Genomic DNA, 57,671 nt, shown 5'->3' with positions numbered 1-57,671 from the left:
GCGACGACCTCCTCGGTGTCTTCGGAGACCCTTCCGTCACCGGCAAGCCAGCAGGCGACGACCTGCGCGAAGGCAAGCGCACCGTCTTGTTCGCCGAAGCCCTCAAGGCTGCTGATGCCACCGACCCTGCTCAGGCTGCCGCCTTGCGCGCCGGAATCGGTGCCACCGCGGATCCGAAGGAGCTCGCGGAACTAGCAGGCATTATTCGCGAGTTGGGGGCGGAAGATGTCGTCGAAAAGCGCATTGCAGAGCTCACTACCTCCGGGCTCGCGCACTTGGACGCGGCCGACATGCCGGACAAGCTGCGTACCTCGCTCCATGAGCTAGCTATTCGGGCAACGAAGCGCGCGGTCTAAGGTGACCTCCCTTTCTCGCCTCCGCTGGTTGGGCGTTGGTTTCTCGCTGTGCATCGCGCTTGCATCGTTTGGCGCAGGTGCCGTCCGCAACCGCGGCGGCGTTCTGGAGGAGCTGGGCTTATCCTTCTTTTCTTATGGCCATGGCGCCGGAATCTGCAACGCCCTGTTGTGGCTGGGTATGTTCGGCTTCATCGGCACTTGGGCCCTGTTGGGGCGCGCGCTCCGCACCACGCCGCTGGAGATGCGGGAGCTGCATGTGCTGATGATGTGGTGGCTCGCGCCGTTGCTGATTGCCGCCCCGATTCTGTCTCGCGACGTCTACTCCTACCTCATGCAGGGCGCGATGCTTCGCGACGGCTTCGACCCCTATACCCAAGGCGCCGCCGTCAACCCCGGCCCGATGCTGCTCGAAGTCAGCCATGACTGGCGCAACACAACTACGCCCTACGGCCCACTCCACTTATGGATTGGCGAGATCATCACAGGTCTGGTCGGCGACAATGTGACGCTAGGAGTGCTGCTCTACAAGCTGGTGTCCATCTGTGGCTTTGTATTGATCGCATGGTCGGTGCCACAGATTGCTCGTGAGCTCGGTGGCAGTGATCGCTGGGCATATTGGCTGGGTGTGATGAACCCGGTGATGGTATTCCACCTGATTGGTGGCATGCATAACGAATCTCTCATGGTCGGGCTGGTGGGCATCGGTGTTCTCGCGGCGCTGCGAGGACGCTTCATCACCGCAGTCGTGTGCATCGCGGTCTCCGTCTCCCTCAAAGCCACCGCAGTCATTGCGCTGCCCTTCGTGGTGTGGATGGCCATGCGTGCGCTAGCCGAACGTTGGGGGGCCACGACCTGGCCGAAGAAGTTCGGGGCGTTTGTTGCCTCTGGTGCGTGGATGACCGTCTTGACGGTAGCCGTGGTCGGCGCTGTCACCTGGGTCTCCGGGGCGTCGTGGGGCTGGATTTCCCAGATTTCCGGCAATTCGAAAGTGATCAACCCGCTGGCGCTGCCATCACTCATTGCCAGCTTGCTCACCCCAGTGGGTGAAGTCATTAACGAGGACCTGAAGTACAACACGATCCTCGCGGTAACCCGTCCACTTTCCCAAGTTTTGATGCTGCTCGGATTAGTTGCGGCATGGTGGTTGTTTCGGCAGGATCGGACGCGCGCGGTCATGGGAATCGTCGCAGCGTACGCCGTCGCAGTAGTTTTTAACGCAGTCACCCTGCCGTGGTACTACACCAGTTTGCTCAATCTGGTGGGCACCTTCCCTGCCAAGGAAAAGCTGCACCGCGTGGTCACCATGCTGTCTATTGTGATTGCCGCGTCTTTTTCCGGCAGCGGCAATCACATGTTGTACAACTTAGGCTGGATGACGATCGTGCTTGTCTTCGCCTGGGTGCTCACCGGCTGGGTCTTCCGCGCGGACGATGCCAAAGCGAAAAACTAGAAGCCCATGGACTGCGCGCGTCGCATGACCTCGCGCGCAAGATGGCCGTGGAGTGCGTCTACCGGACGCCCAGGCAAGGAGTCATCTTCTGTGAAGAGATACTCCATGATCTCTTCGTCGGTGTAGCCACCATCTGCAAGTAGTGCGATGACACCGGGAACAAACTTCACCAGCGTCCCGTCTTTTGCCAGGAACTGCTCGGGCACGTACTTCACACCATCGCGAGTGACTGCGATGATCTGGTGGTCGCGCAGCAGGTGCATGACCTTGGTGACTACGACCCCCATGCGTTCAGCGAAATCTGGGATCGTCAGGAGTGGTTCGTCTGCGGAAAGTACGTCTTGGGCGGAAGGAATAGAGCTCACAGAAAGGCAGTTTACCCGGGTCGCTATGCAAACTCAGGTTTTGGTGCGCCATACTGGTCTGCATGAGCTCTGTACAGGTAGGCGACATCGTTGACGATCGCTATCGCTTGGACGCGCAGATCGCCAAGGGAGGCATGTCCACGGTTTTCCGTGGCGAAGACCTTCGGCTGGGGCGCGCCGTTGCGGTAAAAGTCATGGACGACCGCTACCTTGACGACGCCATCTTCCGCAGCCGCTTCGTCCGCGAAGCCAAGTCCATGGCGCTGCTCAGCCATCCCAACATCGTGGACGTGTACGACTTCAACTCCACTGGTGCCCATGTTTACCTGGTGATGGAACTTATTTCTGGTGGTACCCTCCGCGAACTTCTCGCCGAGCGAGGCCCGATGCCACCCCACGCAGCGACCCAGGTCATGCGAGGCCTGCTCACTGGACTATCGGTGGCTCATCAGCAAGGTCTCGTCCACCGCGATATCAAGCCGGATAACGTCCTGATCAGCCAAGATCACCGCGTGAAGCTCACTGACTTTGGGCTAGTGCGCGCTGTCGCGCAGTCTGATCGCACCTCAGATCAGATCGTCGGCACCGTCTCCTACCTCTCTCCAGAACAGGTCGGCGGTGAGACCATCGGCCCCGAGTCTGACGTGTACTCGGCCGGTATCCTCCTTTTCGAGCTCCTCACCGGCACCACCCCTTTCACCGGCGACACTCAACTCGCCCATGCCATGCAGCGACTCACCAACGATGTTCCGGCCCCCAGCTCCCGCATCGAGGGCGTGCCAGCGCTTTTCGACGAGCTGGTTGCCGCTGCCACTCATCGCGACCCAGACGAACGCTTTCCTACGGCAGCGCAGTTCCTTGCTGCCCTTGAGGACGTCGCCACCGAATTGGCACTGCCATCCTTCAAAGTCCCGGTACCTCGCAATACCGCGGTCGCTCGTGCCACTGAGGTGGTTACTCCGCGTCCGGCACCGGCAGTGCCACAATCGACCAGTATCCTGCCTCCCTATGAGCCTCCTGCGCCACCGGTGGCATCAGCTCCGGAAACGGCAGCATTCCCGGTGCTCCCACCCACGCCCGAGGCACCTGCGGCACCAATCGTCCCTCGGACGGAGCAGTACCTTCCCGAGGTTAGGCCACCGCAAGAGGTGGAGGTTGCCTTCGAAGAACCAAAACCGGTGAGCAATCGCTCACCGATCAAGCTGTTGGCGTGGCTGATGGTCGTCGTCATGCTCATCGCTGCAGTCGCCGTGGGCGGTTGGTGGTTCGGATCCGGACGCTATGGTGAAATCCCACAGATTCTGGGCCTGGATAAGGACACCGCGGTAGCCAAAGTTGTTGAAGCTGGGTTCGCGCCCGTGGTGAGTGAAATCTATTCGGACGATGTGCCGGTGGGACAGGCGGTGGGTACTGAACCCCCTTTTGGTCAACGAGTACCGCGCTCTGACGAAGTCGCGGTACTCGTCTCCAAGGGCCAGCCGACTGTTCCTGCGGTTCCCCTGAACGGTGATATTGCCGCGTTTCGGCACTCGCTAGAAGAGCGAACCCTCAGCCTTGCTTTCGGAGAAGATGCCTATTCTGACACCATTCCCGTCGGCGGCATCGCTGCGGTGTCACCGGCTGCTGGAGTGACGGTTCATACGGGGTCCACGGTAACGGCGCAGATCAGCAAGGGCCCGGCCCCGGTCGAGGTCCCGGACGTCACTGGCAAAGATCAGGCAACCGCAACTTCGCTCCTTAGCGCAGCAGGCCTGAGCGTTCGCTCGGTCACCGAAGCTTTTTCTTCCCAGCATCCCAAGGGTGCTGTCATCTCCACCACACCAGGAGCAGGCTCCAAGCTGTCCCGTGGCTCCGAAGTAGAGCTAAAGGTATCCAATGCCTTGGAAGTGCCCGACGTGGAGGGACTGAGCCTGGAGGAAGCCACTACGGAGCTGACAGGACTGGGATTCGTCGTGGTGACCGAAGAAACTAACGACGCCCGCGAAGTGCCGCACGAGGTTGTTGGTATGAGTAAGAAAGAGGGCGACTTGGTTAACCCCGAAGCAGCACAAATAACACTTAAGATAGCGGGTCGGGTTAAGGTAACTTCCGTGACAGGACTGAGTGTTGAAGAGGCGACGCAGAAACTGCAAGATCAAGGCCTCAATGTAGCGGTGCGCCGAGCTGGCGACCATGTACTTATTCAATCCCCGCGGGCCGGAGCAAAAGTGGCCCCAGGCGACACGATCGAGCTGACGGCGATCTAGTGAAAAACATTCCACGCAGATTCGACGCCCCTTGGCCCGTACCGCTTGCGGTGCTCGGTCTCCTCGCAGTATTCGTCAGCCTCGCGATCACCAGATTCCGCGGCTACCCCATCGATTACAAAACCCCCATCGATTTAGAGGTTTATGTCCAGGGCGGTCTGCTCGCCCTCCACGGCACCGACCTGTATGCCAACGGCGTTCCGGCCGGTGGCATCACCCTCCCCTTCACCTACCCACCGTTCGCGGCTTTGGTGTTCGCCACCTTCTCGTGGCTGCCCTTCCCGCTCATCGTTATCGGCTATTACCTCGCTGGTATCGGCTGCGCCGTGTTGATCGCGCGCTGGTTGAAGGTGAACCCCCTGCTGATGCTTGTCCTCCTGATGTGCACCCAGCCAGGATTCGCCTCGTTCAGCTTTGGACAGGTCAATCTGTTTCTGATGACGTTGATCCTGGCCGATGCCGTCGATAAGCGGCCGTCTTGGCTCCCACGCGGTGCGTTGATCGGCATCGCCGCCGCGATCAAGGTGACCCCGGCGATCTTCCTCCTGTGGTTCCTAGTGCGTCGCGACACCCGAGGTTTCTTGGGAGTCCTCGGCGGCGGCGCAGCTGTAACGCTGCTCGCTGCTGCCATCAAGCCCCACGACACCTGGACCTACTTCACTTCCGCCCTACTCGATTCCAGCCGAGTGGGTGGCATCGATTACATCCACAACGCTTCCCTGACCGGTGTGCTCGCACGCCTGGGAATGGAATCAATGGCCAAGCCCGCTATCGTCTTGGCGCTGCTCTTCGGCGCATGGGTGGCTTACCGAGTAGCTAAGCAAGGCGACGACCTCCTGGCGCTGTGCGTTGTCGCTGCGATCGGCCTGCTGGTCAGCCCGATCAGCTGGACGCACCACTTCACCTGGCTACCGGTTCTGCTGATCGTTGGCATTCGCGCCGGCATGCCACGCGCTTTTGGGTGGTGGATCGTCTTGGCCACCACCCTGGGGCTCCTGGTCACGAGCGCGGGATCGTGGATCGCAGCGGTAGGTGTTGCCCAGTACTCGCTCGTCTTGCTGGCAGTGTTCATCTATTTCGCTCGCGCTGAGAGCACAGCGAAGGAGACCACGCCTGCCTCGGCATGAGTGTGACGCGACTCTAACGAACTGACAATGCCCGGCACCTTAACTGGTGCCGGGCATTGTCGTGGTTCGTGCTAGCTGCGCTGGTTTCGCAGCATCTCAGCCACGAGGAAGGACAGTTCCAACGACTGCTGCGTGTTCAGACGTGGGTCGCAGGCCGATTCGTAGCGACCTGGCAGGTCCACGTCGGTGATGTCCTCGGCGCCGCCGAGACATTCAGTGACATTTTCGCCAGTGAGCTCGATGTGGATACCGCCCGGGTGGGTACCCAGCGCGCGGTGAACCTCGAAGAAGCCCTGAACTTCATCAATCACCTTGTCAAAGTGACGGGTCTTGTAGCCGTTGGACGACGTGTAAGTGTTGCCGTGCATCGGATCCGACTGCCAGATGACCTTGTGGCCGGTTTCCTCGACAGCCTGGATGATCCCTGGAAGCACGGTGCGGACCTTGTCATGTCCCATGCGCGCCACCATCGTCACGCGCCCCGGCTCGTTGTTCGGATCCAGCTTTTCCACGTAAGCAACGGCTTCTTCTGGAGTAATCGTTGGACCGATCTTGATGCCCACTGGATTAGCGATCATCGCAGCAAAATTCACGTGGAAGTCTTCGATGCCGCGGGTGCGCTCACCGATCCAGAGCTGGTGCGCCGACACATCCCAGATCTCCTCCTGGCTCTCGTCCAGTCGAAGCATGGCCCGCTCGTAGTCCACCAACAGCGCCTCGTGGGAGGCGAAAATATCAGCGGCACGCAGGCCTGGATCGTCAACGCCACAAGCGTCCATGAAGCGCAGTCCAGCTTCGATTTCGCGTGCGAGTGCTTCGTAGCGAGCACCGGCTGGCGAGTTCTGCACGAATTCGCGGTTCCACTCATGCAGACTGCGCAGGTCAGCGGTGCCGGAGCTAGTCAGGGCTCGAACGAGGTTCATCGCTGCCGAGGCGTTCGCGTAGGCGCGAATCATGCGGGCTGGGTCATGCCGACGCGCCTCCGGCGTGGCCTCGACACCGTTGACGATGTCGCCACGGTAGTTCGGCAAGCCGTTGGCATCAAGGTCGGACGAACGTGGCTTGGCGTACTGACCGGCGATACGAGCCATCTTCACCACCGGTGTGGACGCACCATAGGTGAGGACCACAGCCATCTGCAGCAGCGTCTTGATATTCGCTTTGATGTGCTGCTCTGTGTTGCTCTCGAAGGTCTCGGCGCAGTCGCCGCCTTGCAGCAGGAACGCCTTGCCGAGCGCCACGTCCGCCAGCTGCTGCTTGAGCACGCGAATTTCTTGCGGGACCACGATCGGTGGCACCGTCTCCAAAATGCGACGCACGGCAGCGGAGTGCTTTTCGTCCCAGGTTGGCTGCTGCTTGGCATCCCGGGAAATTACGTCACGCCAGCGCTCCTCCAGTCCTGGTGGCAGCGGAGGCAGGCTTGGCAATTCATGTACGGGAATATCAACTGTCCAACTCACACCACAAAAACTACCCTATTGTGCAGCGTTGTTGGCAGTCAGGGGTAAAGCAGCCATGCAGGCAGCGAACTTGGCTGCGTTGTGCCGGGCGTCGACAAGCGCGTCATGATTCCCAGACGGTGTCGGTGGCAACTTCGGTTTGCCCGCCAGCTCCCAATATTGCTTCATCTCGTGGGTGAAGCGTGGCAGCTCCTTAGGAAGCCCCGTCATGTTGCCCCACATTTGGGCGAGCACGACGTGGTCATAGGCGCCCACCCATGCCCACAGTTGCGGCGCAGTGCTTGCCGACGTCAAGAACTGATATACCTCACGCCGGATGGTGTCCAGGGACTTCCACACTGGGTCACTCGGGTTCGGCAGCTGCGACAGGACGTTGGCTCGCACCCAGGAATTGGCCCGGCTGGCATCGAATTGAGAGGACACCGCGTAGTACTCGCGGCCATCCTCGGCGACGATTCCGATGGAAACTAGCTCGATGGTTTTTCCGTCTTCGATGAATTCTGTGTCATAGAAGTAGCGCACGGGCCGACTTTCTTATTTGCTGGTGGGATACTTCAACAGTAGTCGGGTGTGGCCGTCGCGAAGCAGTTGCCCCGATCCCGGGAAAAGGCGGTGGTAGACCGCGGGCGGTTTCACGCTCCAGCCCACCACCGGAATGCGCGAAATGCCGTGGAACACCATGCCGCCGAGCAGGCTGAACGCCACGCACGCCCACACCCACACGGTGGCGTTGTGCAGTGGGTTAGCCGCCCCAATTTCGAAGGTCAGGCCACTGAAGAGGACCTGGTAGTTGAACAGCAAGGTCAGGCCAAAGCCGTGTCCGATGTAGAGCACGAGGGTGTTGCGGCCGAAGAAGCGGAGCATCGGGAAGACCAACGGGACTTTCGTCAGCGCTACAGCCAAGGTCAGTGCTGCCGGCAAGGTGAGGATGCGCACGACCACCCGGACGAGAAGTTCGGTGTCATCAAAGCCCAGTGTGGCAAGGCCTGCGATACCGATACCTTGGAAATCGACACCCCAACTGGTCTGCCAGGCGTGATTAATAGTCTGCTGCACCCAGTAAGCCACCGCGGTGATGGCAAGTCCGAGCGGGTGCAGTGCATGCTGCGCAAACCATGCGATGAGGTCTTTCAACCTGACGCCAATCATGAAGATGGGCAGGTACAACATGACGTGGCCGATGATCACCGGCCGCTCAGGATAGAGCAGGAAGACGAGCGGCGCGAAGCTCGCTGCGAGCGCCAGCGGGGTACTCAGTGCCCGCGTTGCCCAGGCAAAAGCGGTCACTGCCACGAGACAATAGAGGAACCACAGTAGCGAGGCGCCCTCCTTGGTTGCGGTAAACACCATGTCCCAGGTGGGCGCTTGATCGCCGAGGAAAGTGTGCCACTCAACATACTTGAGCCACAGCTCGATAGGTGCCCACACCAGATAAGGCACGGCGATGAACCACAGTCGTTTCCAGACAACTTCACCCATCGAAAAATGCAGCACTTTAGCTGCAAGGAATCCGCTCACGACGAAGAACAGCGGCATTCGCATCGGATCGAGAAATGCATTGATTTTGGCGGGAACGCTGAACTCGCCATTGGGGACTGCAAGAGTGGCGTGCAAGAACAGGACACCAAGTATCGATAGTCCCCGGGCTGCATCAGGCCACTCGAGGTACTGCTTCGTTCTCGTTTGGGTCTGTTGCACGGCCAATAGTCTCCTTAAATGCTGCAGCCGCCCGAAGTTCTGCACGAATCGGGCGACATCAGCATTCAGACTATCGAATCAATATTGATTTATTCAAACTAAAAACTTTAAGGACGTGCCCCCGGTGGGTAGCCATGGCCTGCTTCCAGGGATGCCTTTACGTCCTTGCCATACATGTCGACATACGGCTGACCAGTCATTTCAGACAGTAGAGCCATGATGTGATCGGTGAAGGCACGCTGTGTGACGTATTCATGCGGATCCATACTGCGCTCGCGAGCAAACTCGAGTGGATCGATAGGCTCGCCGATCTTGATCCGCACCTTTACCGGGCGAGGAATCCACGAGCCGATCGGGTTCGCCTCACGGGTGCCGATCATTGCCACAGGGATGACCGTGGTGCCGGTTGCCATGGCAATGCGAGCCATGCCGGTTTTTCCGCGGTAAATACGTCCATCTGGCGAGCGCGTGCCCTCTGGGTAAAAGCCGAGGACGTTTCCCTTTTCCACCACTGCCCGACCAGCGTTTAGCGCCGACTGCGCGGCATCGCCAGAACTGCGATCGATGGGAATCTGCCCGGCGCTGGTGAAGAACCACTTCTGGAACTTTCCTACCACGCCTTCACCAGTGAAGTACTCCTGTTTCGCAGGAAACTGGATCTGACGCGGGCACAACAGTGGCAAATAGAACGAGTCCATTACTGCCTGGTGATTAGAGGCGAGAATGACCGGACCTTCTGCCGGAATACGCTCGAGACCTTCAATTGTCGGCCGGTTGTATACGCGTATCAGGGGGCCAATGAAGACATTCTTCAACGCCCAGTACCACTTGTTTTGCATCGTCATCCCGCCTCGTTGTTTGCCATGCGAACTCGTCTAACTTTACCTTGTGCCCGTGGCCCGGGCGGGCAATCACTGCTGTGTCTCGCGCAATTGCCGCCACGCAACCTCGGCTGCACCGATCATGCCAGCATCCGCACCCAGCTGCGCGGGAAGCACCGTGGGGAATGGCCGATGCCCGGCCCCCACGACCAAGGAGCGCGCCTTATCGACGCCATCGACCAAGAAAAGGTCATGATTTTTAGCCACTCCTCCCCCGATCACCACTAGCTCGGGGTCAAACATATCCACTACCATGGACAGCCCCACGGCAAACCACTCGGCAAACTCAGCAATCGCCCGCTCGCCGATACAATTGCCGGCCCGTGCTGCCTCAATGACGCTTTCGCCGGTCCACAGTTGCTCGGGCGCCCCCTCGGCCACAGCGATCTCTTGAGCGGTCGCCGCCAGTGCCGTCCCGGAGCAGTAGCGCTCGAGGCAGCCTCTCTTGCCGCACGGGCATGGGCGACCGCCCGGAACGACAGGAAGGTGGCCGAGCTCCGGCGCAGTACCGAATGCACCGCGGTAGATCTCCCCTTCGTGCATGAGCGCTGCCCCAATTCCAGTGCCGATGGACATCAGCACCCAGGTGCGCTTCTCACGCCCCGCTCCGAAGGCGGCCTCACCGATGGCCGCCGAGTTTGCGTCGTGCTCCAGGGACACCGGTATTGGCAATCGCGCGGCCAGTCGGCTGCGCAGTGGTGCGTCACGCCACGGCAGGTGGGGCGCGAAGCGCACTTTTTCCCGGTGTTCATCGAGAAACCCGGCGACGGCAATTCCCATGCCGCGCACGTCATGCTGCTCCATGAGCTGATCGGTCATCGACACCACAGCATCTTCCATGCTGTCAGCTGTTCCCTGCGATTGCACCTGCAAGCGACCGACGATCTGTCCCGACTCCGTTACCGCCGCGGCCCGAAGATTGGTACCGCCGATATCAAAACCAATTGTCACAGGGGCGGTGGTTTCCGACATCAGCGCTTCGCTTTCTAGAACATGGGACAGGAATCAAGCTGGGGAAAGTATATCCCTACCAGCCTAACCAAAAAGCACCCGCCGAAATTCCGCGCCGAGTTGCTCCCATGTCCATTCGCTCACGACATGGCGCTTTCCAGCCTCCCCCATTGCCGCCCGCAACTCTGGGTCTGCCAACAGCTTGAGCAAGGCCGCGATTAATGCATCATCATTGTGGCCGTCGACGACAACACCAGTCTCCGCCGTGACCGTTTCCGGAGCCCCACCCGAATCGCCCGCAATCACCGGCACGCCTGCGGCTTGAGCCTCCAGGAATACGATCCCCAGCCCTTCCACGTCCAACCCGCCACCGCGGGTACGCACCGGCATAGCAAAGACATCGCTGGTCTCGAGCAACGCTTGACGATCCTCATCCGACACCCGCCCAGTGAACACCACACCAGGAACGCCCTCCGCGCTCCTACGCAGTGTTTTTCCGTATGAACCTTCCCCCACGATCACCAGCCGCGCATCCGGGTACTTCTGCGCCACCGACGGCCACACCCGGATCAACGTGTCCTGTCCCTTGCGTGGCACCAGTCGAGACACACACGTCACGATTAAGCCCGGTCCCAGGTCGAAGTGTGCGCGGGTGCGGGCGAGGTCGGCGGGCTGGGGGCGTCGATAAGCGCGGGCATCCACGCCGGAGGGCAGCCGAGCCCACGTGGTGTCGGCACCAAAGGGCTTGCGGAGGCGGCTGAGGGTGTAGTTCGAGATGTAGGTGACAACATCGCAGTGCGAGCCGATGCGACGCAGCGCTATGCGGCCTCCCGGGATCATTGACCAACCGACCTCATGACCATGGGTGGAGGCCACAACTCGACGCGCACCCGCAGCACGGGCCTGCGGTGCTAACAGTGCGAGCGGCGCGGCCGCACCAAACCACACGGTGTGAATATCATGCTCGGCGATCAGGCGCTGCATCGTGCGGGCGACGCCGGGAGTCGGCAACATGACCGAATGCGGCCAGCGCACGACTCGATAAGGAGCTTGCTCATCCCAGTGCTGCGCAGCTGGCGCGTCTTGGGTCGAGGCGAAGACGACGACATCTTCAGGCGGCAGCTGAGCGAGGAAATCACGAACATACGACTGAATCCCGCCGACAGTGGGCGGGAAATCATTCGTGACAACAAGAACTTTCGGCATCGCTGCCCAGTCTAACTAGTAGCGGCGCGCTCCATAGAACGGCATCGAATCCATGTTGACTACCTGGAGCGGAATGCCGTAGTCAGACGCGTGCACGATCTTGCCGTCACCGGCGTAGATTCCCACGTGCGTGGCACCTGGGTAAAAACCAACCACATCGCCCGGCTGCAGGTCCCCTCGGCTCACCGGCATGCCACCTGCCATTTGCGCTTGCGAGGTACGCGGCAGCGACTTGCCCTGCTGCGCGTAGGACCACACAACCAACCCGGAGCAGTCAAACTGGTTCGGCCCTGCAGCGCCCCAACCGTACGGCGCACCGATCTTGGTCATCGCAGCTTCGAGCGCCTTCATGCCCTCAGCATTGGTGGAGGTAATGCCGGCAAGGTCGTGGCTCACTGGCCCGTTCTTATTTTCCCATGCGCTACGATCATCTGGGCTGAGGCTATCGATCGACTTCTTGATCTCCTCGATGCGCTTTTTCAACTCTTCGTCGCGCTTCTCCAGCTGCGTCCGCTTCGCCTCCAGCTCGTTGAACTGGAACTGAGACTCGGCTTCGAGACGCGCAGCCTCATCCAAGAGTCGACCAGCTTCCGCAGACTTCTCACGCTGGGTATCGAGCGCCTCCTGAGCCTTGCGTACATACGCAGACATGTAGGCAGAACGGTCGATGGCGTTCTGCGGGCCGTTCGCATTGATCACCGTAGTCAGCGGATCGACCACCGAACCGCGGTACTTCGACGCAGCAAGCTTATCGACGACCTTCTTGGCCTCGCGCTCCTGCTCCCGCGCCGCATTTCCCGCTTCTTCCGCTGCGCGAGCCTGCTCCTTTACGGATGCCAGGTCCTTTTCTTTGCCTTCAATCTCAACCTGCAGCTGTTTGAATTCCTCATTCTGCGCAGAGACCTTATCCGAGGATTCGGACAGCTCCTTCATGAGACTGTCCATGTCTCGAGGAGTCTCTGGTGCCACCCGCTCGCTCGTTACAACGGGATCAGCAACAGCGCTGGGAACTACACCAACGGAAACCACTGCAGCTGCAGCGAGGATGGCCGCGCAGGCAGCTTTATTGAGTGCCATAGAATTCACTGGTCACGTAGCCTTTTCAATTCTCAATTTGCGCCGGAAATCGGTGGACGGCGCGTTACTTTCCTAAGCATACGCTAAGAATATGCTCACCATGAAACGGCGCACGAAGAAACAAAAATCCGACCTGGCATTGCTCATTCAGGTCGGATTTTGGCGCAACTGCGTTAGAAACGCACTGCGGAGTGGTACGGCATGTAGTCGATCGGAGACTCAGACAGTGGGGTTCCCTCAGTCAGAGCGTGAATCACAGTGCCGTTGCCGGTGTAGATACCAACGTGGGATGCACCGCTGTAGAAAGCGATGATATCGCCTGGCTGCAGCTGATCGCGGGAAACTGGGGTTCCCTGGGCAGCCTGCGCATAAGAGGTACGCGGGATAGCCTTGCCAACCTGGCTGTATGCCCAGGAAGTCAGACCAGAGCAGTCAAAAGCGCTTGGGCCTGCGGCACCGTAGACGTAAGGAGAGCCGATCTTGGTGCGAGCTGCATCAACGACAGCCTGGCCGTTCGATACCTGTGGTGCAGCTGCAGGAGCAGCGGCTTCGTTCACAGCAGCGTAGCTCACAACTTCAGCCTGGCCAGCCATGGAAGGCACCCACTGGGAGACGCCAGGGACGTTAGCGATGTTCGGTACGTTCTCCAGGCCGGGAACCTCGACGGTAATGCCGGTGTTTTGAACAATGACAGGCACAGCCTGTGCTGGCTGAGCCATGGTGACGGCTGCGCCGACAGCTACTGCAGATGCGGTGGCCTTGGTAGCGAAACGTGCGTTAAAGCGGGCGTGGTTACCCATGAATAGTCTCCAAATCTTCCCTTGTGCCGGCCGGGTTAGCTGACGGATTAGGAAACGGAAGCTCCCTCCCACCACTCCGATCTTGCGATCTCTTGCGGCGGGTTCACCCCAGACTAAGGTGGGTCCCCGACTCGAATTGGCCCTTGATATGTGGACTGTCTTCGATTAGGCGTTATTTCGGTTTGTATTCCAGGTAACAACCAATCAGATTGGTGCGTCCCGTAATGTCTCGACAAGATTACGAAACCACAACGGGCTATGTCCAACGACTCGCCCGCTTCACAGGCTGTTACCAGGCTGTTATGAATTGCCAATACGGACTGGGCACCCAAGCAACTTAACGGCACCGTTTGCACACCCGTCAACATATTGCGGTGGTTACCAGGCTTTTTGATCGAGCATCCCCCACTCCAGGCGAGATATAGCCAGACCCAAACAATGGCCAGACAACGTCAAATTAAAAAGAGTGTGCCCTTGCTCACACCAGGTTTCTGTGAACGCCAAATGGCCACAGCAATCACAGTGGCAACAACAACTACTGCAACCAATTGGTCTCATTCAACCCGCAACGCGACCGCCTATATTGAATTCTTCGAGCAACCAATCAGTTAGAAATGCGTCCATTGTTGCAATCAATCCCTGTTGGAGAAACTGGGACCTCTGCTAAACGGATGACGACGGTGTCATTGCAGGAAGATTCCCGCAATGACACCGTTAGAGGCCAAATTCCCTCCTATATAAAGGAAGAGCCGCACAGTAGCTCAATTTGCCAGTGCCCCGCAAACTCTCCTTTCTAGGCCCCTCCAGGGAGCCTCATACCAGCAACTGCTGCCGCACTCCCACATCTCTCTGATGCCAACAGAAACCGCACTTGGAACGACGAAGGAGGGGCTCGCACCGTTTCCGGTGCGAGCCCCTCCTTGCTAACTAGCGAGCTGCAGTTAGGAGAGCTTAGAAGCCCTTGTCCTTGTCTTCTGCGCGGATGGTGTCCTGCAGATCCTCGAACATGCGAACTTCTTCCTCGTGGTTCTCGTGAGCCAGAGCGTTCTTCTTAGCCACGATCTCCTCGGAGTCAGACTTGAAGGCAGAGCCGTGGCTCATGGAGTCTGCGAAACCGAGTTCGTTCATCTGCTTCGGCACCTTTGCGCCGGCGTAAGGCAGTGGAACTGGGTGACCATGCTCGTCAACTGGGCCCAGAGGCTGGTGAACCTCGATGAAGGAACCATTAGACAGCTGGTGGATCACACCGGTCTCGATGCCGTGCTCCAGAACCTCGCGGTCGGAGCGCTGCAGACCCAGGCAAATGCGGTAGGTGATGAAGTAAGTGATCGGAGGCAGGATGATCAGGCCGATACGACCAACCCACGTCATCGCGTTCAGGGAAATCTGGAAGTGGTAAGCGAACAGGTCGTTACCGCCAGACAACGTGAGCAGGAAGTAGAACATCAGAGCCATGGCGCCGAGTGCGGTACGCACTGGGACGTCACGCGGACGCTGCAGCAGGTTGTGGTGAGCGTCGTCGCCGGTGATCTTCTTCTCGATCCATGGGTAAGCGAACAACAGGACAACCAGAATACCCAGCATGATGGCTACCCAGAACACTGCAGGAATGGTGTAGTTGCCCAGGTAGAGCTCCCATGCCGGCATGACACGAGCAGCACCATCAGTCCACAGCATGTAGATATCCGGCTGGGAACCAGCGGAAACCTGAGATGGGTTGTAAGGACCGATGTTCCAGATGGCGTTGATGGTAGTGACACCAGCCATCAGAGCCAGGACACCGAAGGTGAACAGACCGTACGCTACAGACTTCACAGCGAAGACTGGGAGAATACGGACACCGACAACGTTGTTCTCCGCACGACCAGGTCCAGGGAACTGGGTGTGCTTCTGGTACCACACGATAGCCAGGTGAGCGGCGATCAGAGCCAGGATGATGCCTGGGATCAGAAGAACGTGCAGGATGTAGAAACGGTCCAGCATGATGTCCGATGGGAAGTCGCCACCGAAGATTGCCCAGTGCATCCACGTACCAATGATTGGCAGGGACACGACAATGGCGGACATGATTCGCAGGCCGACACCGGAGAGCAGGTCGTCAGGCAGGGAGTAACCCATGAAGCCTTCAGCCACGGACAGGATCAGCAGGATACAACCAATGATCCAGTTAGCCTCACGTGGGCGTCGGAAAGCACCCGTGAAGAAGATACGCATCATGTGAACCATGATGGACACTGCGAACATCAGTGCAGCCCAGTGGTGCAGCTGACGGATGAACAGGCCGCCACGAACCTCAAAGGAGATGTTCAGAGCAGTCGCGTAAGCGCGAGACATCTCGACACCATTGAGCGGAGCGTAGGCACCGTCGTAGATGACCTTGGTGATCGATGGATCAAAGAAGAGGGTCAGGTAGATACCGGACAGCAGCAGAATAATGAAGCTGTACAGTGCGACTTCACCAAGCATGAAGGACCAGTGCGTTGGGAAGACCTTGTTGATCTGGGTACGAACCATGCCGGAGATGGTGTACCGGGAGTCGATATTGTTGCCGATTTCAGCGAGTTTGTTGCTCATTATGACTTACGCTCCCAGAATGCAGGGCCGACAGGCTCGATGAAGTTGCCTGCAGCGACGAGGTAGCCCTCTTCGTCCACGGTGATCGGCAGCTGTGGCAGTGCACGTGCGGCCGGACCGAACAGTGGCTTGCCGTAGCGCAGAGCGTCGAACTGCGACTGGTGGCAAGGGCAAAGAATACGGTTGGTCTGTGCTTCGTAGAGGGAGGTTGGGCAACCAATGTGCGTACAGATCTTGGAGTACGCGTAGTAGTCGCCGTAGTGGAAGTCCTCCTGGCCTTCGCGCTCGATGACCTTATCGGCATCTGCGCTGCGAAGACGGATCAGCATAACGGCGTTGCGTGGACCGTGAATGGAGTGCATGTGCATCTCGTACACGTCGCGCTTCTCGTCGTACTGGTCACCATCGTTGACATCTTCTTCGTACAGTGGGAAGACGGTTTCCATAGCGGCTGCGGAGAGATCCTCAGGACGCATGCGCACCAGGCGGGTGACGCCTACGGTGCTGAAGTGCTCGCCGTGCTTTTCGGCAATGGCGGAGGTGTCGCGACCGAGGTAGATCTTGGTACCTTCGTTAGCCTTGGTCCAGCCGGAAGTCCACAGAGTGCCGTCGCCGAAGTAGTCCAGCGGGCCTTCCTTCTTCTTCCATGGGTTCTTGATCATGCCACCGAGTGGGAAGATGATCGCCAGGCCGGCAAGAGCTGCCGATGTACCTGCAATGCCCTTCAGCATCTTGCGACGCCCCAGAGTCGAGGTCTCCCAAGAGTCGTTCAGCAGTGCAACCAGAGTCTGACGGTCAACTTCATCAGAAGGGCCGTCGTGGCGACGCTGAACCGAGATTTCCTCGGGAACAAACTTCTTCTGGAACAGAGTCAAGCCGAAGCCCAGGCTCAGGATGCTCAGGCCCATGGTCAAGCCAAGCATTGGAGTGTACAGGGAGTAAATGCCCAGACCTTCCTGGCCATGACCCTTGTACTCCCATGGCCACCAGATGTAGGTAGCCATGAATGCGAGTGCGAAAACAGCCGCGAGAGCGAACCAGATAGTAACTGTGCGCTCAGCACGCTTCTCTGCAGGATCGCCCTCTACTGGGAAACGCTCCTTGCGGAATGCAACGGTTACTTCGTCCAGCTCGGTACCGATGCGGGCGAGCTCTTCGTTGGACATTCCGGCCAATTCCTTGGCGCTGTACTTCTTTACTTCGTTATTGCTCATGAGCGAGATCCAATCCACAAAGCAGCGCCGATAACTGCGGCGATACCGATAAGCCACATCAGCATGCCTTCGGCCACTGGGCCGAGCCCACCAAGAGCGTAGCCACCTGGGCTAGGGGTTTCCTTTGAGTTCTTGATGAAGGCGATGATGTCTTTCTTCTCATCTTCCGTCAGCTGACGGTCAGAGAACTTAGGCATGTTCTGAGGTCCGGTGAGCATAGCCTGGTAGATTTCCTGCTCGTTAGCAGGATCCAGGTATGGAGCGTACTTACCGGAAGACAGTGCGCCACCACGACCAGTGAAGTTGTGGCAGGATGCACAGTTCAGACGGAACAGCTCGGAGCCGCGGGCTACGTCTGCTGGGTCAATCTGACCGTCGAAATTCTTGCCGCGCAAGGATTCCATTGCAATGTTGCCATTTTCGTCGCGGGCGATCTCTGGGCCACCACCATTAGCGTTGACGTAGGCAGCGATTGCCAACGTCTGGTGCTCGTTGTAGCGAGGTGCCTTACGGGCAGCCTGAGCTTCGTTACGCAGCATTGGCATGCGTCCGGAGTGAACCTGGAAGTAGACGGCACCTTCGCCGACACCGATCAAGGAAGGTCCACGACCTTCAACACCCTGCAGGTTAACGCCGTGGCAGGTGATACAAGCAACGTCGTAGAGGTCCTTGCCCTCTGCCACGAGTGCCTTGTCATCTACGTTGGCGGTAACTACCTGTGCGTCTGGGGTGAATGCGGAGGCGAGGAAGCCTGCGCTGGTAAGGCCAAAAGTAAGCGCCATGGCGCCCGCAACAGTGCGGCGCACCTTTCGACGACTCTTGACCTTCTTAGCAGTGGACGGGGCGTCAGCCACGGTCCCTTGCTGCTCTGGGTTGGTATCCATCATTTCCCTTAAAACTCGTATGCGGAAAGTGAAGGGCGGTAGGCCGAACTGATCGGCCGTTACGGCCTACTGAATGAAGTAAATGGTGATAAAGAGGCCGATCCAGACGACGTCAACGAAGTGCCAGTAGTAAGACACTGCCATTGCCGCGGTTGCCTGAGCCGGGGTGAACTTAGACTTCGCAATACGAAGCAGGACAACCACGAAACCGAGCACGCCAGCGAGGACGTGGGCGGCGTGGAAGCCAGTCGTAATGTAAAACGCGGAACCATAGACGGAGTTCTGAATCGTCAGTCCATGGTGAACCAAGGTGATGTATTCGTTTGCCTGGCCGATGAGGAAGATCGATCCCAAAAGAACGGTGATCGCGTACCACATACGGAGCTTAAACACATCGCCGCGTTCTGCTGCGAAGACACCTGCTTGGGCCGTAAAAGAAGACGACACCAAGATTACGGTGATTGCCAATGCGTAAGGGACATTGAGGTGTCCAGTACCCCAATCCCACGCTTCTCCCTGGCCGTTAGCGCGAGATACAAAGTACATCGCGAAAAGACCAGCAAAGAACATCAATTCCTGAGACAGGAACACAATCGTGCCGACACTGACCATATTTGGTCGGTTCAGTGCCACAACACGCTGTGGTGCTGCCATACCTGTATTTCCAACTGCGCTCGTCACGCGTTCTAGTATGCCGGTATTCGTCGCCTAAGTCACTTTGAACCCCCCGATATTTCACAAAGTTGTGGGAGCTCGATCGCATGAACTGGGCAAACATTTTGTTTAAAAAACTTCTACCCCCGCGGGAACTTTCACCACACAACATCCGACGCGGCGTTTTCGCAGGTCATTGGGCTATTCATCTTCCCTGTCCCCCCAGACAGTCCAGCTTCGGCCTATTCTATCTAAGTTTCAAACAGCACACATACTTTTGAGCAGTTCCCTTTAGAGATTCATCTCACATTGCACCGTTGTAGTTTACTGACCGATTACAACTTTGGGTTGACCCCCTTTACTCGGACCTACCAGGACAAATGAAAGCGGCCCACCGGAAAAGGTGGGCCGCTTTCAAGGAAGGTTATTTAGTGCTTTTCCTTCGGGATGCCGTACTGAAGGTTCAGCATGGTGGAAGACCAGATCAGCAGCATTGCACCGAAAGCGATCAGCCAGTAGTGCATGTAGACAATACCGAAGCCGAGGACAGCGACGGAACCAGACATGACAGCCGGCCAGACAGAGCCAGGGCTAAAGAAGCCGAGCATACCAGTGCCGTCTTCGATCTCCGCCTGCTCCCAGTCTTCGGGGAGCAGATCCATTTGGCGTTCAGTGAAGTGGAAGTAGACGCCGAGCATAAGGCAGAGACCGGTAGCAAGCACGAGACCCGTGCCGCCTGCCCACTCAATGCCCTGAATGTTGCCGTTGTCAGCAAGATGCGCGGTGGATACGAAGTAGATCGTGGTCACGATCAAAAGGAACGTTGCCAACCCGTACATAATCTTGGCGCTAGATTTCATTGTTCTTTAACCCTCTTCCCTTTACTTTGCGGCTTCGTTGAGGTCGACGGTGTTCTCGGTGTCGCGGGTTGCGGTGCGACCGGAGACGAATGGAGAGGTAGACGTTGCGTAAGGTGCCTCGCCGATGGTCTTCAGCGCTTCAGAGTTAGGCGCCTGAGGATTCTGGTTACGGAATTCCATGTACTGCTTGAACTTCTCTGGAGAAACAACGCGGATCTCGAAGTTCATCATAGCGTGGTAAGTGCCGCACATCTCGGCACAGCGACCAACGAATGCGCCCTCTTCTTCAATCTTTTCCACCTGGAAGACTCGCTGAGACTTGTTGGCCTCCGGGTTAGGGAACGCATCTCGCTTGAACAGGAACTCAGGCACCCAGAAGGAGTGAGCTACGTCAGCGGAGGCGAGATTGAACTCGATTGGGGTCTGGGAAGGAAGAACCAGTACTGGAACTTCGTCCGTGGTACCCAGGGTTTCAATCTTGTTGAAGTGAAGGAAAGAAACATCGGATTTGGACTTGCCGTGAATTGGGCCGCCAACACCGTGCTCTTCCATGTAGGCCTCGTCAATCTTGGACTTTTCAGCCTGTGCCTGACGCTCCTGGTCCACACCCTGGTACTCGGATCCGGTTGGAGACAGATCGGCATCAACCTTGGCGTAACCAAACTTCCAGTTCCACTGGTAGCCAGTCACATCGACAGTGACCTTTGGATCCTTGTCCAGTGCGGTGACCTTATCCTGGGTCGGAACCGTGAAGAAGAACAGAGCCATGACGATGAAGATCGGCATGATGGTCAGCACGAGCTCCAGAGGAACGTTGTACTGCAGCTGCTTAGGGAATTCATCCTTGCCAGCCTTTGCTGCCTTCTTTGCAGAAAACGCACCCATGGTCCAGATCATGAGACCCCACATGATGATGCCGATGATCCATGCGGTTACCCAGACCCACACCCAGAAGTTGCCCATAGCGGTAGCTTCAGGCGTAATACCCTTCGGCCAACCCATGCGTAGGGCGTCGAAAAAACCGTTCTCTGGCGGTGCTACGTCACAACCAGCAAGAGCGAGGCTTCCCGCGCCAAGTACGCCGGTGAGCAGCGCTTTACGTTGAAAGCTGCGCTTGTTTCGCTGTTCCACGTGTGTCTACCTTCCTGTTCCACACAAACCTAAGGACACATAAGTTCCCATTCCTAACTGTGCAGAATATCGCACTTTGGAACTTATTCCATGTTTATTGCCAGCATGGGGTTACCCGACCAGCCCCCTCCTGCAAAAATGCATTGTCGCTGTACAGCACTTACCCATCACAAGTTGGCCACATTTACCCGACATTCGGTGACCCAATTCACATTTGTTCGTCCCCCAACGGGGGTTTACTAATGGTTGATAGAAGAATCGCCCACTGCCCTAGGTGCAATTTTCCCCCTCAAGACCGTAGAGTTGCAGTGTTAAAGGAAACGCGACAATCCCAAGCAACTGTTTAAGGGGAATATTTACTTATGTGTGGCCTTCTCGGCATGCTGACCAGCGCCGGCAATGCAGCGGACTTCGACTCGGCCATTCGCCATGCCCTTCCGTGCATGCGCCATCGCGGCCCCGACGATGCAGGCACATGGCATGACCAAGATGCCGTCTTCGGATTCAATCGGTTGTCGATCATCGATATTGCCCACTCCCACCAGCCTCTTCAGTGGGGGCCAGAGGGTGATACTGACCGCTATGCCATGACATTCAATGGCGAGATCTACAACTATGTGGAGCTTCGCCAGGAACTACAAGCACTCGGCTACAGCTTTAATACCGAAGGCGACGGCGAGACCATCGTGGTCGGCTATCACCATTGGGGCACCGATGTAGTCAACCACTTGCGTGGCATGTTTGGCATTGCCATTTGGGACCGAAAAGAACGCACGCTATTCCTTGCCCGCGATCAATTCGGAATCAAGCCACTGTACTTTACAACCACCGCTGTAGGTACGGTCTTCTCCTCTGAGAAGAAGTGCATTCTTGACATGGCCGAGCAGATCGGAATGAGCAACGATCTCGATCTGCGTGCGATCGAGCACTACGTCGACCTTCAGTACGTGCCTGAACCGGAGTCGTTGCACGCGGATGTTCGTCGACTGGAGTCCGGCTCCTTTGCCGTCGTTAAGCCCGGCGGCCAAGTTGTGGCCCAGCGCTATTTCGAGCCTAAGTTTGTGACCAAGAAGGTCACGGACGAGCAGGACTTGTTTAAGCGGATTGCCAACGCGTTGGAGGATTCCGTCGAAAAGCACATGCGCGCAGACGTCACGGTTGGTTCTTTCCTTTCTGGTGGTATCGATTCGACCGCCATCGCTGCTCTGGCAAAGCGCCACAATCCGAATCTGCTGACGTTCACCACGGGCTTCGAGCGCGAAGGTTACTCGGAGATCGACGTGGCGGCGGAGTCAGCTGCGGCCATTGATGCGGAGCACATCGTGAAGGTGGTCTCCCCTGAGGAATATGCCGACGCGATTCCAAAGATCATGTGGTACCTCGATGACCCGGTAGCCGACCCTTCCTTGGTTCCGCTGTACTTCGTCGCAGCTGAGGCCCGCAAGCATGTGAAGGTCGTTCTCTCTGGCGAGGGCGCCGATGAGCTGTTCGGCGGATACACCATCTACAAGGAGCCGTTGTCGCTCGCACCGTTTGAGAAGGTCCCTGCCCCACTGCGTCGCGGTTTGGGCAAGCTTGGCGACGTCCTCCCCGACGGACTCAAGGGCAAGTCCCTGCTACAGCGTGGCTCGATGACCATGGAAGAGCGTTACTACGGCAACGCGCGCTCCTTCAATTTCGAGCAGCTGCAGCGCGTGATCCCATGGGCAAAGCCAGAATGGGACCACAAGGACGTCACCGCACCGATCTACGCCAAGTCTCGCGACATGGATCCGGTAGCTCGTATGCAGCATCTAGATTTGTTTACCTGGATGCGCGGCGACATCCTGGTCAAGGCAGACAAAATCACGATGGCGAACTCCCTGGAACTGCGCGTGCCGTTCCTGGACAAGGTCGTTTTCGATGTCGCGGAATCAATCCCGCATGACTTGAAGATCTCCCACGGCACCACCAAGTACGCCCTGCGTCAGGCGATGGAGGGCATCGTGCCGGAGCACGTACTGCACCGCAAGAAGCTCGGCTTCCCCGTGCCGATGCGCCACTGGCTTGCCGGCGATGAACTCTTCGGCTGGGCGCAGGACACCATCAACGAGTCTCAGACCGAGCGGATCTTTGACAAGAAGGCCGTGCTCGAGATGCTGAATGAGCATCGTGACGGCGTTTCCGACCACTCTCGTCGCCTCTGGACTGTGCTCGCCTTCATGGTGTGGCACGGCATCTTCATGGAGGGCCGCATCGATCCGAAGGTCGAGGAGAAGGACTACCCGGTTCAGTTGTAGGCCTGTCGGATTTGGTTATGCACAACGACGAATTCACCGTTTTCCGTCAGTCTGCTTAACCAAATCCGACACTGAGGTCTAAAAAATCCCCGCACCCTTCATGTTCAGGGCACGGGGATTACACTTGTTACGGCTTAGTTGAAAGAGTCACCACAAGCGCAAGAGCCGGATGCGTTTGGGTTGTCGATGGTGAAACCCTGTGCCTCGATGGTGTCTGCGAAGTCAATGCGGGCACCGGACAGGTAAGGGACGCTCATCTTGTCCACGACGAGGCGGACACCGCCGATAACGTCGGACTTATCGCCGTCGAGCTCGCGATCATCGAAGTAGAGCTGGTAACGCAGGCCAGCGCAGCCACCAGGCTGAACAGCAATACGAAGGGAGAGATCGTCGCGTCCCTCCTGGTCGAGCAGGGCCTTGGCTTTAACAGCAGCGGCATCGGTCAGGACGACTCCGGTTGCGGTCTCAGGTGCAGTCATGGTGCTCCTCCTTGGAACGAATCTAGTTTTGTGAAACCACCGTACTCTGTTTTGTCGCCGAGTACACATAGCCTTCAACGCAAGGCGTGACATGTTTGTTCCCTCCAAGAGAGCACAAGGTAGCCTGTATGTCGTGACTAGTCCAGACAATGAACAGCTCCCTAAGGGTTATACGCCTAAGAAGGGTCGTCCGACCCCGAAGCGCGATGAGGTTGAGCGTGCTCGAGGTATCCGCCATGGCGCAGCTCCAGTCGGCTTGACGCGGGCCGAGGAAAAGGCGCGTGAGAAGGCTCTCAAGGAGTCGATGACCAAGGCAGAGTACAAGGAGTACAAGAAGAAGCAGCGGGAAGAGCGTGGCCGTGAGGCCAGGGCTCGTCAGGAGGCAATGGATGCCGGTGACGAACGCTATCTCCTCCCTCGCGACCAAGGCCCAGTAAAGGCTTTTGTTCGTGACTGGGTCGATGCCCGTCGCTTCTTTAGCGAATTGGTCATGCCGGTCGCCTTGGCCTTGCTGATCATCATGTTCATTGGCCAGACTTACCCTGATATCGCAGCTACCCTTTCCATGGTCGCGATGGTCGTTATGCTCGCTTTCCTCATCGAAGGCTTCCTCATCGGCCGACGCGCAAACAAGGCCGTACGGGAGAAGTTCCCGGACACCACCGAAACAGGCTTTGGCCTTGGTTTCTACGCATACTCTCGCGCGTCTCAGCTCCGCAAGCTGCGCACCCCTCGCCCTCGCGTAGACGTCAAGAAGTAAATGCTCACGCTGGTTCTCGGTGGTGCGCGCAGTGGTAAATCTGCGTGGGCCGAAGCCCTCTTCCCTGAAGGGGCTGAAGTTCTCTACGTCGCCACCGCGAGGCCGTGGCCCGACGATCACGACTTCGCCGCGCGCATCCAGGCCCACCAAGACCGTCGGCCGTCGCAGTGGGTCACCGAGGACCGCACCGAGCTTGTCGACGTCCTCACCGCCCCTCACGCCAGCAATATATTGATCGATGACCTCGGCACCTGGCTCACCCACGTGATCGATGAACGCGAGGCGTGGGAGCGCCCGCGGGGTGCCGTGCAGCCGGTCGTCGATAAGCTCATTGCCGCATTGGCCGCAAGCAGCGCCCGGATCGTCGCGGTTACCCCTGAAGTGGGCATGGGCGTGATCCCAGAATCTGCTGCTGGACGGCTGTTTCGTGATGAACTGGGTCGTCTGAACGCGCAGGTTGCCGAGGTAGCTGATGAAGTGGTGCTCGTGGTCGCCGGGATACCGCTAACCTTGAAATCTGACAATTAACCTTATCTAAAGTCCAAGGAGTCCCTTGATGGTGCCTGCTGAGATCTTTGCCCGCGTGGAAACGCCGAGCGCTGCCGTCCGTAGCGAGGCAGAGGCTTACCAAACCACGCTGACCAAGCCAGCTGGGTCCCTCGGTCGTCTTGAGGACGTTGGCGTGTTCATCTCCGCGTGCCAGGGGCAGGTTCCACCGAAGCCGATCACGCGCCCGCGCATCGTGATCTTTGCTGGCGATCATGGCGTAGCCAAGCACGGCGTATCCGCCTACCCTTCGGAGGTCTCCCTCCAGATGGCTGCAAATATAACTGCAGGTGGGGCAGCGATTTCCGTGCTCGCGGACTCCGCGGGTGCGAGCGTGCGCGTCGCTGACATTTCCTTGGATCATGACGCCTGGGGCGACGAGCGCGTTTCCCGCTCTTGTGGCGCCATCCACCTAGAAGACGCCATGACCGAAGAAGAAGTGCTGCGCGCATTGGAGATTGGCAAGCGCATCGCCGACCAAGAGGTCGATGGCGGCGCTGATTTGCTCATGGCCGGTGACTTAGGCATCGGTAACACCACTCCGGCAGCCGCCTTGATTGGCGTGGCCACCCGCACCGAGCCAGTCGCTGTGGTCGGTCGTGGCACGGGCATCGATGACGAAGGCTGGAAGCGCAAGGTCTCCGTTGTACGCGACGCCATGTTCCGCGTCCGCACCTTCCGCGACGACCCAATCCGGGTCCTCCAGGCGATTTCCTCCCCTGATCTGGCTGCGATGGCAGGTTTCCTCGCGCAGGCATCCATCCGACGCACTCCGGTGATCCTCGACGGCGTTGTGGTGACCTCCGCGGCGCTGTGGGCAACGCGTCTCGCCCCAGGTGCCCGCAATTGGTGGATTGCTGGCCACCAGTCAGCTGAGCCAGCCCACAAGTTCGCCCTGCAAAGCCTTGAGCTCACGCCCCTGCTTGAGTACGGCATGCGCCTCGGTGAGGGCTCCGGCGCCATGGCGGCGTTGCCACTGGTGAAATCATCCGTGGACATCATGGCGCATATGGCAACCTTCAACTCCGCCGGTGTCTCCACCGCCGAGTAAATGTCTGGAAAAGCTGGTACCTCAGGGGACGGTTCCCACGGCCCCGCGCTGATAGAAGGCGTGACGACGGCTCTCAGCTGGCTTACGGTCCTCCCCTTTCGGGGCGCCAACTCCTTCGATCGCATCACCGGCGCTCGCGCCATGGCGGCCTTGCCGGTAGCTGGACTCGCACTAGGAGCCCTATCAGCGCCCCTCGCGCTCCTGCCCACTCATCCCTTTGTGATCGCGGTACTCGCAGTGGTGGTGTGGGAACTGGGCTCCCGAATGATGCATATCGACGGCCTCGCTGATGTCGGCGATGCACTCGGCTCTTACGCTCCTGCCGAGCGTGCCCAGGAGATCCTCGGTGACCGCTACACCGGGGCGCTGGGCATGGGCGCCGTGCTACTGACTCTCTTGGCTCAGGTGGCGGGCATCATGGCTAGTCTTCCTACGTTGGGCTGGGTAGCGCTGGTGTTCCTTCCCTTACTTGGCCGAGCGTGTGCACTGATCGGCTGCCACACGTCCTTTCAGCCCTTCTCCCCTTCCGGCTTTGGCAGCCTCATCATCGGAACAGTCAAAACGTGGTGGATTCTCACTTGGTTGCTCGTGATCAGCGGGCTGGCCTTTGTGGCATCGGACTTCACATTTGCGGTGCTTCTTGCTGCGGCGGTCGCCGCGAGCGCGTCGGTTGTCTTTGCCAAGCACTGCAACAAGCGCTTCGCAGGCTTGAACGGCGACACCACCGGCGCGCTCATTGAAGTCTCCATTGCCGTCGCGGCGATTGTGCTGGCAGTGGTTCCTGTTTAGCTGATCGTGCGCCGAAGTATCGGGGATACCCTAATCACCCACTCCCCAAACAAAAATCCGCCCAGCCAAAGCGGCCGGGCGGAAGTGAGACAAAACCTTAAGCAGAAACCAGGGTGTGCTTCCAGCCGTGCTTGTCTTCCACGGAACCGCGCTGAATACCGGTGAGGGTTTCGCGCAGCTTCATGGTGATCTCGCCGGTTTTGCCGCCGTTGATCTGGAACTCGCCATGGCTGGACTTCACAGTGCCAACCGGAGTGATCACTGCTGCGGTGCCACATGCAAATGCTTCGGACATTTCGCCAGAGGTGGCTACTTCTTCCCATTCCTGCTTGGAGACGATGCGCTCCTCAGTCTCCATGCCGAGGTCACTTGCGACCTGCAGCAGGGAATCGCGGGTGATGCCTGGGAGCAATGAGCCGGACAGTCGAGGGGTCACCAGGCGAGCGTCGGAGCCGGTGCCGTAGACGAAGGCAAGGTTCATGCCACCCATCTCTTCAATGTTGGTGTGCTCGATGGCGTCGAGCCATACCACCTGGTCGCAGCCCTTTTCTACCGCTTGCGCCTGCGCGAGGAGCGAGGCTGCGTAGTTGCCGGCGAACTTGGCTGCACCGGTGCCACCTGGGGCAGCACGGACGTAGTCTTCGCAGAGCCATACGGAGACCGGCTTGATGCCACCGGAGAAGTAGGCACCTGCTGGAGAGGCGATGATGATGAACTTGTAGGCATTCGCTGGGTGAACGCCCAGGCTGACCTCGGTAGAGATCATGAATGGGCGCAGGTAGAGGGCTTCCTCGCCACCGGCGGCTGGCACCCACGCTTGGTCGGCGTCGACGAGAACTCGAATAGCCTCGATGAAGTCTTCAACTGGGAGTTCAGGCATGGCCATGCGGCGTGCGGAATCCTGCATACGCTTGGCATTTGCTTCGGGACGGAACGTGGCGATGGAGCCATCCGGCTGGCGGTAGGCCTTGAGGCCTTCGAAAATGGCCTGGCCGTAGTGGAAAACAGTGGTGGCTGGATCCATAGGGATGGGTGCGTATGGCGCAAGCACGGCATTGTGCCAGCCCTGCTCTTCATTCCAGTCGATGGTGACCATGTGGTCAGTAAAGGTCTTGCCGAATCCTGGGTTCGCCAGAATCTGCTCGAGGGTCTCCGCGGGTGTTGGAGTGGTTGTCTTTTCAATTCGGAAGTTCAGTGGACTCATGCAACTAACCTACACCCGTTTTTGAGAAAAGTGTCTCAAAATTGTCGAACGATCCGTCGGCACCCGAATTTGAGGTGTCACGTACCCTTGAGAGCAGTCGTATTGTTCGAGATGTTGGAGGAGTAGTTCCGTGCCAAAAAAGCCATCCCTACCTGCCGAGGGTATCGTCCCCAAGCTCAGCGTTTCCGCCAAGCTTCCAAAGAAGACCGAAGCGATTGTCATCCCAGTCTTCCAGGGCGAGGACGGCCCAGAAATCGCCGCGACCGGTGTGTTGGGTTCCAAGGGTGAGGTTGCGGTGCTGGAAGCTCTCACCACGCTGGGAGCGACAGGCGCAGCCCAGGAAGTGACCAAGCTCGCTGGCATCGCCGGTTCTGAAGTTCCCGTGATCATCGCTGTTGGCCTGGGCGATTCCGAAGACTTCGACGCCGAGACCCTGCGTCGCAGCGCCGGCGTGTCTGCCCGCGCGCTCAAGGGTTTTGGCAAGGTAGCCAGCACCTTGGGCATTTTCGGGCTTCACGACGCCATCGTCGGCGCCGCCCTCGGCGCGTACACCTACCGTGGCCAGAAGACGGCAAAGCTTGACGGCGCCAAGGCCCCTGTTAAGGAAATCGTATTTGTCTCCGACAAGAAGGATGAGCTCGAGTCGGCTCAAATCCTGGTCGATTCCGTTGTTCTGGCCCGCAACCTGGTCAATACCGCGTCCTCTCACTTGTACCCGGAGGTGTACGCCGACTTCATCGCGTCCCTCGCGGAAGAGTTTGGCATTGAAGCTGAAATTCTCGATGAAAAGGCACTAGCCAAGGGCAAGTTCGGTGGGCTGCTGGCAGTCGGCGGCGGTTCGGCTCGCAAGCCTCGCCTGCTGCGGCTGAGCTACCAGTCCAAGAAGTCTGCCCCTTCCGTGGCTCTCGTCGGCAAGGGCATCACTTTCGACACCGGCGGAATTTCCCTGAAGCCAGGCGCCAAGATGGACGACATGATCTCGGATATGGGCGGTTCCGCAGCCGCGATCGCCGCCACCATTGCCGCCGCCCGCCTCGGCCTCAAGGTCAACGTCACCGCGACAATCCCAATGGCGGAGAACATGCCAGACGGCGAGTCCTACCGTCCTGGCGATGTCATCACCCACTACGGCGGAAAAACCTCCGAAATCCTCAACACGGACGCTGAGGGACGCCTCGTGCTTGCCGACGCCATCGTCCGCGCATCCGAGGACAAGCCAGATTTCCTCATCGAAATGGCGACGCTCACCGGCGCTCAGCTCGTCGCCCTGGGTGGCCGCACTTCCGGCGTGATGGGCTCGGATGACTTCCGCGATCATGTTGCCGAGGTCGGGCGCACCGTGGGTGAACCTGCGTGGGCCATGCCGTTCATCGAGGAGCTGAAAGAGGAGATGACCTCTGACGTCGCCGATCTGCGCAACATTGGTAAGACCCGCTTCGGCGGCATGATGCAGGCTGGCTACTACCTGTCACAGTTCGTGGGCGAGGACATCCAGTGGGTCCACATGGACATCGCTGGCCCTGCCTACAACACCGCCGGGGCTTACGGTTATGTGTCCAAGCGTGGCACCGGTGCGCCGGTACGCACCGTTGTTGCCGTACTGGAGTCGCTTGCTGAGGGCCAGTTCCCTGCCCAGGACTAATGTTTAGGGAAGCTCGCCGCGCTCAAATTTAGCGCGGCGTTCTTGCTGTTCTTGGCGCTTGCGCATCAGGCGATCGCGTTCGATGCGCTCGCGCATGCGCTGGGGGTAGCCGGTCTCTTCGACGTCGTAGATGGGGATATCTAATGCGCGGGCAATGACGTCCACCCCTTTGGGGCCTCCGATTCGGCGACGGGTGAAGTCACCGGTGGCGTCGACAAGCACCACGCTCATCTCGTTGACCAGAGTTTCCGGCTCGACAAACCCCTCCACCAGCGCGCGCCCAACTACCCATTCCTTGAGGTAGTTCAGGTCTTCAGCGCGGATCGTGTCGCCAGGCGCGCGGGGCGGTTTGATGCCTGGCTTCGATTTTCTAGAGCCGAATAGGTTGAACACAAAACATCATTGTAGGTGGTCTTTTTCTGAAAGGACACAACCTATGCACCACACGCCTAAGCTGGAAACGGTACGCTACATAAGTATCAATATCGTTTTTAGAATCAAACGTTGAGGAGTCCTGCACAATGGCGTTTTCTGTCAAGATGCCCGAGCTCGGTGAGTCGGTAACCGAAGGCACCATCACCCGCTGGCTGAAGCAGGTTGGTGACACCGTTACTGCTGACGAACCATTGCTGGAAGTATCTACCGACAAGGTTGACACCGAGATTCCAGCCCCAGCTTCCGGCGTGCTAACCAAGGTCATGTTCGAGGAAGACGACACCGTTGACGTCGGCGAGATCATCGCTGAGATCGGCGAAGAAGGCGAAGCTGCAGCTCCTGAGGCTGAGGCTCCTAAGGAGGAAGCTCCACAGGAAGCTGCCCCTAAGGAAGATGCTGCTCCTGCTGCTTCCGGTTCCGGCGACACCACCGACGTGAAGATGCCAGAACTCGGCGAGTCCGTCACCGAAGGCACCATCACCCGCTGGCTCAAGTCCGTCGGCGACAAGGTCGAAGCCGACGAGCCACTGCTCGAGGTCTCCACCGACAAGGTCGACACCGAAGTACCTTCCCCAGTAGCAGGCACCATCGTCGAAATCCTCTTCCAGGAAGACGACACCGTTGACGTCGGCGAAGTCATCGTCCGCATCGGCGACGCTGCAGCTGCCGCTGCAGGTCAGCAGACGGAAGCCAAGGAAGAAGTTCCTTCCGAGGCCGCCATCAAGGAAGCTGAGACCAAGGAAGACAACGCCACCGTCGAAGAGGCTGCTCCTGCTGCCGGTTCCGGTTCCGGCGACACCACCGACGTGAAGATGCCAGAACTCGGCGAATCCGTCACCGAAGGCACCATCACCCGCTGGCTCAAGTCCGTCGGCGACAAGGTCGAAGCCGACGAACCACTGCTCGAGGTCTCCACCGACAAGGTCGACACCGAAGTACCTTCCCCAGTAGCAGGCACCATCGTCGAAATCCTCTTCCAGGAAGACGACACCGTTGACGTCGGCGAAGTCATCGTCCGCATCGGCGACGGCTCCGCACCAGCAGCTCCAGCCGAGAAGACGGAAGCCAAGGAAGAAGCACCTAAGGCTGAGCCAAAGAAGGAAGAGCCAAAGCAGGAAGTTGCTGCCAAGGTCGAGGCCCCTAAGGAAGAGGTCGCTGCCAAGGTTGAGGCTCCTAAGGTCGACAACTCCGACGCTCCTTACGTGACCCCACTGGTCCGCAAGCTGGCTGACAAGCACGGCGTTGACCTGTCCAAGGTTGAGGGCACCGGTGTTGGTGGCCGCATCCGCAAGCAGGACGTTCTCGCTGCCGCTGGCCAGGGCGAAGCCCCAGCCGCCGCTGCCGAGGCTCCTAAGGCCAACGTATCCACCAAGTCCGTGGATCCAGAGAAGGCCAAGCTGCGTGGCACCACCGTGCGCGTCAACCGCATCCGCGAAATCACCGCTGTGAAGACCCTCGAGTCTCTGCACGGTGCTGCTCAGCTCACCCAGCTGCACGAGGTCGACATGACCCGCGTCGCCGAGCTGCGCAAGGCCAACAAGCCAGCCTTCATGGAAAAGCACGGCCTGAACCTGACCTACCTGCCATTCTTTGCTAAGGCAGTCGTCGAGGCTCTGGTGTCCCACCCGAACGTCAACGCGTCTTACAACGCCAAGACCAAGGAAATCACCTACCACCCAACTGTGAACTTGGGTATCGCCGTCGACACTCCAGCTGGTCTGCTCTCCCCTGTCATCCACAACGCACAGGACATGAGCCTGCCAGAGTTGGCTAAGGCCATCGTGGATATCGCTGACCGCGCCCGCAATAGCAAGCTCAAGCCAAATGATCTGATGGGTGGCACCTTCACCATCACCAACATTGGCTCTGAGGGCGCACTGTCTGACACCCCAATCCTGGTTCCACCACAGGCCGCAATGATCGGCACCGGCGCCATCGTTAAGCGCCCGGTTGTCACCACCGAGGATGGCAGCGACGCTATCGCGATCCGCCAGATGGTCTTCCTGCCGCTGACGTACGATCACCAGCTGATCGACGGCGCAGACGCAGGTCGCTTCATGACCACCGTCCGTGACCGCCTGGAGAACATCGACTTCACCGCCGACCTCGGCTTGTAAGTCACTCCGAACCGAACCCCGCTTCCCGATTTCTTGGGAGGCGGGGTTTCGTGCTGCCTGTGGCTTTTCGACGACCATCGCCACACCAACAAATCGAAGAAAACTGTGCCAGAAATCCCTCACCGGGTGTCCTCAAACGCATATACAGTGGGACTTATAAGCAATTTCAGATCCGTTTGAACCCCCGTTAGGAGTTGGAATGTCAACAACATCCGACTGGACCGCGCCCGCTTTCGTGGACCGTCACCTCGGGCCCAACAGTGTGGAGCAGAAAACCATGCTGAATGCGCTGGGCTACTCCACCATCGGCGAACTCGCTGCCGCAGCTCTCCCCCATGGGCTTGCTTTCGAACATGCCCCGCAGCTCCCGGAACCACTTTCCGAATTTGAGGTCCAAACGCGCCTCCAGGAGTTGGCAGCGAAGAACGTACAAAAGCGCGTGTTCTACGGGCAGGGCTACAACGACACCATCACTCCGCCTGTGATCCGTCGCGGTGTGCTCGAAGATGCTGGTTGGTATACCGCTTACACGCCCTACCAACCGGAAATTTCGCAGGGCCGACTTGAAGCGTTGCTCAACTTCCAGACGATGGTTTCTGACCTCACTGGCTTGCCAGTTGCCAACGCGTCTCTCCTCGACGAGGCAACAGCCACGGCCGAAGCCGTCGGTTTGATGAGTCGCGTGGTGAAGAAGGGGCGTCGAGTGGTGCTGGATTCTCGGCTCCACCCACAGGTTCTCGCGGTGGCCGCAGAGCGTGCCCGCGCCATTGATCTGGAAGTGGAAATCGCGGACCTATCAGAAGGCCTAGTTGGCGAGGATCTCGTCGGTATCGTCCTGGCCTACCCAGGCACCGAGGGCGACGTGTGTGACCCGACGGACGTCATCGAAGGTATTCACTCCCGCGGTGGACTAGCCACCGTTGTCGCCGACATCCTCGGGCTGGTTGTCCTCAAGTCTCCTGGCGAGCTCGGTGCCGATATCGCGGTCGGCTCCACCCAGCGCTTCGGTGTCCCCTTGTTCTTCGGCGGACCGCACGCCGCCTACATGTCTGTCACTGACAAGATCAAGCGCCAAATGCCGGGCCGATTGGTGGGTGTGTCGATTGATGAGGATGGTCATCCGGCATACCGCCTCGCGCTCCAAACTCGCGAACAACACATTCGCCGAGAAAAGGCGACCTCCAACATCTGTACCGCGCAGGCCCTCCTCGCGGTCACAGCCTCGATGTATGCGGTCTACCACGGCCCAGCCGGGCTGTGTAGCATCGCTACCCGCGTGCACAACCTGGCTAATCAGTTTGCCGGCCTGCTGCGCACGAGTGGGGTTAACATCCTTCACGAGCATTTCTTTGACACCGTTACCGCCACTGTCGCAGATGCCGAAGCAGTAGTGCGCAAGGCCGCAGCGGCGGGCTATCTGATCCGCGCGATTGGCGAGGACAAAGTCTCCGTCTCCTTCGGTGAATCCGCCACTATCGCTGACGTACCCGTACTGGCCAGCTTCTTCGATGCCTCCGGCGAGCTCCCCGAGCCGGATGACGCGGTATTGCGAGGTTTCACCCGCTCCGGAGATCTGCTCAGCCACCCGACGTTCAATTTCGCGCACTCCGAAACCCAGATGATGCGCTACATCCGCATGCTCGGTGACCGCGACTTGGCCCTGGATCGAACGATGATTCCGTTGGGTTCTTGCACGATGAAGCTCAACCCAACGGCTGGCATGGAAGCTATTTCCTACCCCGGTTTCGCCAACATCCACCCTTACGCTCCTGAGTCGGACACGAAGGGTTGGCAAGAGCTCATTGCAGAGCTCGAGCAGTGGCTGGCGCACCTCACCGGCTACGCCAAGGTGTCCGTACAGCCACCGAGTGGCGCGATGGGCGAGCTGGCCGGCTTGCTGGCTATCCGTCGCTACCACGTGGCTCATGGCGATGAGGGGCGCGATATCGTACTCATCCCGCAGTCGGCGCATGGCACGAATGCTGCGTCTGCCACCTTGGCCAACTTGCGGGTCGTGGTAGTGGCTACCGCGCCGGATGGCTCCATCGACATCGCTGATTTAGATGCCAAGATTTCGCAGCATGGCGAACACATTGCTGGCATCATGATCACCTACCCATCCACCCACGGCGTGTTCGAAGACACTGTGCGCAAGGTGTGCAAGAAGGTACACGATGCCGGTGGCCAGGTGTACATCGACGGTGCCAACATGAACGCACTCACTGGAATCGCCGGTCCTGGCGATTTCGGCGGCGATGTCTCCCACCTGAACCTGCACAAAACATTCACTATTCCGCACGGCGGCGGTGGCCCGGGCGTCGGCCCGGTTTGCGTGGCCGAGCACCTCGTCCCGTTCCTGCCAGGCGATGCTCGCGAGGTAGACCCAACCCAACCGGTTGCCACTGGTACCGGTATTCCGGTAGCTGGCACCGTTCACGGTTCTGCGGGCGTGCTGCCCATCCCATGGGCCTACATCGCAATGATGGGCTCGGAAGGACTACGCGCAGCCACGGAAATGGCGATCGTCAATGCCAACTACATCTCTCATGAGCTTAAAGATCACTTCCCGACCCTCTACACCGGTGAGAATGGCCTGGTAGCGCATGAATGCATTCTTGATCTGCGGGAGCTGACCAAGAAATCCGGCGTGACGGCGACGGACGTCGCAAAGCGCCTGGTTGATTACGGTTTTCACGCGCCGACCTTGTCCTTCCCGGTGGCCGGTACGCTCATGGTGGAGCCCACCGAGTCCGAGGACCTGGGTGAGCTTGACCGCTTCATCGAGGCGATGAAGTCCATCCATGCGGAGATCCAGGAAATCATCGACGGGAGCATCGCGTACGAGGATTCCGTCCTGGCCCATGCACCGTTTACCGCAGCCACCGTCGGCGCAGATGAGTGGCCGTTCGCATTCACCCGCCAGCAGGCCGCATTCCCGGTCGCTGGTTTGCAGCGCACGAAGTACTACCCTGCCGTGCGTCGCATCAACGAGGCTTACGGCGACCGCAATCTTATGTGTTCTTGCCCTCCGATCGAAGGAGATATTTAATGCACAGTCCACTACACGCTGAGCACGAGAAGTTAGGCGCCATGTTCACCGATTTCGGTGGCTGGCAGATGCCCCTGCGCTACGGCAACGAGCTGGAGGAGCACCGCGCTGTCCGCACCTGCGCCGGCTTGTTTGACCTGTCCCATATGGGTGAGGTTCGGGTCATGGGCCCGGAGTCCGGTCGATTCCTGGACTATGCCCTCATTTCGCAGCTGTCCGCTGTTGAGGTGGGCCGGGCGAAGTACACCATGATCGTGAACGAACGGGGTGGCATCATCGACGACCTCATTGTCTACCGCCTCGGCGAGGAAGAATTCCTTGTTGTCCCGAACGCGGGCAACGCGGCAACCGTCGCGCAGCTCCTCGCCGAGCGCTCCGAGGGCTTCGATGTGACGGTCACCGATGAGTCCGCCGACACCGCCCTCATTGCCGTCCAGGGCCCTCGCGCCGCGGAACTGCTCGGCGATATCCCGCAGCTGAAGTACTATTCCGCCGCTCCCGCCACGATCCTCGGCCACGACGTGCTGCTCGCCCGCACCGGCTACACCGGCGAAGATGGCTTCGAGCTCTTCATCCCCGCAGCTGGGGCCACGTCCCTGTGGCAGGCGCTTATCGACGCCGGTTCCGCCGTCGACCTGCTGCCTTGCGGCCTCGCCTCCCGCGACTCCCTGCGCTTAGAGGCTGGCATGCCTCTCTACGGCCACGAGCTCACTGTCGATCTGCGCCCTGTCGACGCCGGTCTCGGAGTGTTGGTGTCGAAGAAGAAAACCGAGCCGTTCGTCGGCTCGGAGGCATTGCTGGCGGACTACACCCCGCCACGCGCACTTGTGGGGCTCAAGGGCGAGGGTCGTCGCGCGGCCCGCGCCGGCTCCCAGATCCTCACTCCGATCGGGGACACCGTCGGCGAGGTGACCTCAGGTCAGCTTTCCCCGACGCTGGGTTACCCCATCGCCTTGGCCTACGTAGACGCGGAATTTGCCATTGAGGGCAACATTCTCGATGCCGATATCCGCGGCAAGCGCCACACGTACACTGTTGTCAAACTCCCGTTTTACCAGCGACCAAAGGACTAGGACCATGTCTTTGCCAGAATCGTATCTTTACTCCGCTGACCACGAGTGGCTCGCCGCAGTTGAAGTTGGTGCCACCACAAAAGTCGGCATCACCGACTTCGCAGCCAATGCGCTGGGCGAAATCGTCTACGTCGACTTGCCAGCTGTCGGCGACACCGTCGAAATCGGCGAGTCGTGTGGCGAGGTCGAATCCACCAAATCCGTATCCGACATCTTCTCGCCAGTCAACGGCACCGTCACTGCCGTGAACGAGGAGCTCGTCGGTTCTCCTGAGATCATCAACTCCGACCCATTCGAGGCTGGCTGGCTCTTCGAGGTTCAGATCACCGAGGTCGGCCCAATGATGACGGCAGCCGAGTACGCCGAGAAGAACGGCGTCTAACAAAAGCCAAAGCTCCCTACCTGCAACAGCTGCGGGTGGGGAGCTTCGCCATTCTTAGTCGAAAAGATTCCCCAACACGCCACCGCCGCCTGAGCCACCATCGCTGCCGATATTGCCCCAGATGGTGCCCTCGGAAGGCTGGATGATGACGACGCCCTGCCCGCCGAAAGCCAGCTGAATGGACTCGCCCGTGCCGCCGTGCAGCATGGAGCCGAGGCCGCCGGAGAAGTCGGTCTTGGTGGACATTTGCACGCCGCTGGTCCACAGGACTGCTGCCTGCGGGTCAGCGAATGTGGGTGCTTCTGCCACGTTGAGAGCCATCGGATCACCGTCGGTGGTGATGGCCACAAAGCCGGTGCCACGGAGGGAAACGTTAAACAAGCCACCGGCCATCATGCCGGCGCCCTTGATGCGGTGTACGTCCCACTGGATAGAAGAAGAAAAGGCCAGAACATTGCGGCCGTTGACGGAGACCATGTCATTTTCGATGTAGAAGATCTGCACTTCCTGCGCGGAATCGGCGAGGAATACCTGTCCCATGCCGGAGACTTCCATCATCTCCACGCCCTCGCCAGTGACATGCTTCTTCAGCATCTTGCCCAAGCCGCCGGAGCCCTTGTTCTGGAACCGAACATCGCCTTGGTAAGCCACCATGGAACCGACCTTGGCCTGAATCGGGCCCATAGCAAGGTTCAGTTTGAGCATCTTCTTGTTCTGCTGCACAAACTGGTCATTGGACTGGACTTCGTTGAATGACTGAAAGAGATCTCCGTAAATGGTCATGGTTCCGATTTTAGCTATTTGGCCTTATCGACGCTCGGGGTATCCTAGGAGGCTATGACCGCCCCTCGCCCGCCATTTACGGCACCCGATATTCCTATTCGATCTGGTAGCGGACCTTTGGACGTCGTCAAGCTTGGCCTGCAAGACTACGAGCTCATGTGGCACCAGCAGGCTGACATCGCAGCGGCGCGCGCCAAAGACGAGGTAACCGACCAGCTCCTCATGCTGGAACACCCGTCGGTCTACACCGCAGGCAAGCGCACGCAGCCGGAGGATCGCCCGACCAATGGGCTGCCGGTGATCGACGTTGATCGTGGCGGCCGCATTACCTGGCACGGCGAGGGACAGCTCGTGTGCTACCCCATCATCAAACTGCGCGAACCGGTGGATGTGGTCGATTACGTGCGCCGGATTGAGGAGGCGCTGATCCAGGTGGTGCGTCAGTTGGGCGTCACCAGCGCGGGCCGTATCGACGGCCGCAGCGGTGTCTGGGTGCCGGCCTCCGATGGCCGCCCGGACCGAAAAATCGCTGCGCTCGGCATCCGCCTGACCCGGGGCGTATCCATGCACGGCCTGGCCTTGAACTGCAACAACACGCTCGAATACTACGAGCACATCATCCCCTGTGGCATCGATGACGCCGGTGTCACCACGCTGTCCCTCGAACTGGGGCGTGAGGTAACCGTGGATGAATGCATCGAGCCGCTTGCTGCCGCGTTGACTGATGCCTTGGAAGGCCGACTTATCGTCGCTGACCATACGTTTGGCAGCGCCCCCGATCCGTGTAAGGGACTAGGTAAACGAAAGGTGTAGGGTGGCCTACGTGACTGTTGCACCTGATGGAAAAAAGATGTTGCGCGTCGAAGCTCGAAACGCGCAGACTCCAATTGAAAACAAGCCGCGTTGGATCCGCACCTCGGTGAAAACCGGTCCTGAGTATCAGGACATGAAACAGCGCGTATCCGGCGCTTCCCTCCACACCGTGTGCCAGGAAGCCGGCTGCCCAAACGTCCACGAATGCTGGGAATCCCGCGAAGCCACCTTCCTCATCGGTGGTGACCAGTGCACCCGACGTTGCGACTTCTGCCAGATTCACACCGGCAAGCCAGAACCACTCGATCGCGATGAACCACGCCGTGTCGCGGAATCCGTGCGCGAAATGGGACTGAACTACGCCACCATCACTGGCGTCACCCGTGACGATTTGGAAGATGAAGGCGCTTGGCTCTACGCCGAGGTCGTGCGCCAGGTTCACGCCCTCAACCCGAACACCGGCGTTGAGAACCTGGTTCCAGACTTCTCCGGCAAGTCTGACCTGCTCCAGGAAGTGTTCGAGGCCCGCCCTGAGGTGTTCGCGCACAACGTGGAAACCGTGCCGCGGATCTTCAAGCGCATCCGCCCGGCCTTCCGCTACGACCGCTCCCTCGATGTCATTCGACAGGCCCGCGACTTCGGCCTCGTGACCAAGTCCAACCTCATCCTCGGCATGGGCGAGACCGTCGAAGAGGTGCAGGAAGCCCTGCGCGAGCTTCACGACGCCGGTTGTGACATCATCACCATCACCCAGTACCTACGTCCAGGTATCAAGTTCCACCCGATCGATCGCTGGGTGCGCCCAGAAGAGTTCGTGGAACATGCAGACTATGCCCGTGAGCTCGGCTTCACTGGTGTCATGTCTGGCCCACTGGTGCGTTCCTCCTACCGCGCTGGCCGCCTTTACGCGCAGACCATCAAGGCTCGTGGTGAGGAGCTCCCCGCTCATCTGGCGCATCTCGCAGAAACCTCTGAAGGCTCCACGGCGCAGGAAGCTTCTTCCCTGATTGCCAAGTACGGGCCTTCCGAAGAGACTCCGGTAGTAACTACTCGCTAAGTGTTCTTAATCCCGCGTTTCCTTGTCACTGCGACGTCATTGTGACGGGAACGCGGGATTGCTGTTTTCGCCGACATTGACCTCGCAAAGCACGCTCCCCCAAACTCCGGGAATTTGACGACCGACACGTACCTGCCCCTCAATATAGAAAATGCGCACACGTGGCCTAAAGTAGAGGTCATGGCAGACGCGAAGAAGGTCCAACAAAAGGCGGCCGAGAAGGAAGCAAAGGCGGCGAAGCGCGCCCAGCGCAAGCAGAACTACTCCCAAATGTGGCAAGCATTCAACATGCAGCGCAAGAACGACAAAGCTCTTGTGCCGTTGATGCTGTTGTCCATTCTGGGCCTTGGCCTGGTGTTCTTTGGTATCGGTTACTTCTTCGGTGCCCAGTGGTGGATGCTGCCGATCGGCCTTGCCCTCGGTTTCATGCTCGCGATGTACGTCTTTACCAAGCGCGTGGAGAATTCGGTCTACGACCAGGCGGAGAACCAGCCTGGCGCTGCCGGCTGGGCATTGGAGAACCTGAAGTCGGGCGTCGGCATGGCGTGGCGCACCAAGACTGCTATTGCTGCGAACACGCACATGGATGCTGTCCACCGCGTGATCGGTAACCCGGGCATCGTGCTGGTCGGCGAAGGCGAAATGCACCGACTCAAGCCAATGATAGCGCAGGCTAAGCGTCGTCTGAACCGCGTGTCCGGTGGCGTGCCGATCTACGAGGTATACGCCGGTGAAGGTGAAGGTCAGGTTCGTCTTCGCGACCTCCAGAAGGAGCTCATGAAGATGCCTCGCAACTACAAGAAGGACGAAGTCTACGCTTTGGCCCAGAAGATCGAGGCCATGGATGCCGTTTCCAGCCCTGGTCAGACCGGCCTGCCTAAGGGGCCACTGCCGAAGGGCGCCAAGATCTCCGGCATGAACCGTCGCGCGCGTCGCCAGGCGGAGCGCGGAAAGTAAAGCTCCTCCCTAAAACCCGCAACCTGTTGGTTGCGGGTTCTTTCGTTCGCGGTGCCCTTTGGCTGATTCCCGATGTGTAAATCCCCATAGTGTGAGTAGGCAGTGTGCTATGTGACAAAATTCGCCCTTGTATCGTCTTCCCTACTCGTACTATGGGGTTTTATGTATCCAGTTTTCGCGCGAAATCAAACCCAGCCTGCACCTAGTTGAGGATATGACCCACTTGGGGCACACTTTGAAGAGTGAACCTCCTTGTAGAAAATCAGCTTCTCGCCCTAGTTGTCATCATGGCGCTAGGGCTTTTGCTTGGCCGGGTTCGGATCGGATCGTTCAAGCTGGGCGTCGCCGCTGTACTGTTTGTTGGGCTCGGACTTTCCACCCTCAACCCAGCAATCACTCTCCCACCGATCGTGTACATCATCGGCCTCTCGATGTTCGTCTACACCATCGGTCTCGAAGCCGGCCCCGACTTCTTCCATTCCCTCAAAACCACTGGCCTGAAGCACAATCTCTTCGCCGTGGGTGTCATCGCGGCCACGACTGCGGTTGCCTATGGCGTCGTTAAGGCAAGCGAGCTACACCCCGCGACCGCGGTGGGCATGTTTACCGGCGCGCTCACCAACACGCCCGCGATGGCTGCCGCCAAGGAATCCTTGCCCGCGCTTTTCGACGCCTCCGAGCTGGCCGGCGTCTCCGAGTTGCCGGTGGTCGCATATTCCCTCACCTACCCGCTGGGTGTGCTGGTGGTGATTGTGAGCATCGGCTTGTGCTCCAAGCTGTTCCGGATCGACCACGAGGCGGAGGCTACCGCTGCTGGAGTGGCGGTGCAGGAACTGCTGACGCAGCGCGTTCGGGTCGAGCGCGACGATCTTCCGGCGATCACGAATATTCCCTACATTTTGCAGCTAGAGGTCATTGTTTCGCGCCGCGAATGCGGCGATGAACTGCACGTTCCGGATCTCGGCGACCGCGCCCAGCCAGGCGATATTCTTAGCATCGTCGGTACAGCGGAGGAGATCGCGAAGGCGGTGGCCGAGATCGGCACTGCCATGCCTGGCGAGCCTACCCACGATGAGGGCCTCGATTACCGCCGCATATTTGTTTCCAACCCGGATGTGGTGGGCATTCCGCTGGAAAAGCTCCGCCCCAAGATGTCTGACCTGTTGGTCACCCGCATTCGTCGCGGCGACGATGACATGGTGGCAACCCCCGATATGACGCTGCACCTGGGCGACCGCGTCCGCGTGGTCACTACCGCCACCAAGCTGGATCGAGCGACCAAGTTCTTCGGAGATTCCTACCGCGTGGTGTCCGACGTCAACCTAGTTCCCCTGCTCATCGGTCTCACGTTGGGAGTACTGCTCGGCATGGTAACGATCCCACTTCCCGGGGGAATGACGCTCAAGCTAGGAAACGCCGGTGGCCCACTCATCGTGGCGCTCCTGCTGGGAGCTCTCGGTAGGACGGGCAGCTTCGTCTGGCAGACCCCCTACTCTGCTCTGAGGATCATGCAAAACCTCGGCATCACGCTGTTCCTCGCTGGAATTGGTACTACCGCTGGCGCAGGTTTTTCCAAGGCGCTGGCCGACCCGACGTCGCTTCAGGTCATCGGCCTCGGCGCTTTCATCACCTTTGTGATCAGCATGCTCGCCCTCATTATCGGCCACCTCGTCCTTAGGCTCCCCTTCGGCACTGCGGCAGGAATCATCTCTGGTATTCAAACGCACCCAGCAGTGCTCAGCTATGCGTCTGACCACACCCGCAATGAACTTCCTGCCATGGGCTATACCTCGGTCTACCCCGTGTCCATGGTGGCCAAGATCATCGCTGCGCAGGTGCTGCTTTTCGCGTTAGTGTAACGCGGGATAAACAAAGCCCTCCACCCGGATATTCTGGAAAAGATCCGGGTGGAGGGCTATTTTTTGGTGCTAACCCCTGATGACTGCGGTACCGGTGGCTCGGTCATGCAGGCCACGACCATCGGAATCAACGAGGATCGGTGGCAGCAGGAATACCGTCAATGCCATGCGCACAATGGATCGCCACAGGCCGACTCGCTCTTCCGCATCGACGCGCGCGACGCCCATCCCCATCATTGCCTGGCCGGGGGTGCGGGCAAAGAGGGTGACACCGACAACGGAGATGATGCAGAACAGGATCATCGTGACAGTAGGCACGCCGCCGAGGGCCGCAGTGAAGTTTCGGATGATGATGGCGATGAACATGGCGAAGAACCAGTCGATGGTTATTCCACCACAGCGCCGAAGGACAGAAGCCAAAGCTCCGGGGCCTTTTTCAGGGAGTCCGAGTTTTTCGCCGGGCCACTTGCCGGGGCCGAGGTCGTCAAAGTCTCCGGGGATCGCGGGCCCCTCGATCCAACTGCGCTTCGCTTCTGACATACCTAGCAATGTATCCGTGAACGAAATACAAGCGCAATTTGGCTTTATTTCGGCCGAACTTTGTACACTGATAGTTATGCAACAGTGAATAAAGCTGTGCTGTGGCTGGTCATTGTCCAAAACAGGTCCAGCTCGACAACTAACAGCCCGGCCCGCATGTCAGCGGACCACACCCGCGAGGAGCACCACGTGGCATTTGAAAACGTCGCCGATGTAGTTAAGTACATCAAGGACGAGAACGTCGAATTTCTTGATATTCGATTTACCGACGTTCCAGGCACGGAGCACCACCTGTCCATCCCGGCAAGCATGTTTGATGAAGAAGCAGCTGAAGCAGGTCTCGCATTCGACGGCTCCTCTATTCGTGGCTTCACCACCATTGAAGAATCCGACATGAACCTGTTGCCAGACGTGGCAACCGCGATGATCGACCCATTCCGTCCTGCCAAGACGCTGAACATGAAGTTCTTCGTCCACGATCCGTTTACCCGTGAGCCGTTCTCCCGCGACCCACGCAACGTCGCTCGCAAGGCTGAAGAGTACCTTGCCTCCACCGGCATCGCCGACACCTGTTTCTTCGGTGCCGAAGCCGAGTTCTACCTCTTCGATTCCGTCCGTTTCCACGCTGATGTAAACGCTGCCTTCTACGAGCTCGACTCTGACGAAGGCTGGTGGAACCGTGGCGAGGAATTCAACCTGGATGGTTCCCGCAACGTCGCTTACAAGAACCGCACCAAGGGTGGCTACTTCCCGAACGCTCCTTACGACGGCGCCGTGGACATTCGCGATGAAATGGTCCGCCGCATGCGCGAGGCTGGCTTCGATGTCGAGCGTTTCCACCACGAATGTGGCCAGGGCCAGCAGGAAATCAACTACAAGTTCAATACCCTGCTGCACGCCGCTGACGATCTGCAGACCTTCAAGTACATCGTGAAGCAGGTCGCCAGGTCTAACGGCAAGGCCGCTACCTTCATGCCTAAGCCACTTGCCGGTGACGCTGGCTCCGGCATGCACGCCCACCAGTCCCTGTGGAAGGATGGCAAGCCACTCTTCCACGACGAGAATGGCTACGCTGGCCTATCCGACATGGCCCGTTACTACATCGGCGGCATCCTGCACCACGCTGGCGCCGTGTTGGCCTTCACCAACCCGACCTTGAACTCTTACCACCGCCTGGTCCCAGGTTACGAGGCCCCGATCAACCTCGTGTACTCGCAGCGCAACCGCTCCGCTGCGATCCGCATCCCGATCACCGGTTCCAACCCAAAGGCCAAGCGCATCGAGTTCCGCGCGCCGGACCCATCAGGCAACCCATACTTCGGCTTTGCTGCCATGATGATGGCCGGCCTCGACGGCATCAAGAACCGCATCGAGCCACACGCACCAGTGGACAAGGACCTCTACGAGCTTCCACCAGAGGAAGCAAAGTCCATCCCAACCGCGCCTACCTCCCTGGAAGCATCGCTCGAGGCGCTTGCCGACGACCATGACTTCCTCACCGAAGGCGGCGTCTTCACCGAGGACTTGATCGACACGTACATCAAGTTCAAGTACGACAAAGAGATCGTCCCGAACCGTACCCGCCCTAACCCGCAGGAATTCGAGATGTACTTCGATTGCTAGTTAGCAATCTAGTTTGAGCCCGCGTCCGCCTCGGATGCGGGCTTTTCCTATTGCCCCGAAGGTATTGTCGGACTCATGTTGTCTCTCTACGAGGAATTTCCCGACGATCCAAAGATCAAATCGCTTCTGTCCGGTGAGCCGGTTGAGTTTGCCTTCATCGCGTCAGTCACTCCTGGCAGGGGAGATTATCCACTGCGCTATTCCCCACCGGAGAAACGGGTGAGAGGAGTCTTCCACTACGGCATTGCCGCACGAATTTTGCCGGACGGTGAAGTTTTAGACTCCAGCGTTTTCTTCCTCTACCCCGAGTGGTACGAAGCGGATGCTACGTCGGCTAGCGTTGATCGACGCGAAATGGAGCAGTTAGAGCCATTCAAGGTGTATCGGGCCCGGGGTACCTACTATCAGACGACGATCGCGATCCAGCATCGCTTCAACATCCATGAGTTGCTCCCGGCAGAGGATGATCCCGAGCTTGACGCGCTCGCAGAGGCAGTCGCACGGCCGGTTGTGCTTGAGGGTCCGTTCGGAGCAATGACATTTAATCGCCAGCTGTCATGTTTCGAGGCCCGAGACGAAGAGCTTGGTGTCGACATCGCCCTGGACTACTCGCGTGACAAACTACTCATCGCTGGCAAAGGCAACCTCCGGAAGAGTTTTGCCTCCGGCCTGAAATTCTTGGAGCACGTCTACTCGGCCGAATTTCTAGAGAGCGCACGAGTCTTCGCGAGTGAGGCAATGCTGCGAAAAGCCAATCACTGGCGCGATGATGTCGCCGAAGCCGAAAGTCGCCCCACTCCAGCCCCGCTGTGGACTTCGCAGGACGTTTACGACCGAATTAGTCCACGGTGCGTCACCATACCTAGCCGAGGCAACGTCAGCGTTGAGTTCGACGATGGGTATTTGTTCGGCGGGCACCCCATAGAGGTCTTCGCAACGCGGTCTGGTGAACCAAAAAAGGCTGAGATGTGAGCGGTGCGACGACCAAAATCGACCAGAATTGCGATCCAAGACCCCTCTCAGGCCAGTTTTTAGCATTGTTGCTATCCAGTTATCTAAATGGGTGCGATTGATAAAAATCCCCACCTGAGAGCGAGAAAACTGAAAATTACCAAAAGATAACGGGAACGGAAAATGCCTGGTGGCCGGTGGCGTCGAGAAGCGCAAATGTTGGCACGGCCGGCAACGGCGCGCTTAACGTGGGTCTCACCGGTCGGGAACACACCGACTGCCGAAAGCAAGATGACTAGAAAGGAAATATCGAAAATGACTAACAAGAACATTCGAGACCTGTTCAATGCAACTGCTTTTGACAACTCCGGCGAGAAGCTCGGTGGCGTTAAGGAGATCTTCGTTGATGACAACTCCGGTCAGCCAACGTTCGTAGAGGTCGGCCACGGCCTGTTCGGAATGGCATCCTCCATCGTGCCACTTCGCGGCCACACCTTTAACGGCGACGACCTGAAGCTGGCCTTCTCCAAGGATCGCATCAAGGACGCACCAAACCTGGATGTCAACAACGCCCTGACCCCATCCGATCAGAACCGCGTCTACGAGCACTTCGGTCTCACCGGTACAACCGACACCGAGCGTTACGAGTCCGGCGCTGGCTTTGCAGGCACCGGTGCTGCTGCTCACGATGACCGTCACCGCGATCTGCACCGCGACGGCGACCGTGACTTCGATCGCGATGCTGACCTGGACCGCGACCGTCGCGACCTGACGGACATCGACGGCGACCGCGATTCCCTGGTTCGTTCCGAGGAGCGCCTGACCGTAGACAAGGAAAACGTCCAGACCGGCGAGGCACGCCTGCGCAAGTACGTGGTCGAGGACACCGAGACCATCGAGGTTCCAGTCACCCGTGAAGAGGTTCGCGTCGAGCGCACCCCAATCGACGGCGACTCCCACAAGGGTGGCATTCGTGGCGCAGGCATCGGCGAAGAGGAAGCATCCGTCACACTGCACGAGGAGCGCGTCACCGTGAACAAGGAGACAGTTCCAGTAGAAGAGGTACGCTTGGAGAAGGACACCGTCCGGGACACCGAGACTGTCTCCGAAGAAATCCGCAAGGAAAAGATCGAGGTTGACGGCGTCGAGACCGACCGCGACCTCAACCGCCGCCGCTAATTCACCGCAAAGAGGTAACTATCATGTCCGACTCCCCATTTGGCGACCGTAACCCGCCGCGTTCGTTCGACCCAGAGCAGTCCAACGGCGAGAACGCCCCAGAAAACTCTGGCGATCTCCAAGACAAGGCCGCCGAGAAGGTTTCCGAGGCAGAGCGTCGAGCACGCATCACCTCCCCGGAATCCGAGGGCGATCGTGGCTTTGAAGTTAAGCGCGAGTTCGGCCGCGAAGTAAAGTAGCTTCTACCTCTGAAAGCCGGACCCAGTTCTTACTGGGTCCGGCTTTCAGTATTTCCGCCCCTTAGCGTGTTACCGGGACATCAGTAATGAGAGTCATGGTGGGCACGCCACCAGGCATCGTGAGCTCTCCCAGCAGTTTCCGGGAAGCGCAACACGCCGCATCTTTTTCCGCGTAACCGAGCCACTGGACTCGGATGCTGTCCTCATCCCATTGGAAAGCCTGGATGTGGTGGCGAGCTGGACTATAGCCACTCACGTCTTTCCATCCAGTGAAGTCCGTGAGATAGTTCAGATCATTGTCGTAAATCAGGAGATTGTCGGGCCAGCCCGCCGCGCCACCGCCATCACAGTTGTACACGATGACTGCCTCATCCCGGCCATCGCCGTTAATGTCGGTGTAGGCACCCTTAGGCGCGCCACTTTCGTCCCGCGCAAGCTGAGCGTAATTCGACACGGTGCGAGCACTGGCCGGGAGCTCGCCGTTCACCAGATTCGCTGCCTGGTTACCGCACAGCGATGGAACCCACAGCGTCTCCAGGGCTTCGACGGGAATGATCTTGTTCTTTGGGGCGGCAGCCACCGCTGACGTAGCGGCAGTTGATGGGCTCGGAGCCCGACTTGTGTCAGCTGGAGCCGGCTGCATAATGGTTTCGGTTTCGTAGATGGTCACCACCGGTGGTTGCTCTTCAGCCTTGGAACAGGCAACCAACAGCAAGGGAACGAGAACGACTGCACTTAATTTCCGATTCATACTCCTTAATCTAAAGGACTGCGCTGTGGCATGCTGGAGATCATGACGGAAGCGAAGTTGCGACAGCTCGAGTACCGCTATGGCTTGCAACGAGTTGAGATTCACGACCCCGGAATGTCCGCTGAAGTGTGGGCGTTTCGCCACCGTGATGCCAGCGGAACTCAGTTGGTTACTGTCTGCACCGTTGATCAACCCCAAGATTTCTCCATCACCGGATTCGAAGCGGATCTTGGCGCGCTGGTCGCTCTGCTGCGCACCGTACTTAACCGAGCAGACGGTCCATGGCTTCCTGGCCGCGTGTGGCTCAATGACCAGCCCCTTTTGCTGGACACCAAGATTCAGGGCTTGGTAGTCGGTGACGGGGACTGGGCAGAGGTTTTCCCCCTCACCGAAGTGGAAGCCAACGTGGTGGCTCGGGAAACCCTCAGCGCTATCTCCATAATCAAGAGCCGCGCCCCCGACGCTTTCCATGACCTCTTCAGGAAAAATGCATTTCCCGACGTCACCGATGACCAGCTCGCCAAAATAAAGGTCTTCACGTCCAAGCAGGCTGATAGTGCCCCGCTGCGCAGGATCAAGGCACTGTCTTATCACCGGTTTGCGGCGTTCACCAACGAAGAACCCGAAGGCTATCTGGAGGATCCCGACAACTTCGAGGTAAAGACCGCCCTAGAGTTGCTTCCGCGGCTTCACGGCAGTCGCCTTTTCTTCCAAGGAGAAGCTCCGGGAGAACAGCTGAGCTTCGGGCACAAAGGTTGGGAGTATTCGGTAACCTAAAGGGCTATGAGACGTGTCACTGCCATCCTATTGATCCCTGCCCTGCTCCTTGCAGCATGTGGAAAGAAGGAACAGGACGATGTGAGCGCCCCGGCGCCGGAGACGTCGATAAGCACTTCTACCACCGCAACCCCCACCCCGACCAAGATGGAAAATCAAAGCCCGCCCCCAGCCACCGTCGGCGGCTTTGAGATGGACGGGCCAGCACCGGTCGTGGGGGCGCAGTTCGCGTCGATGCCCTACGAGCTGCCGCTGAATCCCGCGGGACCACAGGAGTCGATGGTGCGGTGGGTCGAGGGTTGGGGTCAAAACCCGAGCACCGTTGAGCAAGGCACGATGTATGTGTTGGGCCACGCGTGGGGCCAACAGAAACTAGTGTTCAACTCGATCTCGGAGGTCGTCACGGCGGCGGTCAATCTCAATGAGCCACCGCAGCAGGTGCCCGCGGCGTCAGGCGGCACGGTGGGTCGCTACGCCTCGGACGTGCTCAATGGGTCACGAATCACGATGAAAGACGCCGCTGGTAACGAGCGGGTGTGGATCGTGGACAACGCATGGCTGGTGGACAAGTACGACGCCATCGAGGATGCCGAGCTGATGAACGAAAATGACAAAGGCCGGATCATTCTGATCGCCTGCTCGGTGTCTGGAACTCAAGATCTAGGCTACAACGTGATTGTTTCGGGTCACCTTGCTTAACGATCCACGCAAGCGCCTCACCCGGACAGCAATCATCGTCTGGGCAGCCGCTGTCGCCGTTTACATCGTCGCCATCGCTGGACGCACGTCGATGGGTGTCGCCGGTGTCGATGCCACCCATCACTTTGGCATCGATGCTTCCCAGCTGGCGGTGTTCACTTCCGTGCAGGTCGGAGTGTATGCGCTCGTGCAGATTCCGACGGGCATCCTCATTGACCGCTTCGGCGCCCGCCGACTCCTTTTCGCCGGAGCGGTGGTGATGGCGATTGGGCAGCTCATCCTGGGCCTGACCAGTGCTTATCCCGTCGCGATCGGCGCGCGCATCCTCATCGGCGCCGGCGATGCCACCGCGTTCCTCTCGCTCATGCGCATCCTGCCGTTCTGGTTCCCACTCAAACACACGCCACTGTTTGCCCAGCTCAGCGCGGCTCTCGGCCAGCTGGGACAGTTCCTGTCAGCAGTCCCGTTCCTCGCAATCCTCGGGGTACACGGCTGGCGTGCGGCGTTTCTGTCCCTCGGTGCGGTCGGCGTGCTGGTTGCGATCGCCGCCAACATCGCGATTAAGGACAGCCCGCACGAGCAGCGTCGCGCCCGCACCACACCGCTTATCGACGTCCTTCGCCGCCCCGTCTGCTGGATGGGTTTTTTCAATCACGGCGCTATGCTGATGCCGCTGATCGTCTTCAACTTGCTCTGGGGTATGCCTACCATGACGTTGGGGATGGGTCTTACCCCGGCCAATGCGGCTTCCGTGCTGGTGATCAATACCATCGCTACAGTGCTGGCCGGGCCCTTGCACGGCATCCTGTCGGCCCACGCGGGGCGCAAGCGGGAGTTGGTGTCGCTCGGCTTCACCGTGTTTTTGTTTGTCCTGATGGCCGGGTTCTTCTTCAGCGCCGAGCCTCGTGGCTTCCTGGCGGTGGCCATCATCGCCGGGTTCCTCGGTTTCCTCGGCCCCGCATCGAACTATGGTTTCGACACGGTACGCGAAACGCTGCCCCATGAAGTGGTGACGACGGGCACCGGGCTCGCGAACATGGGCGGCTTCCTTGCCGCGATGCTCGCTGCGCAAGGCGTAGGCGTCATCCTGAACCAGGTCTCAGACAGCGTCTGGACCTGGTCGGACTTCCGCATCGCCTGGATCGCAGTGTTCGTCGTCTGGAGTCTGGCGATCGTCGGCTTAGTGCTTAGCCGTGCTGCCTACCTGCGGTCGAGTCCTTAGTCTCAGCATGCTTACCTAGTCCCTTGTTCTTCAGATCCTGTGGGGCGAGGAGGCCGGCATCAAAAGCCTTGAGCACCGATTCCTTGTCGGACTCAGTCAACGTGCCCGCGGCCACAGCGTCATCAATGCGGGTTTCTAGGTTGCTGCGCATGGCGGCCTGGTGATCGGCGTGCATCTCCCCCATGGCAGTCGTCACGGTGGCCACGTCGATGCCCAGTGCATCGGCGAGTGCCTGTTCGCGGTCGCCGTTGGTGCCGTGAGCTGATTTCATCGCATCGCGCAACTGGTCTTCAGTTACGCCCAGCTTTTCTGCCAGGGATGACATTCCCTTTTGTCCTTTGGCTTCGTGTTGCTTGGCGACAGCGGTTGGCGCTGGGGTGGCATCATCTGTTGCGGCGTAGGCGACGCCGCCGCCCAGAAGGGCCAAGCTGATGGCAGCGGATGAGATGAGTGCTTTGTTACGCATGATGCGTGCTCCTTGTACCTCGTGGAAATTGGGGACAACTCTTATTCCACTGCGGCACGATCAAACGGTGATGCTAACGAGCACAAAAGAAACCATTAATGGCTTTGGGGTTGCTGCCAAAGCTGGAAAATTAGGGGCGACGCTGCGAGTTCTTTGTAATCAAGGTATCAAAAAGCCCACGCACGGCTTCCTCGCTCAATACCTGGCGCACGGTGTCCCGTACTGCATCCGCACCAGATGGGGTCACCGGCTCTGCATCAACCACCTCTGGGCGAACGACATCGCCAAACTCAAGCGATAAGGTATCCCCCGCTACTTTTAGTTCAGTATCGGGGCTCACCCCGGCTGCTTGAGCTGCATCAACAAGCGCCGCGAGCTCGGCCAGAGTCGCTGAGCTCAGGTCCAAAGACATAGAAATTCCCATGCCCCCACCCTAATCCAGGTGCGAGTCGAGCGCCGGTTCTCCCCAGAAGACCTCGTCCACCACGGCACGTGCCCGGCGCGTGACCTTCAGGTAGTAATCGAGGAACTCCTGCGATTGCCAACGCCCCCACCCGGCTGCACCCGCCACGGCGGCCAAATGCGGGCCGGAGGGCGGTATCTCGTCGGTGCGGCGGCCGCGAATGAGCACGAGGGCGTTGCGCACTTTGGTCGCAGTCAGCCACGCTGTGCGAAGGGTATCGACTTTCCATGCGTCGATAAGCTCGTGGCTCTCGATTACATCCAACGCCTCCAACGTGGACGCCGTGCGTAGCTCCGGCACCTCGTGGGAGTGCATCATGGTGAGCAGCTGCACGGTCCATTCGATGTCGGTGAGGCCACCGCGCCCCAGCTTGGTGTGCATGTTGCGGTCTGCGCCACGCGGCAGGCGCTCATTATCGACGCGGGCCTTCATTCGGCGCACCTCCTGCACCGTCTTGGCCGACGCACCCTGCGCTGGGTAGCGGAATCGCTCGATCATGGCGATGAAAGCCTTGCCGAGTTGCTCATCACCAGCGATATATTCGGCGCGCAGCAAAGCCTGCACCTCCCAGGTTTCCCCCCAACGCTCGTAGTACTGCTCGTAGGATTCCATGGTGCGCACCACCGCACCCGAACGCCCCTCTGGCCGCAGCCCCAAATCAACTTCGAGCTCAGGGTCTTGTGATGGCTTAGCCAATCGGGAGCGCACGCGATCGCACACGCCGATTGCCCATTTCACGGCCTCGTTCTCCTCGGTGCCGGCGTGTGGCTGGCATACAAACATCACGTCAGCATCGGAGCCGAAGCCCAGCTCCTGTCCGCCGAGACGCCCCATGCCGATCACCGCGATACGCGCCGGAGCTTCCTCACCTTCCGGAGTCGAGGCAGCAATCTCTGCATTGAAGGCAGCGTCGAGCACCGCGTCCCACACGCGAGACAGGCTCACGCATACTTCTTTCACATCCATTAGTCCCAGGAGATCGGATACTGCGATGCGGGTGAGCTCCACGCGTCGCAGGCTGCGAGCAACCTTTACGGCCTTGTCTGGGTCTGGATGCCTGGATGCGGCGGCGACCAGCGAGGTAGAGACAGTGTCCGGATCTGTCTGCAGCAGCATCGGCCCGTTCGCGCCATCGCGCAGCAACTGCACTGCATCAGGTGTGGCAAGGATCAAATCCGAGATATACGGTGAGGTGCCCAGGACGTGCATGAGTCGCTGGCCCACGATGCCTTCATCGCGCAGCATACGCAGGAACCACTGGCGATCCAGCGCGGCGTCGGAAAGCTTGCGGTAGCCAAGCAAACCCGCGTCTGGATCTGGAGTTTCGGCGAGCCAGCCCATGAGGGTCGGTAGCAGCATGGCCTGGATCTTCGCCTTGCGGGACTTGCCCGATGCCAGGGCCGTGAGGTGCTCGTAGGCGCGGTCCGGGAACTGGTAGTTCAGGGCGGCCAGCTGGCGTTTTGCGGCCTCCGGGGACAGTCGCAACGTGTCCACGGACAGTGCAGCCACGGACTCGAGGAGCGGGCGGTAGAACAGCTTGGAGTGCAGACCCGAAATGTCCATGCGGACCTTGCGGAATTCCTCCGTGAGGATTTCGCTACTGCGCTGCGCACCGGTGCTCACCGTGCCGGTGGTCCGGGCCAGCCAACGCAGGCTTTGCGAGTCCTCCTCCGGTGGCATGGTGTGGGTGCGTCGCAGCTTTTGCAGTTGGAGCCGGTGTTCTAGGAGGCGGAGGTACTCGTAGTCTTCGATCAGGATCCGGCCGTCTTCTCTACCCACATATCCAGCGGCGACAAGTGCGTCCAGCGCACGGATGGTGGATTTCGCCCGCAGCGTTTCATCACTGCGGCCATGCACCAACTGGAGCAGTTGGACGGCGAACTCGACATCGCGCAAACCACCGATGCCCAGCTTAAGCTCACGTTCCCGCAGGTCAGATGGAACATTTTCGATCACCCGGCGTCGCATCGCCTGGACATCGCTCACGAAGCTATCCCGTTCGGAGGCGACCCACACCATGGGATCCAGCGCCTCGATGTACTGCTGCCCCAGCGGGAGGTAACCCGTCATCGGGCGCGCCTTAAGCAAGGCCTGGAACTCCCAGGTGTGTGCCCAGCGCTTGTAATAGGTGACATGGGATTCCAGGGTGCGCACGAGTGCACCCGCCTTACCCTCCGGTCGTAGGGCCGCGTCAACCTCGAAGAAGGCTTTGGAACCAATGCGCATCAGTTCGGCCGCAACCTTGGTCGCCTTGGTATCTGCAGGCTCGGCAATGAAAATGACGTCCACGTCAGAGATGTAATTCAGTTCGCGCGCACCGCACTTGCCCATGGCCATTACCGCTAGTTGAGCCGGAGCATCATCGCCGTAGACAGTCCGAACCGCCACTGCCAGGGCAGCGGTGAGCGCGGCATCAGCCAGGCCGGCCAGCAGCTCAACGACGACGGTAAACGGCACCTCTGGCTGGCCAGGACGCCGCGAATTGCCCGGATACGTACCAGCCACATCATGCGCGGCGATTCGCATGATCAGGCTCCGATATTCCACCTGCATCTGGCGTTCCACGTCCAGCCCCGACTCCGCGGCGACATACGTACCGGGCGTGCTCAGATCCGGCGTCGCGGTATCGCCCGCCAGCCCTGCGGGCTTTGCCGACACACAGCCAAGCATCGCCTGCAGCAGTTCAGCTGAGGTTGGCAGTGGCAACGTCAGCAGTTCCCACGTCTCCGGGTTGGCCACCAGATGGTCCCCCAGCGTCGAGGAAGCACCCAGTAGTGCAAACAAGCGGACGCGGAAGGCCAAGTCGGAGCGGACTGTGGCGTCGAAAAGCTGCCATTGACCGGCCTCCCGAAGCGCAGCTTGCAGGCGCACCAGGTTGTTGAGTGCGAGGTCGCCATCGCCTGCACCAGACAGCGCCCACAGCACGTCGAGTGAGTCGGCGTTGTACCAGCCGAGCAGTTCGAGGTCAGCTTCGGCGGTGGCGGCGTGCAAACTGAGCGCGCCTGGGGTCGGGAGGCTGGATCGGGAGGAACGGGGGCTGGACAAGGTGGTCTCCTTTAATAGCCGAGATCGGTGCGCAGCTCCCACGGGGTGACCTGCGCCTGATAGTCACGGCACTCACGCCACTTATTGCGCAGGAATACCTCAAAGACGTGCTCGCCGAGCGCGTCCGCCACCAACTCAGACTTCTCCATCAGCGCCAAAGCTTGATCCAGGCTCTGTGGCAGATCCACGTATCCCATGGCCAAGCGTTCGCGGCGGGTGAGGAGCGAAATATCATCTTCTGCTGGATCGGGAAGATCGTAGCCTTCCTTAATTCCCTTCAGACCAGCCGCGAGGAGAACCGAGTAGGCGAGGTACGGATTCGCCGAAGAATCCAGGCTGCGGATCTCGATGCGACGGGACCGAATCTTGCCCGGACTATAGGTAGGAACGCGCACCATTGCGGAGCGATTAGACAGCCCCCACGTGGCGGCAGTCGGGGCCTCGTTGCCAAACTGCAACCGCTTGTAAGAATTCACAAACTGGTTGGTCACCGCCGAGATCTCGGGCGCATGATGCAGGATGCCGGCAATAAACTGCTTTGCCGTGCGAGACAGGTTGTATTCGTCATCTGGATCGTGGAAGGCATTCGAATCGCCTTCCCAGAGGGACATGTGCGAGTGCATCGCCGAACCCGCATGCTCCTGGTACGGCTTCGGCATGAACGTGGCGTACACCCCGTTGCGCCGAGCAACTTCCTTGATCAGGTAGCGGAAGGTCATGATGTGATCTGACATGGTCAGTGCATCCGCGTAACGCAGATCGATTTCCTGCTGGCCCGGGCCGATTTCATGGTGGGAGAACTCCACAGAAATGCCCATGGCTTCCAGCGCTGCGATGGCATCGCGGCGGAAGTGCGGTGCCTCGTCGTGCATGGCTTGGTCGAAGTAACCGCCCACATCTGTCGGCTGTGGGGCCGAGCCATCGGTAGGCAAGTTTTTGGTCAGGTAGAACTCAATTTCTGGGTGAATGTTGCAGGTGAAGCCCTCTTTGGCCGCAGCATCCAGCTGGCGGCGCAGCACCTGACGGGGATCTGCCCAGCTCGGCTCGCCACCCGGCATAGTGATATCGCAGAACATGCGGGCCGAATGCGGCTCCGAGTCATCGTGCTCGAACGGCAGCACCTGGAAAGTGGAGGGGTCAGGGCGAGCCACAGTGTCGGCTTCCGAGACGCGCGAGAACCCCTCGATGGCGGATCCATCGAAGCCAATCCCCTCTTCAAACGCTGACTCGATCTCGGCCGGAACCACGGCCACCGATTTGAGGTATCCGAGAATATCTGTGAACCACAGTCGGATGTACCTGATGTCGCGCTCTTCCAGTGCCCGGAGCACGAATTCCTGTTGGCTATTCATATGTACAACAGTACTTTTCTTCCGGCCCCTACCGCAGGGGCATTGGGTATTACCACCTGTCCGGGTTGTCCGATACTCTGGTTGGTGACATAACCTGCGCGTTTTTTCTGAAGTTCGCGCCGTGAAAGGTAGGTAATAATGAGTAAGTCCACTACCCCGCTAACCCGAGCACTGGAGGTCGAACTCAAGTTCGCCACCTCTCCGACCACTGAAGTGCCGGAACTTAGCTCCATCGTTGGCATCGACACCGTCGCATCCACCGTGGTGCACTCGCTGTCGGCCCGCTACTACGACACCGCCGACCTGCGCCTGACCCGCGCCAAGATCACCCTGCGCCGCCGCACTGGTGGCAAGGACGAAGGATGGCACATCAAGCTGCCGTCCGACAAGGGCCGCATCGAAATCGGCGCCCCGCTTTCCGACGACGCACCGCAAGAAATCCTCGATCCGGTACGCGCCATCATCCGCGACCTGCCACTCCAGGTCATCGCCCAGGTAGACAACGAGCGCCACGAGCACGCGCTTGCCGACGACCAAGGCACCATTTACGCCGAGTTCTGCGACGACCACGTCACTTCTTGGTCTTTGCTGCCTGCCGGTATCAAGCAGGAGTGGCGCGAATGGGAGTTGGAACTCACCCCGGCTGGACAGGAGTTTGAGCAAGCCCCTGAGCTGCTCGAATCCGCTCGCGCGGTCTTTGAGGCCGTCGGTGCCGTCCCATCCGCGAGCCCATCCAAGCTGGTCGCTGCCCTGGGCAACTCGATCAACTACGCACCCCTGCCACCTGCGATGGCGGAGCTGGATGAGGAGACGGCAGCATTTGCCGTCGTTAATGCCTTGCGGGTGAACCGCGACCGCCTCCTGGAGGTTGATCCCCAAGTCCGCCGCGATGAGTGGGACTCCGTGCACCAGATGCGTGTGGCCACCCGCGAGCTGCGCAGCCTCATGCAGACGTTTGAGGGCATCCTCACGGGCGAGGAGTACCTCAACCTGGAGGAAGAGCTTAAGCTGCTCGCCGCAACCTTGGGTATTGCCCGCGACGCCGAAGTGGTGGCGGAGCGGTTCCAGATGCTGATTGGGCTTGATGATGACAACATCATCGATGATGCTTCTGGCGAGCACCTCGCCCACGACATGCAGCGTAAGTACGAGCGCGCGCACCGGACGATCCTGAAGGTGTTGAACTCTAAGCGCTACTTCGATCTACTCGAGGGCCTAGAGAATCTGATTGTGAACCCGCCACTTGCCCCATCGGAAACCGAATCGGCATCTGTGGCGGACGTAAAGCACGAGGAAGAGGCTGCACTCTTCGAGCACCTAGTCAGCGCGTACAAGAAGCTGATGAAGCGCCATAACGTTGCCGTCACCGAGTGGGAAGAGACTGAAACCCCATTGCGCGAGCGTGAGGAGAACTTCCACAACATGCGCAAGGCGGCCAAGAAGCTGCGCTACTCCGCTGATGCTGTCGGCCGCGCCACAGGACTTAAGACGAAGGACCTGTACGCAGCCTGCAAGACCATGCAGTCGGTGCTTGGCGACTTCCAGGACTCCGTCACCTCTCGCGACGAGCTGCTCGCGCTGGCGGAATCCGCCCGCAAGCATGGTGAAGACACTTTCGCCTACGGCGTTCTTTACCAGCGTGAACGTGAGATTGGCATGGAAGCGCTCCGCGGGTACAACGAAGCTGCCAAGGACATCGAAGAGGCATACAAGAAGCTCTCGAAGTCAATGAAGAAGGAAGCCGCGCGTGTGGCAGCCAAATCTCAAAAGGCAAGTGACGCTAAGGACAATTAGTCCTTAGCGTCGGTTGCCAAACTGGTGGCTAGGCCATTTCCAGCTATGTGAAACCGGCTATTCGGGGCAAAATCTCTCAGACTAGCCCGAATCTAGGCAAATCTCCCTTGTTTTGCCCCGAATAGCCGGTTTCACATAGCCGGTTTTAGATTAAGCCCGCCCCAACGGCGCTACTTATCCCAGGCTGGCTTTACGCCCCAGTCGTCGTCCTTCTCGTCATAATTGTCAGCGGCCTTGGTGCGCTCAGCAGCCACAGCCAGTGCCGATGCGGCCTCTTCGCGACTGTCATATGGGCCCATTCGCTCGTCCCAGCCACCTTCAGGCCCTTGAGTGACCTCGCCGGTAGTGGGATTGTAGTACC

General features: G+C 59.2%; 52 protein-coding genes and 1 riboswitch (2 of these 53 running past the window's edge). Of the genes, 26 read left to right on the top strand and 26 right to left on the bottom strand.

Annotation, left to right across the window (positions count from 1 at the left end; all coding sequences use genetic code 11):
* Together CKALI_RS04065 and CKALI_RS04060 are read left to right on the top strand one after the other, a co-directional pair.
* Positions 1-356 carry the final stretch of a polyprenyl synthetase family protein gene (locus CKALI_RS04065; protein ID WP_231580528.1) on the top strand. Its footprint begins 739 nt before the window's first position, so only the last 356 of its 1,095 coding nucleotides appear in the window; its start codon lies off the left edge, out of view; it ends in the stop codon at positions 354-356.
* Position 357: 1 nt separating this feature from the next.
* Entirely contained in the window at positions 358-1,806 is a 1,449-nt protein-coding gene (locus tag CKALI_RS04060; protein ID WP_156192081.1) for an alpha-(1->6)-mannopyranosyltransferase A, read from the top strand.
* Here the strand turns inward: CKALI_RS04060 and CKALI_RS04055 are convergent.
* Positions 1,803-2,171 carry an Rv2175c family DNA-binding protein gene (locus tag CKALI_RS04055; protein WP_156192080.1) on the bottom strand — a complete coding sequence of 123 codons (369 nt, stop codon included), beginning with the start codon at positions 2,169-2,171 and terminating at the stop codon, positions 1,803-1,805. The two genes, CKALI_RS04060 and CKALI_RS04055, sit on opposite strands and share 4 nt — an antisense overlap.
* Before the next feature lie 62 nt (positions 2,172-2,233).
* On the opposite strand from CKALI_RS04055, the gene pknB reads away from it, so the two are divergent.
* Together pknB and CKALI_RS04045 are read left to right on the top strand one after the other, a co-directional pair.
* Complete coding sequence (pknB, locus tag CKALI_RS04050) at positions 2,234-4,417, top strand: Stk1 family PASTA domain-containing Ser/Thr kinase (RefSeq protein ID WP_156192079.1); 2,184 nt, start codon at positions 2,234-2,236, stop codon at positions 4,415-4,417.
* A complete protein-coding gene (locus CKALI_RS04045) occupies positions 4,417-5,544 on the top strand; it encodes a glycosyltransferase 87 family protein (protein WP_197079759.1) in 1,128 nt (375 codons plus the stop codon). The genes pknB and CKALI_RS04045 overlap by 1 nt, the downstream gene beginning before the upstream one ends.
* A 71-nt stretch (positions 5,545-5,615) precedes the next feature.
* On the opposite strand, the gene CKALI_RS04040 is transcribed toward CKALI_RS04045, so the two are convergent.
* The 14 genes from CKALI_RS04040 to ctaC all read right to left on the bottom strand — a co-directional run bounded on the left by CKALI_RS04040 (position 5,616) and on the right by ctaC (position 20,934).
* Complete coding sequence (locus CKALI_RS04040) at positions 5,616-7,004, bottom strand: class II 3-deoxy-7-phosphoheptulonate synthase (protein ID WP_156192077.1); 1,389 nt, start codon at positions 7,002-7,004, stop codon at positions 5,616-5,618.
* Positions 7,005-7,019: 15 nt separating this feature from the next.
* Positions 7,020-7,526: a polyadenylate-specific 3'-exoribonuclease AS gene (locus tag CKALI_RS04035; protein ID WP_156192076.1), complete on the bottom strand. Its 507-nt coding sequence runs from the start codon at positions 7,524-7,526 to the stop codon at positions 7,020-7,022.
* 12 nt (positions 7,527-7,538) lie between these two features.
* On the bottom strand, positions 7,539-8,702 hold the full coding sequence (locus CKALI_RS04030; RefSeq protein ID WP_197079758.1) for an acyltransferase family protein: 1,164 nt from the start codon (positions 8,700-8,702) through the stop codon (positions 7,539-7,541).
* 107 nt (positions 8,703-8,809) lie between these two features.
* A complete protein-coding gene (locus CKALI_RS04025; protein ID WP_156193651.1) occupies positions 8,810-9,541 on the bottom strand; it encodes a lysophospholipid acyltransferase family protein in 732 nt (243 codons plus the stop codon).
* Between the two features lie 72 nt (positions 9,542-9,613).
* Positions 9,614-10,555, bottom strand: a complete 942-nt coding sequence (locus tag CKALI_RS04020) for an ROK family protein (RefSeq protein ID WP_156192074.1) — start codon at positions 10,553-10,555, stop codon at positions 9,614-9,616.
* A 63-nt stretch (positions 10,556-10,618) separates the two neighbouring features.
* Positions 10,619-11,740, bottom strand: a complete 1,122-nt coding sequence (locus CKALI_RS04015) for a glycosyltransferase family 4 protein (protein WP_156192073.1) — start codon at positions 11,738-11,740, stop codon at positions 10,619-10,621.
* A gap of 15 nt (positions 11,741-11,755) precedes the next feature.
* Positions 11,756-12,817 carry a C40 family peptidase gene (locus tag CKALI_RS04010; protein ID WP_156192072.1) on the bottom strand — a complete coding sequence of 354 codons (1,062 nt, stop codon included), beginning with the start codon at positions 12,815-12,817 and terminating at the stop codon, positions 11,756-11,758.
* A gap of 173 nt (positions 12,818-12,990) precedes the next feature.
* A complete protein-coding gene (locus tag CKALI_RS04005) occupies positions 12,991-13,617 on the bottom strand; it encodes a C40 family peptidase (RefSeq protein ID WP_156192071.1) in 627 nt (208 codons plus the stop codon).
* Between the two features lie 11 nt (positions 13,618-13,628).
* Positions 13,629-13,799, bottom strand: a riboswitch (cyclic di-AMP (ydaO/yuaA leader).
* A 769-nt stretch (positions 13,800-14,568) separates the two neighbouring features.
* Positions 14,569-16,191 carry a cytochrome bc1 complex cytochrome b subunit gene (gene qcrB / locus CKALI_RS04000; RefSeq protein WP_156192070.1) on the bottom strand — a complete coding sequence of 541 codons (1,623 nt, stop codon included), beginning with the start codon at positions 16,189-16,191 and terminating at the stop codon, positions 14,569-14,571.
* Complete coding sequence (qcrA, locus tag CKALI_RS03995) at positions 16,191-17,405, bottom strand: cytochrome bc1 complex Rieske iron-sulfur subunit (RefSeq protein ID WP_156192069.1); 1,215 nt, start codon at positions 17,403-17,405, stop codon at positions 16,191-16,193. The genes qcrB and qcrA overlap by 1 nt, the downstream gene beginning before the upstream one ends.
* Positions 17,402-18,292, bottom strand: coding sequence for a cytochrome bc1 complex diheme cytochrome c subunit (qcrC, locus tag CKALI_RS03990; RefSeq protein ID WP_197079757.1), 891 nt, complete (start codon positions 18,290-18,292; stop codon positions 17,402-17,404). The genes qcrA and qcrC overlap by 4 nt, the downstream gene beginning before the upstream one ends.
* A gap of 63 nt (positions 18,293-18,355) precedes the next feature.
* Positions 18,356-18,970, bottom strand: coding sequence for an aa3-type cytochrome oxidase subunit III (gene ctaE / locus CKALI_RS03985; protein ID WP_156192068.1), 615 nt, complete (start codon positions 18,968-18,970; stop codon positions 18,356-18,358).
* 401 nt (positions 18,971-19,371) lie between these two features.
* A complete protein-coding gene (gene ctaF / locus CKALI_RS03980) occupies positions 19,372-19,803 on the bottom strand; it encodes an aa3-type cytochrome oxidase subunit IV (RefSeq protein WP_156192067.1) in 432 nt (143 codons plus the stop codon).
* A gap of 21 nt (positions 19,804-19,824) precedes the next feature.
* The gene (ctaC, locus tag CKALI_RS03975; RefSeq protein ID WP_156192066.1) at positions 19,825-20,934 is read right to left on the bottom strand and encodes an aa3-type cytochrome oxidase subunit II; all 1,110 of its coding nucleotides are present in this window, start codon (positions 20,932-20,934) and stop codon (positions 19,825-19,827) included.
* Between the two features lie 362 nt (positions 20,935-21,296).
* Here ctaC and asnB point away from each other — a divergent pair, with 362 nt between their 5' ends.
* The gene (gene asnB, locus CKALI_RS03970) at positions 21,297-23,213 is read left to right on the top strand and encodes an asparagine synthase (glutamine-hydrolyzing) (protein ID WP_156192065.1); all 1,917 of its coding nucleotides are present in this window, start codon (positions 21,297-21,299) and stop codon (positions 23,211-23,213) included.
* 134 nt (positions 23,214-23,347) lie between these two features.
* Here the strand turns inward: asnB and CKALI_RS03965 are convergent, their stop codons facing one another.
* A complete protein-coding gene (locus tag CKALI_RS03965; protein ID WP_156192064.1) occupies positions 23,348-23,692 on the bottom strand; it encodes a HesB/IscA family protein in 345 nt (114 codons plus the stop codon).
* 133 nt (positions 23,693-23,825) lie between these two features.
* Here CKALI_RS03965 and CKALI_RS03960 point away from each other — a divergent pair, with 133 nt between their 5' ends.
* Genes CKALI_RS03960 through CKALI_RS03945 form a run of 4 tightly spaced genes read left to right on the top strand, consistent with a single transcriptional unit; the run spans position 23,826 to position 26,838 of the window.
* A complete protein-coding gene (locus CKALI_RS03960) occupies positions 23,826-24,452 on the top strand; it encodes a DUF3043 domain-containing protein (protein WP_231580527.1) in 627 nt (208 codons plus the stop codon).
* Positions 24,453-24,980 (top strand): bifunctional adenosylcobinamide kinase/adenosylcobinamide-phosphate guanylyltransferase, encoded by a 528-nt coding sequence (gene cobU, locus CKALI_RS03955; protein WP_156192062.1) that lies wholly within the window; start codon positions 24,453-24,455, stop codon positions 24,978-24,980.
* 28 nt (positions 24,981-25,008) lie between these two features.
* Positions 25,009-26,049 carry a nicotinate-nucleotide--dimethylbenzimidazole phosphoribosyltransferase gene (cobT, locus tag CKALI_RS03950; protein WP_156193649.1) on the top strand — a complete coding sequence of 347 codons (1,041 nt, stop codon included), beginning with the start codon at positions 25,009-25,011 and terminating at the stop codon, positions 26,047-26,049.
* A complete protein-coding gene (locus CKALI_RS03945) occupies positions 26,050-26,838 on the top strand; it encodes an adenosylcobinamide-GDP ribazoletransferase (RefSeq protein ID WP_156192061.1) in 789 nt (262 codons plus the stop codon).
* Positions 26,839-26,935: 97 nt separating this feature from the next.
* Here CKALI_RS03945 and CKALI_RS03940 read toward each other — a convergent pair whose 3' ends face one another.
* Complete coding sequence (locus CKALI_RS03940) at positions 26,936-28,042, bottom strand: branched-chain amino acid aminotransferase (RefSeq protein ID WP_156192060.1); 1,107 nt, start codon at positions 28,040-28,042, stop codon at positions 26,936-26,938.
* Between the two features lie 130 nt (positions 28,043-28,172).
* On the opposite strand from CKALI_RS03940, the gene CKALI_RS03935 reads away from it, so the two are divergent.
* A complete protein-coding gene (locus CKALI_RS03935) occupies positions 28,173-29,684 on the top strand; it encodes a leucyl aminopeptidase (RefSeq protein WP_156192059.1) in 1,512 nt (503 codons plus the stop codon).
* 3 nt (positions 29,685-29,687) lie between these two features.
* On the opposite strand, the gene CKALI_RS03930 is transcribed toward CKALI_RS03935, so the two are convergent.
* A complete protein-coding gene (locus CKALI_RS03930; protein WP_156192058.1) occupies positions 29,688-30,077 on the bottom strand; it encodes an oxidoreductase in 390 nt (129 codons plus the stop codon).
* A 128-nt stretch (positions 30,078-30,205) separates the two neighbouring features.
* Between CKALI_RS03930 and sucB the strand changes: the two genes are divergently transcribed.
* From sucB to gcvH, 4 genes are all read left to right on the top strand, one after another.
* The gene (gene sucB / locus CKALI_RS03925) at positions 30,206-32,236 is read left to right on the top strand and encodes a 2-oxoglutarate dehydrogenase, E2 component, dihydrolipoamide succinyltransferase (RefSeq protein ID WP_156192057.1); all 2,031 of its coding nucleotides are present in this window, start codon (positions 30,206-30,208) and stop codon (positions 32,234-32,236) included.
* A 199-nt stretch (positions 32,237-32,435) separates the two neighbouring features.
* On the top strand, positions 32,436-35,285 hold the full coding sequence (gcvP, locus tag CKALI_RS03920; RefSeq protein ID WP_156192056.1) for an aminomethyl-transferring glycine dehydrogenase: 2,850 nt from the start codon (positions 32,436-32,438) through the stop codon (positions 35,283-35,285).
* Positions 35,285-36,358: a glycine cleavage system aminomethyltransferase GcvT gene (gcvT, locus tag CKALI_RS03915; protein WP_156192055.1), complete on the top strand. Its 1,074-nt coding sequence runs from the start codon at positions 35,285-35,287 to the stop codon at positions 36,356-36,358. The genes gcvP and gcvT overlap by 1 nt, the downstream gene beginning before the upstream one ends.
* Before the next feature lie 4 nt (positions 36,359-36,362).
* On the top strand, positions 36,363-36,740 hold the full coding sequence (gcvH, locus tag CKALI_RS03910; protein WP_156192054.1) for a glycine cleavage system protein GcvH: 378 nt from the start codon (positions 36,363-36,365) through the stop codon (positions 36,738-36,740).
* A gap of 54 nt (positions 36,741-36,794) precedes the next feature.
* Here gcvH and CKALI_RS03905 read toward each other — a convergent pair whose 3' ends face one another.
* Positions 36,795-37,523: an AIM24 family protein gene (locus CKALI_RS03905; protein ID WP_156192053.1), complete on the bottom strand. Its 729-nt coding sequence runs from the start codon at positions 37,521-37,523 to the stop codon at positions 36,795-36,797.
* Positions 37,524-37,577: 54 nt separating this feature from the next.
* Between CKALI_RS03905 and lipB the strand changes: the two genes are divergently transcribed.
* The 4 genes from lipB to CKALI_RS03885 all read left to right on the top strand — a co-directional run bounded on the left by lipB (position 37,578) and on the right by CKALI_RS03885 (position 42,209).
* Positions 37,578-38,336, top strand: coding sequence for a lipoyl(octanoyl) transferase LipB (gene lipB, locus CKALI_RS03900; protein WP_156192052.1), 759 nt, complete (start codon positions 37,578-37,580; stop codon positions 38,334-38,336).
* A 10-nt stretch (positions 38,337-38,346) separates the two neighbouring features.
* The gene (gene lipA, locus CKALI_RS03895; RefSeq protein WP_156192051.1) at positions 38,347-39,393 is read left to right on the top strand and encodes a lipoyl synthase; all 1,047 of its coding nucleotides are present in this window, start codon (positions 38,347-38,349) and stop codon (positions 39,391-39,393) included.
* Positions 39,394-39,573: 180 nt separating this feature from the next.
* Complete coding sequence (locus tag CKALI_RS03890) at positions 39,574-40,350, top strand: DUF4191 domain-containing protein (RefSeq protein ID WP_156192050.1); 777 nt, start codon at positions 39,574-39,576, stop codon at positions 40,348-40,350.
* Between the two features lie 242 nt (positions 40,351-40,592).
* Positions 40,593-42,209, top strand: coding sequence for an aspartate:alanine exchanger family transporter (locus CKALI_RS03885; RefSeq protein WP_156192049.1), 1,617 nt, complete (start codon positions 40,593-40,595; stop codon positions 42,207-42,209).
* 69 nt (positions 42,210-42,278) lie between these two features.
* Here the strand turns inward: CKALI_RS03885 and CKALI_RS03880 are convergent, their stop codons facing one another.
* On the bottom strand, positions 42,279-42,749 hold the full coding sequence (locus tag CKALI_RS03880) for an RDD family protein (RefSeq protein WP_156192048.1): 471 nt from the start codon (positions 42,747-42,749) through the stop codon (positions 42,279-42,281).
* Between the two features lie 156 nt (positions 42,750-42,905).
* Here CKALI_RS03880 and glnA point away from each other — a divergent pair, with 156 nt between their 5' ends.
* The 4 genes from glnA to CKALI_RS03860 all read left to right on the top strand — a co-directional run bounded on the left by glnA (position 42,906) and on the right by CKALI_RS03860 (position 46,741).
* A complete protein-coding gene (gene glnA / locus CKALI_RS03875; protein ID WP_231580549.1) occupies positions 42,906-44,372 on the top strand; it encodes a type I glutamate--ammonia ligase in 1,467 nt (488 codons plus the stop codon).
* Between the two features lie 75 nt (positions 44,373-44,447).
* Positions 44,448-45,344 carry a DUF2262 domain-containing protein gene (locus tag CKALI_RS03870; RefSeq protein ID WP_156192047.1) on the top strand — a complete coding sequence of 299 codons (897 nt, stop codon included), beginning with the start codon at positions 44,448-44,450 and terminating at the stop codon, positions 45,342-45,344.
* Between the two features lie 294 nt (positions 45,345-45,638).
* Positions 45,639-46,502, top strand: a complete 864-nt coding sequence (locus CKALI_RS03865) for a PRC and DUF2382 domain-containing protein (protein WP_156192046.1) — start codon at positions 45,639-45,641, stop codon at positions 46,500-46,502.
* Between the two features lie 23 nt (positions 46,503-46,525).
* Positions 46,526-46,741, top strand: a complete 216-nt coding sequence (locus tag CKALI_RS03860) for a hypothetical protein (RefSeq protein WP_156192045.1) — start codon at positions 46,526-46,528, stop codon at positions 46,739-46,741.
* A 61-nt stretch (positions 46,742-46,802) separates the two neighbouring features.
* Here CKALI_RS03860 and CKALI_RS03855 read toward each other — a convergent pair whose 3' ends face one another.
* Complete coding sequence (locus CKALI_RS03855) at positions 46,803-47,492, bottom strand: hypothetical protein (protein WP_156192044.1); 690 nt, start codon at positions 47,490-47,492, stop codon at positions 46,803-46,805.
* A gap of 42 nt (positions 47,493-47,534) precedes the next feature.
* Between CKALI_RS03855 and CKALI_RS03850 the strand changes: the two genes are divergently transcribed.
* From CKALI_RS03850 to CKALI_RS03840, 3 genes are read left to right on the top strand one after another with little or no spacing between them, the layout of a single operon-like run.
* Positions 47,535-48,269, top strand: coding sequence for a hypothetical protein (locus CKALI_RS03850; RefSeq protein WP_156192043.1), 735 nt, complete (start codon positions 47,535-47,537; stop codon positions 48,267-48,269).
* Positions 48,270-48,275: 6 nt separating this feature from the next.
* Positions 48,276-48,968 carry a sortase family protein gene (locus CKALI_RS03845; RefSeq protein ID WP_156192042.1) on the top strand — a complete coding sequence of 231 codons (693 nt, stop codon included), beginning with the start codon at positions 48,276-48,278 and terminating at the stop codon, positions 48,966-48,968.
* Positions 48,961-50,190 (top strand): MFS transporter, encoded by a 1,230-nt coding sequence (locus tag CKALI_RS03840; RefSeq protein ID WP_231580526.1) that lies wholly within the window; start codon positions 48,961-48,963, stop codon positions 50,188-50,190. Before CKALI_RS03845 ends, CKALI_RS03840 begins: the two co-directional genes overlap by 8 nt.
* On the opposite strand, the gene CKALI_RS03835 is transcribed toward CKALI_RS03840, so the two are convergent.
* From CKALI_RS03835 to CKALI_RS03820, 4 genes are all read right to left on the bottom strand, one after another.
* Positions 50,156-50,656, bottom strand: coding sequence for a hypothetical protein (locus CKALI_RS03835; protein WP_156192040.1), 501 nt, complete (start codon positions 50,654-50,656; stop codon positions 50,156-50,158). The genes CKALI_RS03840 and CKALI_RS03835 overlap by 35 nt on opposite strands.
* Before the next feature lie 130 nt (positions 50,657-50,786).
* Positions 50,787-51,080, bottom strand: a complete 294-nt coding sequence (locus CKALI_RS03830; RefSeq protein WP_156192039.1) for a hypothetical protein — start codon at positions 51,078-51,080, stop codon at positions 50,787-50,789.
* A gap of 9 nt (positions 51,081-51,089) precedes the next feature.
* Complete coding sequence (locus tag CKALI_RS03825) at positions 51,090-54,164, bottom strand: bifunctional [glutamine synthetase] adenylyltransferase/[glutamine synthetase]-adenylyl-L-tyrosine phosphorylase (RefSeq protein ID WP_156192038.1); 3,075 nt, start codon at positions 54,162-54,164, stop codon at positions 51,090-51,092.
* Positions 54,165-54,175: 11 nt separating this feature from the next.
* Positions 54,176-55,516 carry a glutamine synthetase family protein gene (locus tag CKALI_RS03820; protein ID WP_156192037.1) on the bottom strand — a complete coding sequence of 447 codons (1,341 nt, stop codon included), beginning with the start codon at positions 55,514-55,516 and terminating at the stop codon, positions 54,176-54,178.
* A gap of 138 nt (positions 55,517-55,654) precedes the next feature.
* On the opposite strand from CKALI_RS03820, the gene CKALI_RS03815 reads away from it, so the two are divergent.
* Complete coding sequence (locus CKALI_RS03815) at positions 55,655-57,310, top strand: CYTH and CHAD domain-containing protein (RefSeq protein WP_156192036.1); 1,656 nt, start codon at positions 55,655-55,657, stop codon at positions 57,308-57,310.
* A 170-nt stretch (positions 57,311-57,480) separates the two neighbouring features.
* Here CKALI_RS03815 and CKALI_RS03810 read toward each other — a convergent pair whose 3' ends face one another.
* Positions 57,481-57,671, bottom strand: partial view of a hypothetical protein gene (locus CKALI_RS03810; protein WP_156192035.1) — the 3' portion only. 22 nt of this gene lie beyond the right edge of the window; the window shows 191 of its 213 coding nt (coding positions 23-213); the start codon falls outside the window, past its right edge; it ends in the stop codon at positions 57,481-57,483.

This window comes from Corynebacterium kalinowskii (genome assembly GCF_009734385.1).
Taxonomy (GTDB): domain Bacteria; phylum Actinomycetota; class Actinomycetes; order Mycobacteriales; family Mycobacteriaceae; genus Corynebacterium; species Corynebacterium kalinowskii.
The sequence above is the reverse complement of the archived record's forward strand: the minus strand, read 5'-3'. Positions and strand labels throughout refer to the sequence as shown.

Coding starts and splice junctions, on each gene's coding strand:
- pknB (WP_156192079.1), top strand. CDS start 2,234: ATGAGCTCTGTACAGGTAGGCGACATCGTTGACGATCGCTATCGCTTG.
- CKALI_RS04025 (WP_156193651.1), bottom strand. CDS start 9,541: ATGCAAAACAAGTGGTACTGGGCGTTGAAGAATGTCTTCATTGGCCCC.
- CKALI_RS04020 (WP_156192074.1), bottom strand. CDS start 10,555: ATGTCGGAAACCACCGCCCCTGTGACAATTGGTTTTGATATCGGCGGT.
- CKALI_RS04015 (WP_156192073.1), bottom strand. CDS start 11,740: ATGCCGAAAGTTCTTGTTGTCACGAATGATTTCCCGCCCACTGTCGGC.
- CKALI_RS04010 (WP_156192072.1), bottom strand. CDS start 12,817: ATGGCACTCAATAAAGCTGCCTGCGCGGCCATCCTCGCTGCAGCTGCA.
- CKALI_RS04005 (WP_156192071.1), bottom strand. CDS start 13,617: ATGGGTAACCACGCCCGCTTTAACGCACGTTTCGCTACCAAGGCCACC.
- qcrB (WP_156192070.1), bottom strand. CDS start 16,191: ATGAGCAACAAACTCGCTGAAATCGGCAACAATATCGACTCCCGGTAC.
- qcrA (WP_156192069.1), bottom strand. CDS start 17,405: ATGAGCAATAACGAAGTAAAGAAGTACAGCGCCAAGGAATTGGCCGGA.
- qcrC (WP_197079757.1), bottom strand. CDS start 18,292: ATGATGGATACCAACCCAGAGCAGCAAGGGACCGTGGCTGACGCCCCG.
- ctaF (WP_156192067.1), bottom strand. CDS start 19,803: ATGAAATCTAGCGCCAAGATTATGTACGGGTTGGCAACGTTCCTTTTG.
- asnB (WP_156192065.1), top strand. CDS start 21,297: ATGTGTGGCCTTCTCGGCATGCTGACCAGCGCCGGCAATGCAGCGGAC.
- CKALI_RS03965 (WP_156192064.1), bottom strand. CDS start 23,692: ATGACTGCACCTGAGACCGCAACCGGAGTCGTCCTGACCGATGCCGCT.
- cobU (WP_156192062.1), top strand. CDS start 24,453: ATGCTCACGCTGGTTCTCGGTGGTGCGCGCAGTGGTAAATCTGCGTGG.
- cobT (WP_156193649.1), top strand. CDS start 25,009: ATGGTGCCTGCTGAGATCTTTGCCCGCGTGGAAACGCCGAGCGCTGCC.
- CKALI_RS03945 (WP_156192061.1), top strand. CDS start 26,050: ATGTCTGGAAAAGCTGGTACCTCAGGGGACGGTTCCCACGGCCCCGCG.
- CKALI_RS03940 (WP_156192060.1), bottom strand. CDS start 28,042: ATGAGTCCACTGAACTTCCGAATTGAAAAGACAACCACTCCAACACCC.
- sucB (WP_156192057.1), top strand. CDS start 30,206: ATGGCGTTTTCTGTCAAGATGCCCGAGCTCGGTGAGTCGGTAACCGAA.
- gcvP (WP_156192056.1), top strand. CDS start 32,436: ATGTCAACAACATCCGACTGGACCGCGCCCGCTTTCGTGGACCGTCAC.
- gcvT (WP_156192055.1), top strand. CDS start 35,285: ATGCACAGTCCACTACACGCTGAGCACGAGAAGTTAGGCGCCATGTTC.
- gcvH (WP_156192054.1), top strand. CDS start 36,363: ATGTCTTTGCCAGAATCGTATCTTTACTCCGCTGACCACGAGTGGCTC.
- CKALI_RS03905 (WP_156192053.1), bottom strand. CDS start 37,523: ATGACCATTTACGGAGATCTCTTTCAGTCATTCAACGAAGTCCAGTCC.
- lipB (WP_156192052.1), top strand. CDS start 37,578: ATGACCGCCCCTCGCCCGCCATTTACGGCACCCGATATTCCTATTCGA.
- CKALI_RS03890 (WP_156192050.1), top strand. CDS start 39,574: ATGGCAGACGCGAAGAAGGTCCAACAAAAGGCGGCCGAGAAGGAAGCA.
- CKALI_RS03880 (WP_156192048.1), bottom strand. CDS start 42,749: ATGTCAGAAGCGAAGCGCAGTTGGATCGAGGGGCCCGCGATCCCCGGA.
- glnA (WP_231580549.1), top strand. CDS start 42,906: ATGTCAGCGGACCACACCCGCGAGGAGCACCACGTGGCATTTGAAAAC.
- CKALI_RS03870 (WP_156192047.1), top strand. CDS start 44,448: ATGTTGTCTCTCTACGAGGAATTTCCCGACGATCCAAAGATCAAATCG.
- CKALI_RS03865 (WP_156192046.1), top strand. CDS start 45,639: ATGACTAACAAGAACATTCGAGACCTGTTCAATGCAACTGCTTTTGAC.
- CKALI_RS03860 (WP_156192045.1), top strand. CDS start 46,526: ATGTCCGACTCCCCATTTGGCGACCGTAACCCGCCGCGTTCGTTCGAC.
- CKALI_RS03855 (WP_156192044.1), bottom strand. CDS start 47,492: ATGAATCGGAAATTAAGTGCAGTCGTTCTCGTTCCCTTGCTGTTGGTT.
- CKALI_RS03850 (WP_156192043.1), top strand. CDS start 47,535: ATGACGGAAGCGAAGTTGCGACAGCTCGAGTACCGCTATGGCTTGCAA.
- CKALI_RS03845 (WP_156192042.1), top strand. CDS start 48,276: ATGAGACGTGTCACTGCCATCCTATTGATCCCTGCCCTGCTCCTTGCA.
- CKALI_RS03835 (WP_156192040.1), bottom strand. CDS start 50,656: ATGCGTAACAAAGCACTCATCTCATCCGCTGCCATCAGCTTGGCCCTT.
- CKALI_RS03830 (WP_156192039.1), bottom strand. CDS start 51,080: ATGGGAATTTCTATGTCTTTGGACCTGAGCTCAGCGACTCTGGCCGAG.
- CKALI_RS03820 (WP_156192037.1), bottom strand. CDS start 55,516: ATGAATAGCCAACAGGAATTCGTGCTCCGGGCACTGGAAGAGCGCGAC.
- CKALI_RS03815 (WP_156192036.1), top strand. CDS start 55,655: ATGAGTAAGTCCACTACCCCGCTAACCCGAGCACTGGAGGTCGAACTC.